56 protein-coding genes and 1 pseudogene (2 of these 57 only partly in view) are annotated in these 55,325 nt (G+C 69.5%); 20 read left to right on the top strand and 37 right to left on the bottom strand.

Translation table 11 applies throughout. The features are described from left to right. The 5 genes in view from ftsH to dacB are tightly spaced (at most 55 nt apart) and all read right to left on the bottom strand, a layout consistent with a single transcriptional unit that may run on beyond the window. Positions 1-1,423: the 5' portion of an ATP-dependent zinc metalloprotease FtsH gene (gene ftsH, locus D9V41_RS14145; RefSeq protein ID WP_121795230.1), read on the bottom strand. 593 nt of this gene lie to the left of the window's left edge; only the first 1,423 of its 2,016 coding nucleotides appear in the window; the start codon lies at positions 1,421-1,423; its stop codon lies off the left edge, out of view. A gap of 19 nt (positions 1,424-1,442) precedes the next feature. After that, complete coding sequence (gene hpt, locus D9V41_RS14140; protein WP_121795229.1) at positions 1,443-1,997, bottom strand: hypoxanthine phosphoribosyltransferase; 555 nt, start codon at positions 1,995-1,997, stop codon at positions 1,443-1,445. A 4-nt stretch (positions 1,998-2,001) separates the two neighbouring features. Continuing rightward, positions 2,002-2,934: a tRNA lysidine(34) synthetase TilS gene (gene tilS, locus D9V41_RS14135; protein WP_243697284.1), complete on the bottom strand. Its 933-nt coding sequence runs from the start codon at positions 2,932-2,934 to the stop codon at positions 2,002-2,004. A gap of 23 nt (positions 2,935-2,957) precedes the next feature. Continuing rightward, a complete protein-coding gene (locus D9V41_RS14130; protein ID WP_121795227.1) occupies positions 2,958-4,001 on the bottom strand; it encodes a zinc-dependent metalloprotease in 1,044 nt (347 codons plus the stop codon). 55 nt (positions 4,002-4,056) lie between these two features. After that, a complete protein-coding gene (dacB, locus tag D9V41_RS14125; RefSeq protein WP_133434202.1) occupies positions 4,057-5,421 on the bottom strand; it encodes a D-alanyl-D-alanine carboxypeptidase/D-alanyl-D-alanine endopeptidase in 1,365 nt (454 codons plus the stop codon). A 58-nt stretch (positions 5,422-5,479) separates the two neighbouring features. Here dacB and D9V41_RS14120 point away from each other — a divergent pair, with 58 nt between their 5' ends. Then, positions 5,480-6,001 (top strand): inorganic diphosphatase, encoded by a 522-nt coding sequence (locus tag D9V41_RS14120; protein WP_166376053.1) that lies wholly within the window; start codon positions 5,480-5,482, stop codon positions 5,999-6,001. A 4-nt stretch (positions 6,002-6,005) separates the two neighbouring features. On the opposite strand, the gene D9V41_RS14115 is transcribed toward D9V41_RS14120, so the two are convergent. Beyond that, positions 6,006-6,599, bottom strand: a complete 594-nt coding sequence (locus tag D9V41_RS14115; protein ID WP_243697283.1) for a TetR/AcrR family transcriptional regulator — start codon at positions 6,597-6,599, stop codon at positions 6,006-6,008. Between the two features lie 217 nt (positions 6,600-6,816). On the opposite strand from D9V41_RS14115, the gene D9V41_RS14110 reads away from it, so the two are divergent. Genes D9V41_RS14110 through D9V41_RS14095 form a run of 4 tightly spaced genes read left to right on the top strand, consistent with a single transcriptional unit; the run spans position 6,817 to position 9,031 of the window. Further along, positions 6,817-7,086: a hypothetical protein gene (locus D9V41_RS14110; RefSeq protein ID WP_121795224.1), complete on the top strand. Its 270-nt coding sequence runs from the start codon at positions 6,817-6,819 to the stop codon at positions 7,084-7,086. Next, the gene (locus D9V41_RS14105) at positions 7,083-7,379 is read left to right on the top strand and encodes a WXG100 family type VII secretion target (protein WP_121795223.1); all 297 of its coding nucleotides are present in this window, start codon (positions 7,083-7,085) and stop codon (positions 7,377-7,379) included. Before D9V41_RS14110 ends, D9V41_RS14105 begins: the two co-directional genes overlap by 4 nt. A 31-nt stretch (positions 7,380-7,410) precedes the next feature. Next, positions 7,411-8,253 (top strand): SCO6745 family protein, encoded by an 843-nt coding sequence (locus tag D9V41_RS14100; RefSeq protein ID WP_121795222.1) that lies wholly within the window; start codon positions 7,411-7,413, stop codon positions 8,251-8,253. A 16-nt stretch (positions 8,254-8,269) separates the two neighbouring features. Continuing rightward, positions 8,270-9,031, top strand: coding sequence for an adenosylcobinamide-GDP ribazoletransferase (locus D9V41_RS14095; protein WP_121795221.1), 762 nt, complete (start codon positions 8,270-8,272; stop codon positions 9,029-9,031). A 129-nt stretch (positions 9,032-9,160) separates the two neighbouring features. Here D9V41_RS14095 and D9V41_RS14090 read toward each other — a convergent pair whose 3' ends face one another. Then, positions 9,161-9,697 carry a bifunctional adenosylcobinamide kinase/adenosylcobinamide-phosphate guanylyltransferase gene (locus D9V41_RS14090; RefSeq protein WP_121795220.1) on the bottom strand — a complete coding sequence of 179 codons (537 nt, stop codon included), beginning with the start codon at positions 9,695-9,697 and terminating at the stop codon, positions 9,161-9,163. A 320-nt stretch (positions 9,698-10,017) separates the two neighbouring features. Between D9V41_RS14090 and D9V41_RS14085 the strand changes: the two genes are divergently transcribed. From D9V41_RS14085 to D9V41_RS14075, 3 genes are read left to right on the top strand one after another with little or no spacing between them, the layout of a single operon-like run. Continuing rightward, positions 10,018-11,250, top strand: a complete 1,233-nt coding sequence (locus D9V41_RS14085; protein ID WP_121795219.1) for a PucR-like N-terminal domain-containing protein — start codon at positions 10,018-10,020, stop codon at positions 11,248-11,250. Beyond that, complete coding sequence (locus D9V41_RS14080; protein WP_121795218.1) at positions 11,247-12,176, top strand: HAD family hydrolase; 930 nt, start codon at positions 11,247-11,249, stop codon at positions 12,174-12,176. Before D9V41_RS14085 ends, D9V41_RS14080 begins: the two co-directional genes overlap by 4 nt. Positions 12,177-12,226: 50 nt before the next feature. Beyond that, a complete protein-coding gene (locus D9V41_RS14075; protein ID WP_121795217.1) occupies positions 12,227-13,195 on the top strand; it encodes a M17 family metallopeptidase in 969 nt (322 codons plus the stop codon). A 3-nt stretch (positions 13,196-13,198) separates the two neighbouring features. Here D9V41_RS14075 and D9V41_RS14070 read toward each other — a convergent pair whose 3' ends face one another. The 7 genes from D9V41_RS14070 to clpB form a co-directional block, all read right to left on the bottom strand. Continuing rightward, positions 13,199-13,453 (bottom strand): DUF6457 domain-containing protein, encoded by a 255-nt coding sequence (locus tag D9V41_RS14070; protein ID WP_121795216.1) that lies wholly within the window; start codon positions 13,451-13,453, stop codon positions 13,199-13,201. Beyond that, a complete protein-coding gene (gene mobA, locus D9V41_RS14065; RefSeq protein ID WP_121795215.1) occupies positions 13,432-14,001 on the bottom strand; it encodes a molybdenum cofactor guanylyltransferase in 570 nt (189 codons plus the stop codon). Before mobA ends, D9V41_RS14070 begins: the two co-directional genes overlap by 22 nt. Continuing rightward, a complete protein-coding gene (locus D9V41_RS14060; protein WP_121795214.1) occupies positions 13,998-15,191 on the bottom strand; it encodes a molybdopterin molybdotransferase MoeA in 1,194 nt (397 codons plus the stop codon). The genes mobA and D9V41_RS14060 overlap by 4 nt, the downstream gene beginning before the upstream one ends. After that, positions 15,188-15,520 carry a cupin domain-containing protein gene (locus D9V41_RS14055; protein ID WP_121795213.1) on the bottom strand — a complete coding sequence of 111 codons (333 nt, stop codon included), beginning with the start codon at positions 15,518-15,520 and terminating at the stop codon, positions 15,188-15,190. Before D9V41_RS14055 ends, D9V41_RS14060 begins: the two co-directional genes overlap by 4 nt. 9 nt (positions 15,521-15,529) lie before the next feature. After that, positions 15,530-16,930, bottom strand: a complete 1,401-nt coding sequence (locus D9V41_RS14050; RefSeq protein WP_121795212.1) for an NAD(P)/FAD-dependent oxidoreductase — start codon at positions 16,928-16,930, stop codon at positions 15,530-15,532. 61 nt (positions 16,931-16,991) lie between these two features. Continuing rightward, positions 16,992-17,990, bottom strand: a complete 999-nt coding sequence (locus D9V41_RS14045) for a hypothetical protein (RefSeq protein WP_121795211.1) — start codon at positions 17,988-17,990, stop codon at positions 16,992-16,994. A gap of 426 nt (positions 17,991-18,416) precedes the next feature. Continuing rightward, positions 18,417-21,011 carry an ATP-dependent chaperone ClpB gene (clpB, locus tag D9V41_RS14040; RefSeq protein ID WP_121795210.1) on the bottom strand — a complete coding sequence of 865 codons (2,595 nt, stop codon included), beginning with the start codon at positions 21,009-21,011 and terminating at the stop codon, positions 18,417-18,419. A gap of 144 nt (positions 21,012-21,155) precedes the next feature. Between clpB and D9V41_RS14035 the strand changes: the two genes are divergently transcribed. From D9V41_RS14035 to D9V41_RS14020, 4 genes are read left to right on the top strand one after another with little or no spacing between them, the layout of a single operon-like run. Further along, on the top strand, positions 21,156-21,773 hold the full coding sequence (locus tag D9V41_RS14035; RefSeq protein ID WP_121795209.1) for a hypothetical protein: 618 nt from the start codon (positions 21,156-21,158) through the stop codon (positions 21,771-21,773). Continuing rightward, positions 21,770-22,081, top strand: a complete 312-nt coding sequence (locus tag D9V41_RS14030) for a transcriptional regulator (protein WP_121795208.1) — start codon at positions 21,770-21,772, stop codon at positions 22,079-22,081. The genes D9V41_RS14035 and D9V41_RS14030 overlap by 4 nt, the downstream gene beginning before the upstream one ends. Next, complete coding sequence (locus D9V41_RS14025; protein WP_121795207.1) at positions 22,078-22,977, top strand: ABC transporter ATP-binding protein; 900 nt, start codon at positions 22,078-22,080, stop codon at positions 22,975-22,977. The genes D9V41_RS14030 and D9V41_RS14025 overlap by 4 nt, the downstream gene beginning before the upstream one ends. Continuing rightward, the gene (locus D9V41_RS14020; protein ID WP_121795206.1) at positions 22,974-23,735 is read left to right on the top strand and encodes an ABC transporter permease; all 762 of its coding nucleotides are present in this window, start codon (positions 22,974-22,976) and stop codon (positions 23,733-23,735) included. The genes D9V41_RS14025 and D9V41_RS14020 overlap by 4 nt, the downstream gene beginning before the upstream one ends. 93 nt (positions 23,736-23,828) lie before the next feature. Here D9V41_RS14020 and D9V41_RS14015 read toward each other — a convergent pair whose 3' ends face one another. The 14 genes and pseudogenes from D9V41_RS14015 to D9V41_RS13950 all read right to left on the bottom strand — a co-directional run bounded on the left by D9V41_RS14015 (position 23,829) and on the right by D9V41_RS13950 (position 38,881). Further along, entirely contained in the window at positions 23,829-25,373 is a 1,545-nt protein-coding gene (locus tag D9V41_RS14015) for a PTS ascorbate transporter subunit IIC (protein WP_121795205.1), read from the bottom strand. Positions 25,374-25,383: 10 nt separating this feature from the next. Beyond that, complete coding sequence (locus tag D9V41_RS14010) at positions 25,384-26,160, bottom strand: PTS sugar transporter subunit IIAB (RefSeq protein WP_121795204.1); 777 nt, start codon at positions 26,158-26,160, stop codon at positions 25,384-25,386. A gap of 591 nt (positions 26,161-26,751) precedes the next feature. Further along, positions 26,752-27,762 (bottom strand): trypsin-like serine peptidase, encoded by a 1,011-nt coding sequence (locus D9V41_RS14005; RefSeq protein WP_121795203.1) that lies wholly within the window; start codon positions 27,760-27,762, stop codon positions 26,752-26,754. A gap of 141 nt (positions 27,763-27,903) precedes the next feature. Continuing rightward, a complete protein-coding gene (locus D9V41_RS14000; protein WP_121795202.1) occupies positions 27,904-28,530 on the bottom strand; it encodes a class I SAM-dependent methyltransferase in 627 nt (208 codons plus the stop codon). Next, positions 28,527-29,585: a glycoside hydrolase family 15 protein gene (locus tag D9V41_RS13995; protein WP_121795201.1), complete on the bottom strand. Its 1,059-nt coding sequence runs from the start codon at positions 29,583-29,585 to the stop codon at positions 28,527-28,529. The genes D9V41_RS14000 and D9V41_RS13995 overlap by 4 nt, the downstream gene beginning before the upstream one ends. Beyond that, positions 29,585-30,211: pseudogene (locus D9V41_RS13990) on the bottom strand (class I SAM-dependent methyltransferase); the annotation flags it as partial. The pseudogene D9V41_RS13990 and the gene D9V41_RS13995, both read right to left, overlap by 1 nt. Beyond that, positions 30,124-31,512: a glycosyltransferase family 4 protein gene (locus D9V41_RS13985; RefSeq protein WP_341770328.1), complete on the bottom strand. Its 1,389-nt coding sequence runs from the start codon at positions 31,510-31,512 to the stop codon at positions 30,124-30,126. The pseudogene D9V41_RS13990 and the gene D9V41_RS13985, both read right to left, overlap by 88 nt. A gap of 184 nt (positions 31,513-31,696) precedes the next feature. Beyond that, entirely contained in the window at positions 31,697-33,196 is a 1,500-nt protein-coding gene (locus tag D9V41_RS13980) for a ferredoxin--NADP reductase (protein WP_166376052.1), read from the bottom strand. Beyond that, entirely contained in the window at positions 33,193-34,020 is an 828-nt protein-coding gene (locus tag D9V41_RS13975; RefSeq protein WP_121795198.1) for an FAD:protein FMN transferase, read from the bottom strand. Before D9V41_RS13975 ends, D9V41_RS13980 begins: the two co-directional genes overlap by 4 nt. Before the next feature lie 3 nt (positions 34,021-34,023). Beyond that, on the bottom strand, positions 34,024-34,479 hold the full coding sequence (locus D9V41_RS13970; RefSeq protein ID WP_208006871.1) for an FMN-binding protein: 456 nt from the start codon (positions 34,477-34,479) through the stop codon (positions 34,024-34,026). 53 nt (positions 34,480-34,532) lie between these two features. After that, positions 34,533-35,723 carry a mannose-6-phosphate isomerase, class I gene (gene manA / locus D9V41_RS13965; protein WP_121795196.1) on the bottom strand — a complete coding sequence of 397 codons (1,191 nt, stop codon included), beginning with the start codon at positions 35,721-35,723 and terminating at the stop codon, positions 34,533-34,535. A 71-nt stretch (positions 35,724-35,794) separates the two neighbouring features. Continuing rightward, complete coding sequence (locus tag D9V41_RS13960; RefSeq protein ID WP_121795195.1) at positions 35,795-37,459, bottom strand: DEAD/DEAH box helicase; 1,665 nt, start codon at positions 37,457-37,459, stop codon at positions 35,795-35,797. Next, positions 37,459-38,394, bottom strand: a complete 936-nt coding sequence (gene ygfZ, locus D9V41_RS13955; protein WP_243697281.1) for a CAF17-like 4Fe-4S cluster assembly/insertion protein YgfZ — start codon at positions 38,392-38,394, stop codon at positions 37,459-37,461. The genes D9V41_RS13960 and ygfZ overlap by 1 nt, the downstream gene beginning before the upstream one ends. Beyond that, positions 38,387-38,881, bottom strand: a complete 495-nt coding sequence (locus D9V41_RS13950; RefSeq protein WP_121795193.1) for a heme-binding beta-barrel domain-containing protein — start codon at positions 38,879-38,881, stop codon at positions 38,387-38,389. The genes ygfZ and D9V41_RS13950 overlap by 8 nt, the downstream gene beginning before the upstream one ends. Positions 38,882-38,932: 51 nt before the next feature. Here D9V41_RS13950 and dtd point away from each other — a divergent pair, with 51 nt between their 5' ends. Both dtd and D9V41_RS13940 read left to right on the top strand, forming a co-directional pair. Continuing rightward, a complete protein-coding gene (gene dtd / locus D9V41_RS13945; RefSeq protein ID WP_121795192.1) occupies positions 38,933-39,364 on the top strand; it encodes a D-aminoacyl-tRNA deacylase in 432 nt (143 codons plus the stop codon). 63 nt (positions 39,365-39,427) lie between these two features. After that, the gene (locus tag D9V41_RS13940; RefSeq protein ID WP_121795191.1) at positions 39,428-40,525 is read left to right on the top strand and encodes an LCP family protein; all 1,098 of its coding nucleotides are present in this window, start codon (positions 39,428-39,430) and stop codon (positions 40,523-40,525) included. Between the two features lie 373 nt (positions 40,526-40,898). On the opposite strand, the gene D9V41_RS13935 is transcribed toward D9V41_RS13940, so the two are convergent. The 4 genes from D9V41_RS13935 to D9V41_RS13920 all read right to left on the bottom strand — a co-directional run bounded on the left by D9V41_RS13935 (position 40,899) and on the right by D9V41_RS13920 (position 43,139). Continuing rightward, positions 40,899-41,195 (bottom strand): DUF1416 domain-containing protein, encoded by a 297-nt coding sequence (locus D9V41_RS13935; RefSeq protein ID WP_121795190.1) that lies wholly within the window; start codon positions 41,193-41,195, stop codon positions 40,899-40,901. Between the two features lies 1 nt (position 41,196). Then, complete coding sequence (locus D9V41_RS13930; protein ID WP_121795189.1) at positions 41,197-42,045, bottom strand: sulfurtransferase; 849 nt, start codon at positions 42,043-42,045, stop codon at positions 41,197-41,199. A gap of 23 nt (positions 42,046-42,068) precedes the next feature. Then, entirely contained in the window at positions 42,069-42,506 is a 438-nt protein-coding gene (locus tag D9V41_RS13925) for a DUF4395 domain-containing protein (RefSeq protein ID WP_121795188.1), read from the bottom strand. 201 nt (positions 42,507-42,707) lie between these two features. After that, positions 42,708-43,139 carry a TlpA family protein disulfide reductase gene (locus tag D9V41_RS13920; RefSeq protein WP_121795187.1) on the bottom strand — a complete coding sequence of 144 codons (432 nt, stop codon included), beginning with the start codon at positions 43,137-43,139 and terminating at the stop codon, positions 42,708-42,710. Between the two features lie 154 nt (positions 43,140-43,293). Between D9V41_RS13920 and D9V41_RS13915 the strand changes: the two genes are divergently transcribed. Further along, positions 43,294-44,010, top strand: a complete 717-nt coding sequence (locus D9V41_RS13915; RefSeq protein ID WP_121795186.1) for a winged helix-turn-helix transcriptional regulator — start codon at positions 43,294-43,296, stop codon at positions 44,008-44,010. Between the two features lie 20 nt (positions 44,011-44,030). Here the strand turns inward: D9V41_RS13915 and D9V41_RS13910 are convergent, their stop codons facing one another. After that, on the bottom strand, positions 44,031-47,660 hold the full coding sequence (locus D9V41_RS13910) for a phosphodiester glycosidase family protein (protein ID WP_166376051.1): 3,630 nt from the start codon (positions 47,658-47,660) through the stop codon (positions 44,031-44,033). 190 nt (positions 47,661-47,850) lie between these two features. Between D9V41_RS13910 and D9V41_RS13900 the strand changes: the two genes are divergently transcribed. The 3 genes from D9V41_RS13900 to D9V41_RS13890 all read left to right on the top strand — a co-directional run bounded on the left by D9V41_RS13900 (position 47,851) and on the right by D9V41_RS13890 (position 52,315). Then, the gene (locus D9V41_RS13900; protein WP_121795183.1) at positions 47,851-49,269 is read left to right on the top strand and encodes a carboxyl transferase domain-containing protein; all 1,419 of its coding nucleotides are present in this window, start codon (positions 47,851-47,853) and stop codon (positions 49,267-49,269) included. Continuing rightward, positions 49,266-50,057 carry a mycothiol synthase gene (mshD, locus tag D9V41_RS13895; protein WP_121795182.1) on the top strand — a complete coding sequence of 264 codons (792 nt, stop codon included), beginning with the start codon at positions 49,266-49,268 and terminating at the stop codon, positions 50,055-50,057. Before D9V41_RS13900 ends, mshD begins: the two co-directional genes overlap by 4 nt. 215 nt (positions 50,058-50,272) lie before the next feature. Beyond that, positions 50,273-52,315, top strand: a complete 2,043-nt coding sequence (locus D9V41_RS13890; protein ID WP_208006873.1) for an RNA degradosome polyphosphate kinase — start codon at positions 50,273-50,275, stop codon at positions 52,313-52,315. 13 nt (positions 52,316-52,328) lie between these two features. Here the strand turns inward: D9V41_RS13890 and D9V41_RS13885 are convergent, their stop codons facing one another. Together D9V41_RS13885 and D9V41_RS13880 are read right to left on the bottom strand one after the other, a co-directional pair. Next, positions 52,329-52,649 carry an ArsR/SmtB family transcription factor gene (locus D9V41_RS13885; RefSeq protein WP_121795180.1) on the bottom strand — a complete coding sequence of 107 codons (321 nt, stop codon included), beginning with the start codon at positions 52,647-52,649 and terminating at the stop codon, positions 52,329-52,331. After that, positions 52,646-53,110 carry an SRPBCC family protein gene (locus D9V41_RS13880; protein ID WP_121795179.1) on the bottom strand — a complete coding sequence of 155 codons (465 nt, stop codon included), beginning with the start codon at positions 53,108-53,110 and terminating at the stop codon, positions 52,646-52,648. Before D9V41_RS13880 ends, D9V41_RS13885 begins: the two co-directional genes overlap by 4 nt. Before the next feature lie 71 nt (positions 53,111-53,181). Between D9V41_RS13880 and D9V41_RS13875 the strand changes: the two genes are divergently transcribed. Continuing rightward, a complete protein-coding gene (locus D9V41_RS13875; RefSeq protein ID WP_121795178.1) occupies positions 53,182-53,580 on the top strand; it encodes a VOC family protein in 399 nt (132 codons plus the stop codon). Positions 53,581-53,607: 27 nt separating this feature from the next. Here the strand turns inward: D9V41_RS13875 and D9V41_RS13870 are convergent, their stop codons facing one another. Next, positions 53,608-54,126 (bottom strand): hypothetical protein, encoded by a 519-nt coding sequence (locus D9V41_RS13870; protein ID WP_133434200.1) that lies wholly within the window; start codon positions 54,124-54,126, stop codon positions 53,608-53,610. 89 nt (positions 54,127-54,215) lie between these two features. On the opposite strand from D9V41_RS13870, the gene D9V41_RS13865 reads away from it, so the two are divergent. Next, a complete protein-coding gene (locus tag D9V41_RS13865; protein WP_121795261.1) occupies positions 54,216-54,776 on the top strand; it encodes a DinB family protein in 561 nt (186 codons plus the stop codon). A 9-nt stretch (positions 54,777-54,785) separates the two neighbouring features. Here the strand turns inward: D9V41_RS13865 and D9V41_RS13860 are convergent, their stop codons facing one another. Next, positions 54,786-55,325, bottom strand: the 3' portion of a protein-coding gene (locus tag D9V41_RS13860) for a hypothetical protein (RefSeq protein WP_133434199.1). Its footprint extends 432 nt past the window's final position; only the last 540 of its 972 coding nucleotides appear in the window; its start codon lies off the right edge, out of view; the stop codon is at positions 54,786-54,788.

Raw genomic sequence — 55,325 nt, 5'->3', positions numbered from 1 at the left:
CGGCGCGGGTCTGCGAGTACTTGTCCTCGTCGGGGAGCACCATCGTGTAGCCGAGCGCCCGCCCGCGCGGCAGGATGGTGATCTTGTGGACGGGGTCGCTCTGCGGCAGGGCCGCGGCCACGAGTGCGTGACCCCCCTCGTGGTAGGCCGTCACGAGGCGCTCGTGCTCGTTCATCAGGCGCGTGCGCTTCTGCGGTCCGGAGATGACGCGGTCGATGGCCTCATCGAGCGCTGCGTTGTCGATGACCGTCTTGCTGCTGCGCGCCGTGAGCAGCGCGGCCTCGTTGAGGACGTTGGCGAGGTCGGCACCGGAGAAGCCGGGCGTGCGCCGGGCGACCGATTCCAGGTCGACGTCCGGTCCCATCGGCTTACCGCGGGCGTGGACCTTGAGGATGTGGGTGCGGCCCGCGAGGTCGGGAGCCTCGACGGAGATCTGCCGGTCGAAGCGGCCCGGGCGCAGCAGCGCCGGGTCGAGGACGTCAGGACGGTTGGTCGCGGCGATGAGGATGACCCCGCCGCGGACGTCGAATCCGTCCATCTCCACGAGCAGCTGGTTCAGGGTCTGCTCGCGTTCGTCGTGACCGCCGCCCATGCCGGTGCCACGATGCCGGCCGACCGCGTCGATCTCGTCGATGAAGACGATGGCGGGGGCGTTCTCCTTGGCCTGCTCGAACAGGTCGCGGACGCGGGATGCCCCGACGCCGACGAACATCTCGACGAAGTCGGAGCCGGAGATCGAGTAGAACGGCACACCCGCCTCGCCGGCGACCGCCCGGGCCAGCAGCGTCTTGCCCGTGCCGGGAGGACCGTAGAGCAGGACGCCCTTGGGGATCTTGGCACCGACTGCCTGGAACTTGGCCGGCTCCTGGAGAAACTCCTTGATCTCGCCGAGTTCCTCGATGGCCTCGTCGGCGCCCGCGACGTCGGCGAACGTCGTCTTGGGGGTGTCCTTGCTCATGAGCTTCGCCTTGGACTTGGCGAACTGCATGACCCGGCCGCCGCCGCCCTGCATCGACGTCAGCAGCCAGAAGAACAGCAGGAAGAAGATGATGAGCGGGAGCATCGTGCCGAGCAGCGACAGCAGCGGGTTGCTGCGCGGGACCTCGACGTTGTAGCTGTCCATGTCGCCGTCGTCGACCTGTTGCTGCGCCTGCTCGACGAGGCCGCTGCTCTGCTGCTCACCGAGCCAGGTGGCCTTGACCTGCTCCTCGTCGTCGCCCTTGAGCGTCGCGCGGATCTCCTGCTCGCCCTCGACGAACGTGACGTCCTTGATCTCCTCGTCCTCGAAGTACCCGATCATCGTCGCGGTCTTGACTTCGCGGTAGCCGTCGGCACCCGAGGAGAGGTTGAGCACCACGATCACGAGGATCGCGATGAGGAGGATCCAGAGCCAGGGGCCCTTGAAGAGTCGCTTGACGTTCATGCGGTGCCAGGAAGTCCGTTCAGGAGTAGACGTGCTCAGCCAGTGTGCCGATACTGCGCAAGTTGCGGTACTTCTCGTTGAAGTCCAGACCGTAGCCGATCACGAACGCGTTGGGGATGTCGAAGCCGACGTACTTGACGTCGACCGGCATCTCCAGCGCCTCGGGCTTGCGCAGCAGGGTGGCCACCTCGACGGATGCCGGACCGCGGGACTTGAGGTTGGCGACGAGCCAGGACAACGTCAGGCCGGTGTCGATGATGTCCTCGACGATCAGCACGTGCCGACCCTCGAGGGAGGTGTCGAGATCCTTGAGGATGCGCACGACGCCCGAGGACCGGGTGCCGGCGTAGGAGGAGACCGCCATCCAGTCGATCTCGACGTGGCGCTCCAGCGCCCTGGCGAGATCGGCCATGACCATGACGGCTCCCTTGAGGACGCCCACGAGCAGGAGATCCTCGCCCTCGTAGTCGGCCTCGATCTGCCGAGCCATCTCGGCGAGCCGGGCCTGGATCTGCTCCTCGGTGTAGAGGGGCTGGGTGCGATCGATGTCGTGCTCTACGTGTTCGACGTCCACGGATTCAGCCTGCCACAGGGGTACGAATGCAGCGGAGCCGGTTCCCGGACCGCACCACGCTCACGTGACCGGGAAGCTCGACGCGCTGCTGGCCGCGCCAGTCGGTCACGAGCTCGTCGACCCGCGCCAGATGCTCGGCCGATAACTCCCCGGCTGCCGCGCCCCCGCCCAGGGCGAGCCGGCGCAGTACGCGCAAGCGCAGCGCGGCCGGCATCGCGCGCAGGGCTTCGGCGTCGTCGGTGTGGGCGCGCTCGGCGAGCACATCGAGCATCTCGGTGTCCGCCCGGACCAGATCGGCCGTCCGCGCCAGCGCGGCGGCGACTCCCCCCCCGAGCACGTCGTCCATGAGCGGGAGGAGCTCCTGACGAATGCGGACCCGACGGAATCTCGGATCGAGATTGTGCGGGTCGTCCCACCAGGTCAGCTCGTGGGCTCGGCAGATCGATTCGGTCTCGGCTCGGCGGAGCCGCAGGAAGGGACGGACCCAGCGACCATCGCGGGCCGGCATCCCGGCGATCGAGCGCGGTCCGGAACCGCGTCCCAGGCCCAGCAGCACCGTCTCGGCCTGGTCGTCCAGCGTGTGGGCCAGCAGGACGAGAGCGTCGTCGACGGCGGCATCGGCCTCGAGCGCCGCATATCGCACCCGCCGCGCTGCCGACTCGATTCCCTCGTCCGCCGCCGCTACGTCGACGGCGACGACCCTCGACGCGAGCCCCAGCCGTTCCGCCTGTTCGGCGGCGTGCGCCGCGATCCGGTCCGAACCCGGCTGGAGCCCGTGGTCGATGACGACGGCGCGGGCCGTTCTCGACGACTTTCTCGCCACGAACGCGGTGACGGCCGCCAGGGCGAGGGAGTCCGCGCCTCCCGAGAGCGCGACGAGGAGGGGCCGGTCGTCGGCGGCGATGGCGTCCCGGACGAGGGCGCGCGCTCGCGCCACGACCGGTTCGAGTCGCCCGCCCATCAGCCGTGGACGCGCGCCACCCACGCGTCGGGATCGTGGATCTCGGCTTTGCTCGGCAGGTTCGCCGGTTCTGCCCACACCGCCGCGAAGCCGTCCGCACCGACCGTGGAGGTGACCTTCCGGACGAAGATCGCGCCATCGCGGTACTGGCTCATCTTGGCTTCGAGGCCGAGCAGGCGGCGGACGATCTTCGACAGCTCCGATCCGCCGCGCCGGCGCTGGTCGAACTTGCGCCGGATCCGGCTGACCGAGCCGATCAGCTCCGGGCCGGCGGCGTCCATGACGACGTCCGCGTGGCCTTCGAGAAGCGACATCAGCCCGGTCATCTGATCCACGACGCGCGTCTGCTGCTCGTTCTGGAACACATCGGACAGCGAGGCATCGGACTGTCCGCGGACGATCTTGACGACCTCTGCGAGTGCGTCGCCGAGCGCGGTGCCGACCGCGCCCTCCGACAGGTCGGTCGCCTCGATGAAGTCGTCGATCAGTCCCCGCAGATGTCCGCGCATCCACGGGACGCCGGTGAATTGGGCGCGATGGGTCTCCTCATGCAGGCAGACCCACTGGCGGAAGTCCGACGGGTCCACGCCCAGCTCGCGCTCCACGTGAAGGATGTTCGGCGCCACGAGCAGCAGGCGTCCGCCGGCGGCACCGTCCTCCCAGAACGGATCGAACTGCCCGAGCACCTTGGAGGACAAGAAGGCCATGAGCGCGCCGAGCTCCGCCCCGGCGATCTTGGCGCCCACGCCGGCACCGAGCGCGCTCGGCTGCTGCGCACGGGTCGCGCTGAGCTTGTCCGTGACGGGATCCATGACCGTCCGGAAGGTCTCGAGATTCGCCTCGACCCACCGCGGGCGGTCGACCACGAGCACGGGCGAGGAGTCCCGCGCGGTGAGTCCCGTGTGATCGGCCACCGGTTGCACAGCCCGGGTAGCGGCCTCGCGCAGCTCGGCGACCACGGCCGCGACCTCGGGGCCGGTCACCTCCGGACCGGGACGGCCCCACCGCTCGGCGGTTCGCTGGGCGAACTTCCAGTCGATCATGGGCTCCACCGTACTGACCGGTCCGCGGTCGCACCGCGATCCGGACGCTCGGTCCTCAGCAGGCGCAGCCGGCGATCGCCGCCGCGACGGAGTCGAGCGCGCGCTGCGTCTCGAGCGGATTGATGCCTTCGGTGTCGTCGACCATGACCGCGAACGCCACCGGACGTCCTCCCGGAAGGGTCGCAATGCCGGCGAGACTGTGGACGCCGGTCAAGGTGCCGGTCTTGGCGCGCACCCAGCCGAGGCCGGCGGGCGCCTGCTCGAAGCGCGAGCGCACGGTCCCGTCGAATCCGCCCACCGGTAGTCCGCTCAGCGTCGCGGTGGTGCGGTCGTCCCGGCTGGCCGCCACGAGCGTCTGCACGAGAGTCGTGGGACTGATCCGGTTGCGGCGCGAGAGGCCGCTCCCATCGTGCAGGTCGAGTCCCTCGGTGGAGATCGCGTCCTGCTCCAATGTCTGCCGCACCGCCGCGGCACCGCCCTCGAAGGATGCGTCCAGTCCCACGGCGCGGGCGATGTGCCGGAACATCACCTCGGACGTCTCGTTGTTGCTCGTGCGCAGCAGATCGGCCACGATCGTCGCGACCGGTGCACTGCGCACGGTCGCGACCTCCGTGGCTCCCTCCGCGGCCGCAGCGCGAGCCGGGTCCGCGACCTCCACGCCGCGCTCTCGCAGCAACCGGGCGAACGCGTCCGCTGCCGCCCGGGCCGGGTCGCCGCCGGCGCCGCGCCCCTGGTCGATCCACAGCGCACTGATCGGAGCCACCACCGACGGGACGTAACCGTCCTCCCATGCCGGGCTGACGGAGGGGCCGCGGAACAGTTCCGCGTCGTAGGTCAGGGCGAAGCGCCCCGTCCCCACGTCTCGCGCCACGCGGTCGGCGAGGGTTGCGAGGTCCGCGGTCACGACCGGCGGCGGATCCGCGGGGCGCCGCTCGACGAGGTAGGGGTCTCCGCCGCCGATCAAGGTGAGCGTGTCCCCGCTGCGCACGACGCGGGTCGCGAAGCGCTCATCCGGGCCGAGCACCTCGAGCGCCGCGAATGCCGTGAGCACCTTGGTGGTGGACGCCGGGATGAGTCCCTCGGTACCGCCGCCGGCCAGCGGGGCCCCGTCGCGGGCATCGACCGCGGCGAACCCCACGCGGGGGCCCAGCGCGGGATGTGCGAGGGGCCCGGCCACCGCTTGCTTGAGCGCCGTGGAACCGATGGCGCCCTCGCCCACCGCCTCGGCCTCGGCCGCGTTAGCGGCAGCCGTCCGCATCGATTCGGGGGCGGTGGCGTACTGCGGCGGGCATGCCCCGTCGCAGATGAGCCGGTTGAGGTCGCCGCGCAGGTACAGGAAGCCGATGCCGGCGATGAGCGCGATGACGAGCACGACCGACGTGAAGGTCGCCATGACCCTGCGCACTCGCCCTTTCGCCACGTGGGACAGACTATAGAGTCAGCATCCGACCATCGAACGGACGAAGGTTCGTTCCGCGATGCCACCCGACACTTCCGGAGGAACCGTGATTTTCGACGTCACCGTGGAGATCCCCAAGGGGGAGCGCAACAAGTACGAGGTCGACCACAAGACGCATCGGATCCGGCTGGACCGCACGCTCTTCACGTCGATGCAGTACCCCGCCGACTACGGCTTCATCGACGATTCGCTCGGTCTGGACGGCGACCCGCTCGACGCGCTCGTCATCCTTCCCTTCTCGACGTTCCCCGGATGCGTCATCGAGTGCCGCGCCATCGGCATGTTCAAGATGACCGACGAGGCCGGCGGTGACGACAAGGTGCTGTGCGTACCGGCGACGGACCCGCGCCAGGAGCACCTTCAGGACATCGGCGACGTCGCCGACTTCGATCTCGCCGAGATCCGTCACTTCTTCGAGTCGTACAAGGCCCTCGAGCCCGGCAAGTCCGTCGAGGAGGGCTCCAAGTGGGTCGGCCGGGTCGAGGCTGAGGCCGAGATTCAGGCGAGCTTCCAGCGCTTCAAGGACAACGGCGGCTACTGAGCCGTCACTCCCGGACGAGCGCCCGCATGACGTCGGTGAAGACGTCGACGTCGACATGCGGGTCGAGCGACCGCAGTGCTCCGAGACCCACGCCCAGGCTCAGCAGTGCGCTCGCTGCGGTCTGCACGGGCAGCGTCGTGGACAGTCCCGACTCCTCCGCGACGTGTGCGATGAGCTGACCGATCGCCTCGCGGATCTCGCGGTGGCGCTTGACCAGTTCGGCGGCGACCCACTCGTTATGCCGCGCCACGGCACCGAACTCGACCTCGAGCGCGGTCCAGCGCGGCTCTCCGAGCCCCTGATGCGCCCACGCCGCGAAGGCCTTGAGTTTGGTGTCGAGGTCGGCGTCCTGGGTGAACGCATCGAGGACGCCCTGCACCTTCTCGGCGTGGATGACGTCCAGCACCGCGAGACAGAGCTCCTCCTTGCCGCGGAAGTTGGAGTAGACAGCACCCTTCGAGAAGCCCGCCTCGAGTGCGACCTTGTCGAGGGAGGTGGCAGCGTAGCCGTCGCGGAGGAACATCTCCTTGGCGACCTCGATGAGCCGATCGCGTGTCTGCGCCTGGCGCTCTGCCCGGGTCACCTTCGTCTGAGTCACACTCGTTCTCCTCACTCCCGCCGGATACCGATGGTATCTGGCGCGGGCGACCGGCGCACCGACCGCCCGCGGCGAGGCGACCGGGTTGATGACCCGTCGCAACCATTTCGTAGTCCTTCATGACCAGAAGGCGGTAGTCGAACCGGGCCGCGCCGGTCTACCCTGGGGTGACGCGCACCAGAACAGGTGGCGACCATTCGATTTCCTCAGGGGGGCCATGTCCGTCGATATCATTCCTCCTGTCCTGTCGATGCAGCTCGGGGCCACTCGGGTGGCACAGGCCCACCAGGAGGTCGCTCGGGGCATCGCCGCCCTGCGTGCCAGCATCGTCTCCGACACCGAGTTCAGCGCGCGCGACCGCAGCCGGTGCGACAACGACACTCGCCGCATCCTCTCGGCGCTGGAGCAGCTCGAGCAGGCCCTCGACGCCGCCGCGATGACCCAGCCGCTCTTCGCCGACTCGCAGCCCCGGTCGGCTCACGGATGACCGGATCGGGGCATCAGCGGGACGAGCGCGCGGCCGTCGGACTGGAACATACGCGCGTCATCGAGCGGCGGCTGGCGGAGCTGGAAGCGGAGTTGACCCGGCTGCGCGCGCAGTGGAACGGCACCGCCACCGAGGCGTACCAGGCAGCGCAGGAGCAGTGGCGCGAGGCCGTCCGCGATCTCCACGAGTTGTTGTCGCCGCGCCGCGACGAGGAACCCGCGCCGCCGCCTCGCGAGCGCCCGGACCCGCCGAGCTCCGAGTCGCCCCGGCGCTCCTCCCCGCGCTGGGCCTGAGTGCCGCAGACGGCTACGGCACACTGAGCGCATGGCGATGACACGCGAGTTCTGGCGGGCGGTCGAGACGATCCACGACGTCGTCTACGTCGCTCCCGACGTCACGCAGCGATTCGAAGAACTCGGGCTCAAGGGCTTCTGGATGGGCTACGTCGCCTCGCGTGCGGCCGCGCTCGGCACTCCCGCCCCCGAACTCGTCGTGGCGACCTTCCACGGGTTCGCCCCGGCGCGAATTCGTCGGGCACTTCCCGATGCGTGGCAGCTGGCCGACCGGGACGCGATCATCGCGCTGCGACTGGCGATCGCCCGGGAGGAACTCGCCGCTGCATGGCCCGACACCGACGTCGCCGACACCGCCGACCGCCTCCGCCTGATGCTCGACGGCGTGGACTGGGCCGGCAAGCCGCTCGCCGCCGCCCATGCGGCACTCCCGGAGCCGGGGGATCCCGTCGGACTCCTCTGGCACGGCGCCACCGTCCTGCGTGAGTACCGCGGCGACTGCCACGTCGCGATCCTCACCGCCGCCGGGCTCGATGGAGCGGCAGCGAACGTGCTCGCCCAAGCCGCGGGCTTGGTTCCGGCGGAGCAACAGCACTCGCGGGGATGGGACGACGTAGCGTGGGAACGCGGACGCCGCAGCGTGCAGCAGCGAGGCTGGCTGGATGCCGACGGAGTGATCACCGACGCAGGCCGCGGAGCGCGCGAGCAGCTGGAGGCGGCGACCGACCGGGTGTGCGCGGCAGGGCTCGACCTGGAAGCCACCGCCCACGGGGTCGCGCTCGAGGGCGAGATCGTCTCCCTGGCCCGGCGTGTGGCCGATCGCGGCGGCTTCCCCGACGTCAACGCCACCGGGGTGCCGCGCCCGCGACGCTGACCGGGACAATGCGCTCATGAGCGTCCTGCACGCGTGGCGGCTGTCGGTCGGCACGTTCACCGCGATCCCCGTGACCCCGCCCCCGGCGGTCACCCCGCACCTGAGCGGCGTCGCCATCGCGCTCGCGCCCCTCGCCGTCATGCCACTCGCGGTCATGGTGGCGGCGATTCTCTGGGCCGGACGCGAGCTCGGACTCGCGCCGATCGCCGTCGCCGCCGTGGCCGTCGGCGCCCTCGCCCTCGGGAGCCGGGCGTTCCATCTCGACGGGCTCTCCGACACGGCCGACGGGCTCACGTCCTCCTACGACGCGACGCGTGCGCTCGAGGTGGTCAAGCTCGGGAACGCCGGCCCTGCCGGTGCCGCGGCTCTGGCGATCGTGGTGACCGCTCAAGTGGGTGCGCTCTCCGCCCTCGTCACCGCCTCCTGGGGACCACTCGCGGCCGGTGTTCTCGTCTGCGTCTCGCGGGCGACCGCCGTACTCGGCTGCATGCGCGGCGTGCGCGGCGCGCGGAAGGACGGCCTCGGCGTGACCTACACCGAGACCATCGCTCCCGCCGTCGCCATCGCGATCTGGGTCGTCATCGCCCTCGGCCTGTGCGCGGGGTACGCGGCGCTCGGCGAGCCCTGGTGGCGCGGGCTGGCCACGACCGGCGCGGCGCTTCTCGTCATCGCCTGGATCCTGCGGCGGGCCATCAGCCGTTTCGGCGGCGTGGTCGGCGACGTGTTCGGCGCGACCGTCGAGATCTCGCTCGCCGTCCTCCTGCTCTCAGCCACCTGACGGGCCCCTCCCTTCACCCTCGGCCGGTAGGAGAGGTCCGACCGCGACGGCGTCGGTGGGTTCGGCCGGTAGGAGAGGTCCGACCGCGACGGCGTCGCTGGGACCTCACCCACCGCCCGGCGGAGGGAATCACAGGGTGAGCGCGCGGCCCGCCACGATGAGGAGGACGTCGTCGCACTCCAGGGCGAGGCGCTGGTTGGTGTACCCGAGCAGTTCACGGAACAGGTGCCCGCCGAGGTCGGCGGGGTCGCCGCCCATTCCAGCCTCCAGCGAGACCAGCACGACCGTGCCCGACCGAGCGGCGAGCGCTTCGGCGGCAGCCTCGACGTGCCGGCTGAAACGCGGCTGCCAGTCCTCGCGGGCCTCGTCCCAGCCGTTCAGGTCGCCGATCAACCAGCGCACCCAGTCACTCACGCAGTCGACGACGAGCGCCCCCTCGGCGGTCGTGAGCGCCGCGGCGAGGTCGTGCTCCTCCAGGGTCACCCAGGACGGGGGCCGTCGGGCGCGATGGGCCGCGACCCGCGCGGCGTGCGCGGGGTCCACCGACGGATCTGCGGAGGGCCCCGGAACGACGTACGTGACCACGGGTTCGGCCACGACGAGTGATTCGGCATGGAAGGACTTGCCCGACCGGACACCACCCGTGACGAGGGTTTTCGCCGACATATCCACAGCCTAGGCCTCTCAACTTGGACGTCCATCCGAGTTTCCACCGATCTGACGCAACCTTGTGGTGCAGATCGCGCTTGCGTGCTGCACTTGGGCTATGCCGGGTCACCGACTCCCTCCCGACCCGGATACCCCCGGAGCCGCGGAGTGACCAGAGCAACTCCCTCTTACTCCCAACTGGTCACTTCGCGGCCTTCCTCGCCCGACACCCCCTCTTGCCGGGCGGCCGTGGCGGCATGGAGAATGTGAGGCACAGCACATTGAAACAGGGAGACCATGAGCCGCGCCAGACCTCGACCGAACGCTGGCGGCGCGTCATGACCGCATTGCGCGAGGACGACGGCTTCCCGGCGTTGGCCAGCTCCCTGGTCCCCTTGTTCCGGCCGCAGTTGCCCGAACTCGTCGCGCACATCACGCAGGACATCCAGACCAACGTTCCCGCCTACGCCGGTCCCGCGCACGGCCGGCGACACCGGCTCATCACCCTGGCGGTCAACGGTGCCGTCAGCCACTTCCTCGATCTCCTCGAAGGCGGCGGCACGAGCGGCGACCGCGTCGACGACCTCTTCCGCAAGATGGGCTACGGCGAGGCACTCGACGGGCACGACCTCAGCGCCATGCGGGCCTCGTACCGCATCGCCCGGCACCAGGGCTGGGAGTACTTGCGCTCCTTCGCCGTGGCGCAGGGGCTGAGCGCCGAGGTGCTCGGCCTCCTCGGCGACGCGCTCCTCGCCTACATCGACCACCTCACCGAGCAAGCGGCGATCGGATGGCGGACGGCGCGCGAGACGATCGAGCGCGACCGCGACCGCAACCGCCGCCGACTGGTCGTCGCCCTGCTGGACGGCCGGGAGTCCGAGGTGCCGCCGCTCGCGGCTCACGCGGGCTGGGAGATTCCCGAGCGCTTCGTCGTGCTGGCCGTGGCACCCCGGCGGCGACGCGATGCGCTCGAACTTCCCGACCTCGGGTCGGCGGCGATCGTGAACGCCGGCGCGGACACGGCCACGGTGCTCACCTCCTCCGGCGATGCCGAAGCGGTCATGAAGATGCTGCGTTCGGCGACGCCCCCGCTGCGATTCGCATTCAGTTGGTCCGTCGAGCGGCACGATCTCCCCCATGCCCACCGCTGGGTGACCCGAGCGCTCGAACTCGGTGCGGCGGGCGTGATCACCGACGGCGCGGTCATCGACTGCGGCCGTCACCGCACGCAGCTGTGGCTGCACGCCGAGCCGGCGTTACGGCGGGGCATGGTGCAGGAGTTGCTGCGACCACTGCTGGCCGAGACGCCCAACTCGCGAGAGATCCTCTCCGAGACGTTGCTCGCGTGGCTCGAAACGCGCGACAGCGCCCCGGCCATCGCAGGACGTCTCGGCGTCCATCCGCAGACCGTCCGCTATCGCTGGAAGCGCATCAACGAGATCTTCGGCGAGGCGTTGCACGACCCCGATTTCATCGTCCAGATCACGATGTTGCTCAAGGCGAGCGTCCCGCTGTGGAAAGCGGGCGACCAGAGCGACTTCGAACGCTTTCACGCCGAAGAGAACGCATGAATCCTCGCGTCATCTGGGTGGCTGCTGCCACCACCGTCCTCGCTGTCTGGTGGCTCCTCGACGGCCCGCTCTGGGCGCTCGTCGCGGCACTCGGCACGCTCGTGGTCACCGCCCCGGCCGCCTTCGACCTCGGTGCCCGTGGTGCCGAGCGCTCGTTGCTGCGTGCGGCGCGAAAACGCGGGCTAGAGCTCCCCACCGATCCGCACATCGACCACCTCGTCCTCGACAAGCAGGGCTATCTGACCACCGGGACCTTGCGGGTCGAGTCGGTCGAACCGATCCGCGCCGACTACGACCGCGATATGCGCTGGTTCGCCGGCGCGCTGGAGCACCATTCGGAGCATCCGGTGGGCAAAGCGCTGGCCCGCCTCGCCACCCGGGGGCGCGTGACGGACGTCGTTCACCATGAGGATGCCGGCATCAGCGGGGTGGTCGACAAGCATCCGGTTCGGGTCGGCCGGCCACGGTGGATCGGCCTTCCGGACTCCGAGCGGCTGGGCACCACGGTGGGGGTCGAGGTCGACGAGCGCCCGCTCGGCACCATCACTCTCGTCGACACGATCGCTCCGCACGCACCCCCGGGGGTGACCATGCTGCGGGAACTCGGCATCACCCCCGTCCTCGCCACGACCGACTCCCCACGCAACGCCGAGCATCTGGCTCACAGCGTCGGGATCGAGCGGTGGTACGGCGCGACGACGCCCGAGCAGGCCGCCGCCGCCCTGCGAGCCGACGGCCGCCGCGCCGACGTTCTCCCGGCACCGTCGGAGCCACGTGATCTTCGGCTCGTCGCCGAGGCCTACGCGCTCGCCCGCGACCTCCCCGCCCGCATCGCCCGGAGCCGACGCACGGCCCTCGTGGTCAGCGTCGCGGCCGGCCTCGTGGTCGCTTCCTCCCCTGCGCTGGCGATGTTCAGCCCGCGCTGACCCCTTCACCCTTGCCGAGGGTGGTGTGTCACCTATGACACAGTGGTGCCGTGTCCGTCACCCTCGCTCGCCAGCTCATCGATGCGCGTGCCAACCAACTCACGCCGATCGTCTTCACCGAGCGGATTCAGCAGATCGGTGCGCAGCTCGGGGCCCACGTCCGGATCCGCGACGAAGCCTGGCTCCGTGAACATCGCATGGGTGGGCTGCTCGCGATCGGCAGCGGTTCGGCACAACCGGCTCGACTCGCCGAACTGTGGTGGGGTCCCGAGGACGGTCCAGCCGAAGGCTCCGTCGCGTTGGTGGGCAAGGGCGTCACGTTCGACAGCGGCGGCCTGTCGCTCAAGGGCACCGCGGCGATGGTCGGCATGCACACCGACATGGCCGGGGCGGCCACGGTTCTGGCGGCGATGTCGGCCTTCGCCGCCTCGGACGGCCCTGGGCTCGACGTCCACGCCGTGCTGCCGATCGCCGAGAACCTCCCGGGGCCCACGGCGGTTCGGCCAGGTGACGTCGTCGAGACCTGCGCCGGCATCGGCGTGGAGGTCGTGGACACCGACTTTGAGGGGCGCATCATGATGGCCGACGCCTTGGCTCACGCCTGCCGCAGGCGCCCGCGTGCCGTCATCGACATCGCCACGTTGACCTACCAATCGATCGTCGCACTCGGCCCGGAGATCGGCGCGATCATCGGTCGTGACCCGGGCCTCCGTGCCGAGGTGGAGGGCGCCGGCCGGGACGCCAAGGAGAGCTGGTGGCCGCTGCCGTGGGCGGCGCAGTACCGCGATCAGCTCCGTTCCTCCGCCCCCGGAGCCACCCTGCGCAACCACCCCGGTACGGACACCGGGCGGGCCCTGACCGCTGCGCTCTTCCTCGGCGAGTTCGTCCCCACCGACGTGCCCTGGGTGCACCTCGACATCGCCGGACCGGCGGTCCGGGGCAGCGGCGCCGATGCGCACGCCACCGGGTTCGGCGTGCTCACGATGGCCGAGCTGCTCAGGAGATTCGCGAGGCGCTGAGCGTCAGGAGGGCGTCCAGGCGTCGACCTCCCGCACGACGGCGGCGACCGCGTCGGCGATGTCCTGCGGCGTGCCGCCGGACCGGCCGGCGACCAGCCCCGCGACGAACGCGCTCAACGGCGCAGCCGGACGCACAACGCCGTGCGCCACGTCGGCGGCCATGTCGAGCACCTCCTCCACCGGAACCAGCCGCGGATCGAGCCCGAAACGGGTCGCCAGGTGCTCGGTCCACTCGGTCAGGACGTCGTCGGTCGCCATGGTTCCTCCAGGTCCTCAGGGGTGTCGATGTCGTGTACCAGCTCATCAGCAACGGCGAGCTCGGTGATGTTCAGGGGGACGAGCGCCCGGTGGAGCGCCGCGTCGCGGACTTCGGGGAGCGCAGCGAGCGCCGCGCGTAACGAAGTGGTCCGGTAGCGAGCAGCGAGCCACTGTCGGGCCCCGGAACCGTCGACGAGACACGTGCCGTCTCCCGTCGTGGGCACCTCCGCCAACTGCCGCACGACCGCGTCGCCGTGCACCAGGTCGACGGCGAGCACCAGCACGTCGGCGGCGGAGACGAGCGGCAGCGCGGCGGCGAGGGCCGCAACGGGACCACCGAACGGCGGGTCTTCACGGACGAGGGTCACGCCGTCCCGGTCGAGTTCTGACGGCCCGACCACCACGATTCGTCCGCAGCCGGCGACCCGGGCGCCGTCGACGATGCGATCGAGCAGTGTGCGGCCCCCGATCTCCAGCAAGGGCTTGGAACGGCCGCCGAGCCGGCGAGCCCGGCCGCCGGCCAGCACGACGGCGTCGAGGGTCGTCATCGGACCACCAGGACGTCCACCCGATCGCCGCGCCGCACGGCGGACGTCCCGAGCGGGACGACCGCCCACCCTTCGACCGCCGCGAGGGACCCGGCCCGGTGAGACCCAGGGGCGAGCGGGTGGGCCCACGCCCCGTTCTCGGACAGCTCGAGCCTGACCGCGGTGTACTGCTCGCGGTCGCCTTTGGAGGTCCAGCCCTGCGAGGCCAGCGCGCTCATCACCGGCCGGGTGGTCTCCCGGCGACCGGCGAGCGTCAGCACGGCAGGACGCACGAACACCTCCACGCTGACCGCCGCTGCCACGGGGTTTCCCGGGACGGCCACGACGGGGAGATCGCCGAGCAGACCCACCCCTTGCGGCCTGCCCGGTGACATCGCCACGCCGACGAACTCGAGACGGTCGGCCAACGACAGGCGCACCACGTCGTAGTCCCCGGCGCTGACCCCGCCCGAGAGCACGACGAGGTCGGCCTCCGCCTCCTCGGCGGCACGAACAGCGGTCTCGACGGCCCACGGGTCGTCCGGCACGCTCGTCCGCGACACGACGTCGGCTCCCGCCTCCTCCACCAGGCCGGCGATCATCAACGAGTTCGATTCGGGGATCTGCCCCGCGCCCAACGGGGCGCCCGGCGGACACAGCTCGCTGCCGGTCGAAATGACCGCGACCCGAGGTCGCTCGACCACGAGAACGTCGGCCACCCCGGTCGCGGCGAGCGCCGCCAGCGTCAAGGCATCCACGACGACACCGGACTCGGCCACGAGATCGCCCACCTCGACGTCCTCGGCGGCCCGGCGGATGTGCCGTCCGAGGTCGGGGACGTCGTCGATCCGTACCTGGTCGCGGCCGTCGTCGGTGAGTTCGAACGGCACGACGGTGTCGGCGCCCTCGGGCAGGAACGCGCCCGTCATGATGCGGGCAGCCTGCCCCGCAGCGACCTCGAATGCGGGCGCGACACCCGCTCGCACCTCACCCACGACGGTCAGAACGCCACCCACGCGCAGATCGGCGTGGCGCACGGCGTATCCGTCCATGGCCGCGTTGTCGAAGCGCGGGACGGCCTCCTGAGCGGTCGCCGGTGCGGCGAGCACCAGCCCGTGAGCCTGCTCCAGCGGCACGCGCCGGGTTCGGTGCCGCGTCGGCAACACCGCGAGGACGCGCTCCCGATGCTCGGCGACGGTGCGCAGGGTCACCGCCCGGCGAGCGTCGTCAGGAGCACCACGGAGTCCTCGTGGGCCTGGAGGTCGTGTCGGTCGTCGGGCAGCACCAGCAGTTCCTGCGCGCCGCCCTCCCACCGCTCGTTCCGGGTGGAGACGCTCACCCGGCCGCGAAGCACGAGCAGCGTCGCCTCGGCCGGAGCCAGGTGCTCGTTCATCCCCGCTCCCTCGCGCAGCGCGATGAGCGTCTGACGCATCAGATACTGGCGGCCCGGGTGCAACGCCTGAGCGCTACGGCCGCTGTCCGCAGCGCGGGCCTGCGCGAGATGCTCGTCGGCGAGTTCTTCGACGGAGATCGAGTCCATGACCCGACGCTATCGGGGATCGGGCCGCTCGTCAGAGGACGCCTTCTTCGCCGCGCTCTTCGCGGCCTTCTTGGTCGCGCTGCGCTTGGCCGCCTTCTTCGCACCGCGCGACGCGTCGGCATCGAGGACCTTCGGCTCGTGCGCGATGACGTACGGCGTCTCACCCACGATCGCACTGTGGCTGCGCCACAGCAGGAACTTGATGCTGAGGTTGGTCATCGTCGCGAAGCGGTTGCGGTTGTCCAGCAGCGACGCGATGTGGACCGCGACCCAGATCGCCCAGGCGAGGAAGCCCTTGAGTTTGGGCAGTCCCTTGACCTCGGCGATGGCCGAGGCCCGGCCGATCGTGGCCATCGTGCCCTTGTCGCGGTACTTGAACGGCTTGGGATCGGGCTTGCCATCGACTTCGTTCTTGATGACGCCCGCGACGTACTTGCCGCCCTGCAGCGCCGGCTGGGCGAGCTGAGGCAACGGCGTATCGGGGTTCACCGAGATGTCGCCGATGGCGAACACGTTGCGGAACCCCCGGACGCGCTGATGATCGTCGACCTCGACGCGGCCGCCGCGGCCCTGCGGCAGGCCCCATTCGCCGACCATCGAGTGCGCGGTCACGCCGGACGCCCACACGACGATGCCGGCCGCCAGAAACTCCTCGGTGCCGTTGCTCTCGACCAGCACGCCGTCAGGCCGGACCTCCTTGACCGCCGTCCCGAGACGCAGGTCGATCTCGCGCTTCTCGAGTGCCTTGCGGGCGTACTCGCGCAGGCGCGGGTCGAACGGGCCGAGCACGTGCGGGGCCATCTCGACGAGCGTGATGTGCACGCGGTCGCGGTCGAGTTCGGGGTACGTCGTGGGCAGATCGAGGTTGCGCATCTCGGCGAGCGCCCCGGCCATCTCCACCCCGGTGGCGCCGCCGCCGACCACGACGACGCGCAGGTCGCGGTTCTGGCCGTTGATGGCGGCGTCCTCGAGATTGGCGAAGATGCGGTCACGCAGCGCGAGCGCCTGCGAGCGCCGGTACAGCGGCATGGAGTACTCGGCGGCGCCCTCGATCCCGAAGAAGTTGGCCGTGACACCCACGCCGACGACGAGGTAGTCGTAGCGGACGGTGATGTTGCCGTCCAGCAGTACCGACTGCTCGTCGTGGTCCATGGCGACGACGGTGCCCTTCACGAACCGCACGTTGTCCTGCTTGGCACGCACGGCCCGCAGGAACCAGGTGATGTCGCCGGGATTCAGGCTCGCCGTGGCGACCTGGTAGAGCAGCGGCTGGAACGTGTTGTACGTGTGCCGATCGATGAGGGTGATGTCGACGTCGGCGTTCTTGAGCTTGCGAACGGCCGCCAGTCCGCCGAATCCTCCTCCGACGACGACGACGTGAGGACGCTTCGTAGATACCGGACCCGTCATGCCTCCAACCCTAGTCCGCCCTCCTCGGATCTTCAGGGCGGGCGGCGGGCTGTGACCTGGGTTACGAGCTGCTGAACCACGCCTTGGCGTCGGGCTTGCTCACCTGCACGAGCACGACCACCGCAGCGGCAGTCCACAGCAGGCCGAGCGGGAAGAACAGCACCGAGACGACGAGCGTCACCACGGACATCGCGAAGAGCGCCTTGCGCGCCGCCGGAGACCGGCGCGTCGCGGCCCACAGCGTGACGGCCAGGGCCACGAGGGCGAGCACGACCCACGCCGCGGCGGACCAGGTGATGATGGCGATCGCGTCGTCGGCGCTGATCCCGCTCGAACGGAGGACGTCCTGCATCAGTCCCTGCTCGTTGAGCGTACGTTCGTACTCCGCTCGGCCGAGGGTGACGACGAGCAGCGCCAGGACACCGAAGCCGGCGACCAGCGCCGCGCCGATCCCGGTGAGCACCAAGGACAACGTCACCGAGGTGGGCCGCCTGGGCGGCAGATAGGGCGGTAGCTGACGCGGCGGCTGCGGCGCCGGCGCACCGGATGTCGGAGCTGCCGGGGGCGTCGACTGGGCCGGCCGCGAGGGCTGTTGCCGGACCGCGGGCGCGGCCCCCAGCTCGAGCGGTTGTTCCTCACCGGAGAAGAATCGCCGAGCCTCGGCATTCCACAGCAGCGCGATGCACGCGACGGCGACCATCGCGGGCAGCAGACCCACGAGCCCCAGACCCAGGAACGTCAGCGCCGCGATGCTGCACAGCACGGTGAGGCCGATCTGCGATCCGCGGTCGCCGCGGAACGCGAACACGGCGAACACCATGCCCGCGATCGAGGCGACGACACCGGCCAGCATCACCCACCGCAGGCCCTCGAGCACGGTCTGGACGTCGAGATCGAACCCGGCCAGGGGCGGCTCCTCGATGACCGCGGCGATCTGATCTTGCAGGGCGATCGATCCCCAGTCCCACAGCGCGCTGAGCAGCGATGTGAACAGGAACGCCGCGCCGAGCCCCGCATACAGACACGCGAGCGTGACGGACCGAGGACGTGGCGCAGCCATGCCCCTATCGAAGCAGACGCACCAAGAAACCCCGTAGGTGGCCGCTCCGCCATAGGTGGTCGAGTAGGAGGTCGCTCAGCGACCGACCCGTGGTCTCGATACGCGGCTCGTCCCTCGCCGCTACTCGACCACCAACATCCCGGTGGTCGAGTCCGCTCCCCATAGGTGGTCGAGTAGGGCGGAGCTTGCGGAGCCCGTATCGAGACCACGTCACGTCACACGCGGTCTCGAGACGCCGCTCGTCCCTCGCCGCTACTCGACCAGCTACAAGGACACTCCCTCGCCCTCAGTACTCGACCACCAATGGGCAGCCCACAGACTTCCTCGGTGGTCGAGTAGGAGGTCGCTCAGCGACCGACGTATCGAGACCACGCTTGCGTCACGTGGTCTCGATACGCCGCTCGTCCCTCGCGGCTACTCGACCACCTACTCGCTACCGCGGGTCACGGTGAGCTCGTCGGCGTCGACTGCGCGGTCGACCAGGACGGTGTCGCCGTCGCGCACCTCGCCGGCCAGCAGCTCGCGCGCGAGCCGGTCGCCGATCGCCTGCTGCACCAGCCGTCGCAACGGCCGTGCCCCGTAGGCCGGGTCCCACCCGGTCAGCGCCAGCCACTCCTTCGCCGCGTCGGTCACGTCGAGAGTGATCCGACGCGACTCGAGCCGACGCGCCAGCGAGTCCAGCTGCAGGTCCACGATCCGGGTGAGCTCCTCGGTGCCGAGCGCTTCGAACATCACGACCTCGTCGAGTCGGTTGAGGAACTCCGGCTTGAACGACGCCCGGACGATGTCCATCACCGCGTTCTTCTTGGCCGCGTCGTCCAGCGCGGGGTCGACGAGGAACTGCGACCCGAGATTCGAGGTCAAGATGAGGATCACGTTGCGGAAGTCGACCGTGCGGCCCTGACCGTCGGTGAGCCGTCCGTCGTCGAGCACCTGCAACAGGATGTCGAAGACCTCCGGATGCGCCTTCTCGACCTCGTCCAGCAATACGACCGAGTAGGGCCGCCGCCGCACCGCCTCGGTGAGCTGACCGCCCTCGTCGTACCCGACATAGCCGGGAGGGGCGCCGACGAGCCGCGAGACGCTGTGTTTCTCGCCGTACTCGCTCATGTCGATGCGCACGATCGCGCGTTCGTCGTCGAACAGGAAGTCCGCGAGGCTCTTGGCCAGCTCGGTCTTGCCGACGCCGGTCGGACCGAGGAAGAGGAAGGAGCCGGTCGGGCGATCGGGGTCGGAGATGCCCGCGCGGGCACGCCGCACCGCATCGGACACCGCGCGCACGGCGTCGCGCTGCCCGATCAGCCGCTTGCCGAGCTCGGACTCCATGTGCAGGAGCTTCTCGGTCTCCCCCTCCAGGAGACGGCCCGTGGGGATGCCGGTCCACGATGCGACGACTTCGGCGATGTCGTCCGGGCCGACCTCCTCGTGGACCATCCGGTCGGGCGTGGCGGTCTCCTCCGCCCGCTGGGCCTCGGCGAGCTGCGCCTCCATCTTCGGGAGCTCGCCGTAGGTCAGGCGGGCCGCGGTCTCGAAGTCACCCTCGCGCTGCGCCTTCTCCGCGGCGGTGCGGAGCTCGTCGATCCGCTCCTTGATCTCGCCGACGGCGTTGAGACTCTGCTTCTCGACCTGCCATCGCTGCTCGAGCGCTCGCAGCGCCTCGGCCTTGTCGGCCTTCTCGGCCCGCAGCTTCTCCAGTCGTTCGACGCTGGCCTCGTCGGTCTCGTGCTCGAGGTGGAGCTCCTCCATCGTCAGCCGGTCGACGGCGCGGCGCAGCTCGTCGATCTCCACCGGGCTGGAGTCGATCTCCATGCGCAGACGGCTCGACGCCTCGTCGATGAGGTCGATGGCCTTGTCCGGCAGCTGGCGACCGGGGATGTACCGGTGCGACAAGGTGGCGGCGGCGACCAGGGCGGCGTCCGCGATCTCGACCTTGTGGTGCGCCTCGTACTTCTCCTTGAGGCCGCGCAGGATCGCGATGGTGTCCTCGACGCTCGGCTCCCCGACGTAGACCTGCTGGAATCGGCGCTCCAGGGCCGGGTCCTTCTCAATCGACTCGCGGTACTCGTCGAGCGTCGTCGCGCCGATCATGCGCAGTTCACCGCGGGCGAGCATCGGCTTGAGCATGTTGCCCGCATCCATTGCGCCCTCGCCGGACGCACCGGCGCCCACGACCGTGTGCAGTTCGTCGATGAACGTGACGATCTGACCGTCGGACTGCTTGATCTCGCTCAGAACGGCCTTGAGCCGCTCTTCGAACTCGCCGCGGTACTTCGCCCCCGCGACCATCGCGCCGAGGTCGAGGCTGACCAGTCGGCGGTCCCGCAACGATTCAGGCACGTCGCCGTCGATGATGCGCTGCGCCAGCCCCTCGACGACGGCCGTCTTGCCGACGCCGGGCTCGCCGATGAGGACGGGGTTGTTCTTGGTCCGGCGGCTGAGCACCTGGACGACGCGGCGGATCTCGGAGTCGCGGCCGATGACGGGATCGAGCTTGCCCTCACGGGCGAGCGCGGTGAGGTCGATGCCGTACTTCTCCAGCGCCTGATAGTTGTCCTCGGCGTCGGCGCTGGTGACCGTGGCACCACCGCGGACCGCGCTGAAGGCACCCTTGAGCGCCTCCGGAGTCGCGCCGTGGCGCGCGAGCACGGCTTGCGCGGGCGACTGCACGGTGGCGATCCCGACGACGAGGTGTTCGGTGGAGACGAACTCGTCACCGAGCGTCGCGGCGTGATCGATGGCCCGCTGCAACGCCTCGTGGGTGGCGCGGGCGAGCTGCGGGTTCTGCACGCTCGGGCCCGTCGCGGAGGGCAGCAGCTCGAGGCTCTGCTTGAGCTCGGCCAGGACGACCTGCGGGTCGGCTCCCGCCGCGGACAACAACGGCGCGGCCGTTCCGCTCTGCTGGTCGAGGAGGGCGACGAGGAGATGGGCGGGCTCGATGGCGGGGTTTCCGGCCGCGGCCGCCGACGACATCGCCGCAGCCAGGGCTTGCTGGCTGCGGGTCGTGAGCTTCGAAAGGTCCATGTACTGACTCCCCTGGTGATGAAGGTCTGCACCCGATACAACGATGACGAAGTTGAGTCCATTCCGCTCAACTTTGACATTCTTGCACTTTGTGCCACAAACTCGTTTTGTAGAACAAAGTTGTTTGCTGATCGAGGAGACGTGATGGGTGACGACGAGCGCACTCCGACCCCGGAGGAGAGCTGGGCGATCATCGACGCACAGCGTCGCGAGGTGCGCGAGCGCCTCACGGTCGACGACCGGATTCTGTACGGCGCGTGGGGCATCGCCTGGGGCATCGGATACGTCGCGATGTTCCTCGATGCCGATCGCGAGGGGATGCCCGGCAACGTCGGCTCCGCCGTGTTCGGCGGGCTGATCGTGGCCGCCATCGTCGTGACGATCGTCCACTCCGAGGGCCGGGCCAAAGGTCTCGGCGGAGCGGCCGGCAGGATGAACGCGCGACTCGGTGCCGCCTGGCCGGTCGCTTTCATCTCGACGTTCTTCATCTTCGGCGCGATGTTCAGCGAGGGCCTGGAGGGCCCCGGCGTCGGGATCATCGCGAACGCCCTCCCCTGTCTCGTCGTGGCGTGCCTCTTCATGGGCAGCGGTGCGGCTTGGGGCGATCGGCGGCAGTTCTGGCTCGGCATCTGGATCGCCGTCACGGTGTCGATCGCCTCGGTCGTCGGGCCGCCGTATCTCTACCTCGTGATGGCGGTCCTGGGCGGTGGCGGTTTCCTGGCCGGGGCGCTCCTGGATCACCTGGACCGGCGGCGCCGATGAACGACGGCGAACTCGACCCCGTGATCCACGCCCAGGCTCGGCTCCGCGTCGTGGCGACGCTGTCGGCGATGCCGAACCGCGCGAGCATCACGTTTCCCCGGCTGCAGAAGCTGCTCGACATGACCGCGGGCAACCTCTCGACCCATCTACGCAAGCTCGAGGATGCCGGCTACGTGACGCAGACCAAGACGATCGAGGGCCGCAGCCCCGTCACCTATGTGGCCCTCACCCCTGCCGGACTCGCCGCGTTCGAGCGGTACACCGCCCAGATCCGGTCCCTCATCGACCCGTCAGGAGAACCCGCATGACCAGTCCACCCGTGGTCGAGGTCGACCACGCCACCAAGACCTTCGGCGACAACCTCGCCCTCGAGGATGTGAGTCTCACCGTCGTCCGCGGCGAACTGGTCGGGCTCCTCGGCCCGAACGGCGCGGGCAAGTCGACCCTGATCTCGCTGCTCACCGGACTGCGCCGTCCGACGAGCGGGGCGGTGCGGGTGCTCGGCGGCGATCCGCGCGATCCGGCGACGAGGGTCGCCCTCGGCACCACACCGCAGCAGACCGGGCTGCCCGAGACGCTCAAGGTCAGGGAAGTCGTGCAGTTCGTCTCGAAGCACTACCCCGACCCGGCGGACGCCGACGAGTTGCTCGCGCGCTTCGGCCTCACCGACCTCGTCGGCCGGCAATGCGGCGCGCTGTCCGGCGGGCAGCAGCGCCGGCTCGCGGTCGCGCTCGCCATGCTGGGCCGGCCGGCCCTCGTTCTGCTCGATGAGCCGACGACCGGGCTCGATCTGGACGCCCGGCACACGTTGTGGAACGCCATCGAGGCCTATCAGGCCGACGGCGGCACCGTCCTCGTGACGAGCCACTATCTGGAGGAGATCCAGCGTCTCGCCGAACGCGTCGTGGTCATCGACCACGGGCGGGTGCTCGTCGACGACACCACCCGCGCGGTCATCGACCGCGTGGACGTCGACCGCGTGAGCCTCGTGAGCACGGACGAACGCCTCGGCGCACTGCCGGAGGTCATGAGCCTCGAGCGCGACGGCGAGGAGGCGACCCTCCTCACGCCCGACGCCGACGCGCTCGTGCGACGGCTCGTGACCGAGGGCGTCGATTTCCGTCGGCTCCGCATCGCCGGCGCCTCACTCGAGGACGCCTTCGCCCAGCTGACGGCCATGACGGTTCCAGGAGGACATCGATGAGCACCGCTTCCCTGTCCCGCCTCACCCTCGCGCACGCGAAGACCAACGTGCTGGAGTTCGTCCGCGAACCCATCGCGATCGTCGGCACCACCGTTTTCCCGTCGCTCGCGCTGCTGTTCTTCGTCGTGCCGCAGAGCTCCATCGCCGACGACCCGGTGGCGGCGACCGGCGCCGCAGCCCAGCTCGGTGCCCTGGCCGTGATGTCGGTGTGCCTCTTCGCGTTCGGCGCCGGAATCGCCGAGGATCGGGCACGGCCGTTCGACGCGTACCTGCGCACGCTGCCTGCCGGTCCGCTGCCGCAGGTGCTCGGACGCATCGGCAACGGCGTCATCCTGAGCGTCCTCGGGCTCATCCCGATCACGATCATCGCCGGGCTGCTGACCGAGGCGCGCCTCGCACCGGAGCGCCTGCTGCTCACCCTCGCCATGTTGATCGTCGGCGCCGTGCCGCTGCTGCTGATCGGTTTCGCCGTCGGCTATTCGCTACGACAGAAGTCGGCGATCGCGGTCGCCCAGCTGCTGTTCTTCTTGCTCGCGTTCGGCGGCGGCATGTTCATCCCCCCGGAGACGTTCCCGACCTGGCTCGACGCGATCTCACAGGCCCTTCCGAGCCGCGCCGCACGCGACGTCGTGGTCTGGGCGGTCGGCAGCGGTGACCTGGGACTCTCGACGGTCGCCTCCCTCGCCGGGTGGACCGCCGCCGGCACCCTGATCACACTCTGGGCCTTCCGCCGTGACGAGGGCCGCCGCTTCCGCTAGCGGTCGGTCCGGTCCCACCACACGACGAAGGCGGTAGGTGTGGTCCCACAGCGCGCTCGCTCGTGGGACCTCACCTACCGCCCTGGTGTGGGGTTACGCCTCCGGCGGGGGTGGGGGCGTCGGAGCCCCCTTCGGCGGAGTGATCTTCGGGTAGACGGCCATGGTGACCGCACCGGCACTGGGAGCGACGGCAGCGGTCCCCCCGCCGGGAAGCTCGCGTCCCGGAGCCGGGTCCCACCGGGCGTCGACGACTCGCTTCTGCATGAGCGTCGCGCCGGCCAGGATCAGCAGGCCGAGGAGCGCGATGACGATCAGGCCGCCGACGGAGCCGATCTTGGCGCCGTAACCGATGAGGATGCCGAACCAGCCGAAGTCGGTGTCGCCGAAGGTCGTGTTGGCGCTACCGAAGTCACCGAGCACCTCCAGCAGCAGGGCGGGCAAGAAGGTGATCAGCAGGCCGTTGACGAAACCGCCCGCGGCCGCACCACGGCGGCCGCCGGTGGCGTTGCCGTAGACGCCCGCGGCACCGCCGGTGAAGAAGTGCGGCACCAGCCCGGGCAGGATCAGCGCGAGCCCCAGCGCGGGGTTCAGCCACAGCGACAGCACTGCGAGGCCGATCAGACCGCCCGTGAAGCTCGACACGAAGCCGACGAGCACGGCGTTCTGTGCGTAGGGGAAGACGATCGGCGCGTCGAGCGCGGGGATCGCGCCCGGCACCACCTTGGCCGCGATGCCCTGGAACGCGGGCACGAGCTCACCGAGGATCGTGCGGACGCCGAAGAGGATGACCGCGACGGCGACACCGAACTGCAGACCCTGGGTGACCGACAGCATGAGGTAGTTGCCGACGTTCGCTGCGCCGCCGAAGGCATCGAAGGCCTCCTCCTGGCCGACCCGGCCGAGGGCGATGAGCGCGACGACGACGTACATCAGCACCATCGACAGCGCCGTGGCCACCATCGAGTCGCGCAGAAACCGCAGCGACTCGGGGAGCTTCATGTCCTCGGTCGAGCGGCTGTTCTTGCCGACCACGCGGCCGACGGCACCGGCCGCGACGTAGCCGGCCGTGCCGAAGTGGCCGATGGCGACGCTGTCGTCACCGGTGATCCGGCGCGTCCACGGGTGCGCGAGCGCGGGCAGCGACACCATGAGGATGCCCAGCAGCGCACCGCCGAGGATGACGGTGATCGTGCCGTTGTAGCCGGCCGACGCGAGCACGATGGTCAGCAGCGTCGCCATGAAGAGGATGTGGTGACCGGTGAGGAACACGTAGCTCAGCGGAGTGAACCGGGCGAGCACCAGGCTCACGGCGAAGCCGAGGATCATCAGCCACGCGACCTGCGCGCCGTACTCGGCCTGGGCGATACCGACGATCGCCTCGTTGGTGGGGATGACGCCCTGGGCGCCGGTCGCGGCCTGGATGAGGACGCCCAGCGGATCGAGCGAGGCGACGACGAGCGTCGCGCCCGCTCCGATGAGCAGGAAGCCCAAGGTGGCCTTCATCGCGCCGCCGACGACCTGTCCGGTCGTCTTGCGCAGCGCGATCAGGCCGACCGCGGTGATGATGCCGATGAGAAACGCCGGGACGCTGAGGATCTCGTTGACGAGGAACTCGGCGATGGCGACCAACCAGTCCATGGGGACCTTTCTAGACGTCGTAGAGCTCGCGCATGGCGGCGTCGAGCTCAGTGGTGCTGGTGAAGTTCTCGATGACCTTGACCGGGACGCCCACGTCGCCGAGCGTGCGGGCGATCTCGCCGGAGGTCAGGATGAGGTCGGCGTCCTTGGCCTTGCCGCGCGCCGAGATCGTGTCGGTGGCCTCGACGCTGACGAACGGCGACCACTTCCACCGGTCGAGGACCTGCTCGAGGGTGTTCTTCAGGAACAGGCTCGTGCCGAGGCCGTTGCCGCAGACGGTGAGGATGAGGTTGCGCGAGGCCGCCCCGGACGAGTCGGCGGCGTTCTGCGCGGGCGCCTCGTCTCCGGCGAGGATCGCGAGGATCTCCGCGGGCGAACCGGCGGCGTCGAGCGCGGCCTTGGTGTCCGGATCACCGATGACCTTGGCGAGCTCGGCCATGGCCGTGGTGTGCGCTCCGTCGTCCTTGGCGGCGAGTGCGACGACGAGCGTCACCGGATCGTTGGTCGGATGCCCGAAGGACACCGGCTCGGCGAGCCGGACCCAGGAGAGGCCCGTGCGCTGCACGTCCTCCGTCGGGCGAGCGTGCGCGAAGGCGAAGCCCGGCGCGATGACGATGTAGGGACCGTTCTGCGTGACGTTGTCGATCATCGCCTGCGTGTAGCCACTGTCGGCGACCCCGGACTGCTCCAGCAGGGACCCGGCGATCGTGATCGCGGACTGCCAGTCGGGGGCCTCGACATCGAGGGAGATCGCGTCCTCACGCAGCAGAGGTGCGAGAGCGGACATACCTCGAGATTACCTCCCGGCCTCTTCCGCTCAGCACCCGACGGCATTGACGCACGACTCAGCCGCGCCCCGGACGTTCCCTGCCCCGTCACCGCCGTTCCCGGTAGCAGGGCGGGCGTCCTGCTCAGCTCCCGCTACGTGCAATCGTCGTCGGCAGCGTAGCTCGCTTCAGTACAGCCACCTCCGGGCATTGGTTGGCTTCCGGCTTGCGCCCTTCGTAAACGGTCACCACGTGAACGCCCTCGTCAACGTGCACCTCAACCTCTGCAAGGCCGTAACACGTCGGGCTCCCGCCGTAGTAGTACACGGCTCCCGCAGCGTCATCAGGCGCCACTTCGAGACGGACCCACGGCAGAGACTTGGTATCGACCAGACCTTCCTCCGGTCGTACCTCCATCGCCTTGGACCCGTTCGGGGGCGTGGGACTCCGTGAAGCGCACTCATCCCCGCGAGGACATCCTGGTAACGGCGCCTCCACGCCGCCACGCCCATCTCCTCCATCAGGGGACGCACCAGAGCCAGGTCCCTGAGCACAGCTCGCGAGGCTCGAAACAACAGCGAGGACGCTCACGGCGGCTAGAAGGTTAAATTTCACTGTCGCCATGCACTAAAATTGTCAAAAGAACCATCGACTGTGCTGATCGCCGTACCAGTATTGCTTTGAGCTAAACCATAAGCGTGGATCCCAACGGCACAGGAGCCGTTACAGTCCCTTGGTGAGTAGTAGACAGGACCGCCGCTCTGTCCACCGAAGGTGTCTATCGCGTACTCATAGCGTGTTCCCAAAGCAAATTTTGAGACATCTCCGTAATCCTGCCAAAGCGTGGCGTACGGAGTCTTGTCACCTGGATACCCCGCAAGCACAGCATTACTGGCCGTTCGCGTGGTATACCCGAGCGTTCCAGTAACGTTGCCGACCTCGCAATCCAACTTAATCGCGCCGTAATCATACGCGACGTAGCTACCGTTACCCCATCCGCCGCTTATGTAAAGCTCCACACCCAGGCAGGAGCCATAGGGCAAGTAGTCGCCGTCTCGGCCGGGGTAAGCGATTACTTGCTCAGCAAACTCCCCGACGGTACCGAGCTCAAGCCCCTGAGTGTCTGTCGCCCCTTCGTGGATACAATGACCTGCGGTTCCGACAGTGTCGGCGCTGATCATGAACCCTGAGCAGATGAATCCCTCACCATCAAAAACTACTTCAAGCTGCACCATCGCGCTGTACGGATAGACGGTGGTGTTCGCGACGCGGGTTCGGTCATCTGAACCGATCACTCCGTTAATTCCGATGCCAGATCCCTGAGACGAACGCACAGGGGGAAGGTCACCTTGAGTACGCGGTTTCGGATCGTTGTGGGGCGAGAAGAGGGGACGCCCATCGCCCTCGTCAGCATCCACGGTGCGCACCGCTTCGAGCGTCGGCGCTCCAGTTGCGACATTGTAGCTTTCACCGCTGCTGGTGAGCGTGACGACAAGGTCGTCGCGAGTTGGCTTCCTATCAGGGTAAGCACTCGACGCGGTGGCGGAAAGCGAAATCATGCAGAGCGACCCCAACAGGCAAGCTGCAAACCTCGCATGGTGCTTATGCACAGGGAACTTCATGAGAAAACCCGACAGTTTTAGTACGTGCGGTTGCAAGAACAGTCTTGAACAGAACCGGACTACTGTCAATCGCTTCACTGGTGCTGACTACCCCCGAGGGCTTGGCACGAGCCTCTATACGCCCCTCGTCCCTCGATCTGTCTATGTACGGGAGAGAACCCGCAGGCTCCCAGTGACCGCGACCTCGCGGAAGCCGTCCTCGAGAGCGCGCAGGTAGACCCGGTACGGCGCCTGCCCGCCGTCGGCGGGGTCAGGGAAGACGTCGTGGATCACCAGGGCGCCCCCAGGCCGGACCCATGGCGCCCATCCGGCGTAGTCGGCCTGCGCGGCGTCGTCGGTGTGACCGCCGTCGATGAACACGAGGTCGACCGGGGTGCGCCAGAAGGCGCTCACCGTGGTGGACCGGCCGACGATCGGTACGACGACGTCCTCGAGCCCGGCGGCGAACAGCGCCCGACGCAGCGACGGCAGCGTCTCGAATGCGCCCGTCTGCGGGTCGACGAGTTCGGGATCGTGGTACTCCCACCCGACCTGGTGCTCCTCGGAGCCGCGGTGGTGATCGATGGTCACGAGCGTCGCGCCCGTCGTGCGCGCCACGTGCCCCAGATGGATCGCCGACTTGCCGCAGTAGCTCCCGATCTCGACGAGCACCCCGCCCGCGGTGGCGAAACGTGCGGCGGCGGCCCGGAGCGCGGCGGCCTCGTCCTCGGGAAGGAATCCCTTGACAAAGTCGGCGAGACGAGCGAGATCCGGGGGCAGGTCGGTCATCGGGCGGGCTCCTGGCACGGGCACGACGCGAGCCAGTCGGTGCGCACGTGGCGGTCGGGGTGGAAGAAGTCGTGGGCGGGCGTGCTCGCCGAGAGCGCGTCGGCGGCCAGGATGACCGTCGCCCCCGTCCAGGTGGTGCGTTCGACGGGCCAGCGGACGCCGTCGCTGTAGACGAGTCCGGTCCAGTACGAGCCGTCGTGGTCACGAAGGTGCTGCATCTCGCTGAACACGCGCAGGGCGGCATCGCGGCGGCCCATCGCCTCGAGGGTGAGAGCGAGCTCGCAAGACTCGCCGCCGGTCACCCAAGGGTTCTCGGTCACGCACCGGGCGCCGAGACCCGGAACGACGAACTCGTCCCAGCGGCCGTCGATGCGTTCGGCGGCCGGCGCGCCGGCGAGGGAACCGCCGAGCACCGGGTAGTACCAGTCCATCGAATGCCGGGGCTTGTCGGTGAACCACTCCGGGTGCTCGGCCAGCGCGTGATCGATGCGGGCGACGGCCAGTTCCCAATCAGGCCGCTGATGGCCCCAGACGCGAGCGAGATCGAGGGCGCAGCGCAGACTGAACGCGATACTCGCGTTGCCCGTCACCAGCGCCTCGTCGGCCAGTTCGCCCTCACTGCCGCGGGCCCACGCCACGACGCCCGTCGGCAATCGCATCGACAGCACGCACTCGAGGGCGCGGTCGATGACGGGCCAGAACCGCTCGAGATCGCCCGTGGGATCGATCGCCCACAGGTGCCGGACCCCGGCGGCGACGTAGGCGCAGAAGTTGGCATCCGTGCCCGCGTCCTCGACGGTGTCGCCGACGTACTTGATGGCCCAGGAGCCGTCCGCGCGCTGGGTGCGTGCCAGCCAGTCGATCGCGGCGACGGCCTCGTCGCGACGACCCGCGGCCGACAGTCCCATCGCCGCTTGCACGTGGTCCCACGGATCGGTGTGCCCGCCGGGATACCAGGCGATCGCGCCCGAGTCGTGCTGCGCGGCGATGATGGAATCGGCGGTCTGCGCGATCTGTGCGGCCGAGAGCACCCCCTGGACCTCGGGAACCGGCATCAGAGCGGCTTGGTGAAGTAGAGGGCGACACTCTTGCCGATCAGCGGATCGAGTGCCTTCTCGGCCAGCCGGGTCACGCTCGGCGCTTTCATCATGTCCCACACGAGCAGTTGGTGGTAGCCGCGCACGAGCGGGTGCTGCTCGCGTTCGACGCCCACGGCGCACTTGAGCCACCAGAACGGCGAGTGCAGGGCGTGCGCGTGGTGCTGGTGGGTGAACACCAGGCCGGTCGCCTCGAGCTTGCGGCGCAGCTCGTCGGCCTTGTAGATGCGGATGTGCCCGCCCTCGTTGGCGTGATACTCGTCGGAGAGCGCCCAGCACACCCGTTCAGGCAGCCAGCGCGGCACCGTGACGGCGAGCGTGCCGCCGGGCGCGAGGATCCGGGCCAGCTCGGCGATGCCCTGCTCGTCCTCGGGGACGTGCTCGAGGATCTCGGAGGCGAGCACCGTGTCGAAGCTGCCGTCCTCGTAGGGGAGGTCGAGGATCGAAGCGACGACGGTCTCGGCCGTGGCGCCCGGGGGAACCTGGCCTTCGTCGATCATCGCGTCGAACATCTCCTGCACGCCCTTGAGCTCGACCTCGTCGAGGTCGAGGGCGGTGACCCTCGCGCCGCGGCGCAGCGCCTCGTAGGAGTGGCGGCCAGCACCCGCCCCGACGTCGATGAATCGGGTGCCGCGGCCCACCCGGAGGCGGTCGAAGTCAGTCTCTTCTTCCTCTCGACGCGCGCGATCTCGCGCTCGTAGGCCTCTACCGTGGCACGGGCGACCGACACCCAGCTGAACCGTTCCACAGCGCGTTCACGCCCGACGCGCGCGAAGTGCTCGCGGCGCTCGGGCGAGCGCAGCAGCGCCCCGATCTCGGTCACCAGCTGCTCCACGTTCCCGGGCTCGACCAGGACGCCGGCCTCGCCGACGACCTCGGGCAGCGCGCCGGCCCGACTCGCGACCACGGGGGTGCCGCAGGCGAGCGCCTCGACGGTCGGCAGCGAGAACCCCTCGTACAGCGAGGGCACCGCCATGACCTCGGCCGACGCCATGAGCCGAGCGAGGTCCTCGTCGGAGATGCCGCTGTGCAGCGTGACGATGTCCTCGATGCCCAGCTCGTGCAGCCGGCGCTGGGTGCTGCGCTCGACCGGCGACACGAGGTGCAAGTGGACGTCGTGGTCGACCCGGAGCTTCGCGATCGCGTCGAGCAGGTGCGGCACCCCTTTGAGCGGCTTGTCGGCGCTGGCGACCGCCACGACGCGACCCGAGACGCGCTCTTCGCGGGGAGCGAAGAGCGCGGTGTCGACGCCGAGCGGGATGACGGTGATCTGGTCCGGGTCGAGGCGGAAATCGGTGACGGTGTCGCCCGCTGAGACGCTCGAGACGCCGAGCAGCGTCGGGATACGCCGCGCCACACGCGCTTGCATCCGCACGAAGCGATACCAGCGGCGGGTCGTGATCTGCTTGCGCAGGGGTGCCGCGGCGATGTCGAGGCGGCGGTCCTTGCTGATCGGGTGGTGGATCGTCGCGACGAACGGGATGTCGCGGCCCAGCAGGCTGAGCAGGCCGTACCCCAGGCTTTGGTTGTCGTGGACGACATCGAAGTCGGCGGCACGGGGACCGAAGAGCCGGCGGACGCGGAGACTGAAGGTCAGCGGTTCGGGGAACGCGGCGGTGATCATCTGCCCGTACTCGAGCACGTCGATCCAGTCGCGGAACTCCCGCAGCGCAGGCGTGCGGAACGGATCGTCATCGCGGTACAGGTCGAGGCTCGGCACCTTCTCGAGCTGCACGCGCGGGTCCAGGTCTTCGGGGTACGGCTGGCCGGAGAAGACGGTGACCTCGTGGCCGAGCTCGGCGAGCCCCCAGCTCAGGTGCCGGACGTAGACGCCCTGCCCGCCGCTGTGCGTCTTGGTGCGGTACGACAACAACGCGATGCGCACGCGGCCCCTCCCTCACGATGGTCTACTGAACGGTAACCCATCGTGACAGGTGGCCCGCCCACTCCGGCACGGGGCAGCCGCGCCGCTTCCCGAGATGTGGTCAGTTCCGTGTCACCGTGGCCCCTCCCACTGCCTCAGAACTGACCACATCTTGGCCCTGGAGCCCGGCCGTCCCGCGACGCGGTCAGTAGCCGAGGAAGTGGTCGACGCGGATGCGGCGGGCCCGACCCCGAAGGGCGCGGCGGATCGCGTCGACCATCGCCGGGGAGCCGGAGATGTACACGATGCGCTCCTCGAGGTCGGGCACCGCAGCGGTGATGCTGTCGGCGTCGAGCGCCTCGCCGACGACGAGCCGCACGTCGACGCCGAGGTCGGCCAGCTCGTCCGCGTAGGGAACGTCGTTCTCGTCGCGCACGCCGTACACCAGCACGACGTCGCGGCCCCCGACGCCGGCGCGCAGCTGACTCATGAACGGCGTGATGCCGATCCCGCCGGCGATGAGTGCCACCTTCGTGTCGTCGCGCGGCAGCACGAAGTCCCCGTGCACGGCGGTGGCGGTCCAGCGTGACCCGGCCTGCGCCTCGGCCAAGGCGCGCTTGAACGTGGATCCACCCTCCGGCTCGCGCACGGCGACTGCCACCTCGCGCCCCGGCGCCGAGGCGATGCTCAGGATGCGCCGCATGCCGCGACCGTCGGCTCCACCGTGCGGAAGGTACAACTCGAGGTACTGACCCGGCGTGAAGCGCAGCGGCCGATCCGCGTCGAACCAGTACTCGTAGACGTCCCCACCCAGCGGCCGGCGCTCGCGGAGCGTCAACCCGATCTGCCCGCGCGGGCCGAGCAGGAAACTCACCAGCCCGGTCGCGACGAGGGCGAGCTCGTACGTGCTCTCGAACGGCCCGATCGCCGTGGACGATCCGAACACCGCGAACGACCACAGCGGCCACGCGAACAGGACGGCGGCGAGCACGCCGACCGCCCACTGCTGGTGGCGTCGCGGCGGCAAGGTCAGCGGTTCACTCAGCATGAACCCGGCGAAGAAGACGATCGGATACGCCGACAGCGCGGTCCACACCGCATCGCCGAGCGACGAGCCGAACGCGGTCAGCCCCGACACGACGAGCGGCAGCGCGACCGCCGCGAACACGAGACCGAGGCTCACCCGACGCGTGCGGCGCAGGATCAGCAGGGCGCCGACGAGCACCACCGGGAAGAGGATCTCGCTCGCCGCCCACCACGTCGTGAACGGCATGCTGTCGATGCCCGCGGCCCATCCCAGCAGCGTCCCGAGCACCACGCCGGCTGCTGCCGGATTGACGAGATGCCGCCGCCGCACCGCGATGAGGTACTTCGACGCGGTGGCGAGCGCCGCTATCCCCGCGAGCCAGCCGAGGGTCGCGGGGTCGGCGCTGGGCCAGTAGAGGAACCACAGCAGGAGCGCGGTGATGATGGCCGAGTCGCGATGAGGCCGAGCGCCGACCACCCGCCCCAGAACCTCGTTGCAGATCACCGAGACGACGACGAGCACCGCGAGCGTGAGGAGCATCGGCCCCACACCGAAGATCGCCGGATCGAGCCAGCCCGCCGCAGCGGCGACGAGCGCCCAGACGCCCACGATGGCCAGGACCGCGATCACCAGGCGGTACATCGTGAGGCGGCTGAGGAAGCGGTCGAGGGTGCTCATCGGAAGATCTCTCCTGTCATCCGGGCGGCACGGACGCGCATCGTCGCGTCGACGACGGCGCATCCCACCTCGGGAAACTCGTCGAGGACCCGGTCGGATTCGACGAAGAACAGTGCCGTGGCCAACCCGTCGGCCAGCGCCGCATCGGGGGCGACCACCCACGTGGCGAGCACGTCGCGCGTCGGCTCGCCAGTCCGGGCGTCCAGCACATGGTGCCAGCGGTCGCCCCACGTCCGCCGGTTGATCGCCGAGGCGCAGATCGCGTTGCCGGGCGCGAGGTCGACGACACCGATCGCGAGGTCGGGCTGCAGCGGATGCTCGAGCGCGACACGCAAGGGCCGCGTGCCCCGATGCACGATGTCTCCGCTCGCGTCGACGGTGACGGGCCCGGGGAGAAGGTCAGCGATCCGCTGCGCCACAAAGCCCTTGCCCACCGCCCCGACATCGACCACGACGGGTTGGTCGACGGTGACCACGGAGCCATCGCGATGGACATCGCGCCACCGGAGCGCGGGAATCGCCTCGCCGTGGGCGGTCAGCGTGTACTGGGCGTCGTACCCGAGTTGTTCGAGGCTCGCGCCGATGGCGGGACTCACCGCCCCGTCGGTCAGGTCGTCGAGGCGGTCGTACAACCCGAAGATGGCTGGCGCGTCGGAGCCGAGGTCGACGCTGGGTTGGGTCCGCAGCCGCGCGACCAGAGCGTCATCGCGGAAACGCGACCAGGTCCGGTCGAAATCGTCGATGATCTCGCGGACCGCGCCCGTGTCGACCGGCTCGGGAGCGTCGATGCACCATCGGGTCCCGATGGCGTCGAACGCCCACATCGCTCAGGCCTGCGCGTCGTCGATGATCTGCGTGATGGCGTCGTTGAACCCGCCACTGGTGAGCGAGGAGCCGGACACCTTGTCCACGGACAGTTCGGTGATCTTCTTGCCCTCGACCTCAGCCTCGATGCCGCTCTCGAACTTCTCCTGGAACTGCTCGGAGTTGCCGCCCTCGGCGTTGCCGTCGACCTCGACGTCGGTGATGGTGCCGTCGGCCTCCAAGGTGACCTCGACGTCGACCGACTGCGTGCCGCCGGGCGTCTGGTAGCTGCCCGTGGCCTCGTAGTCACCGGCAGAGAAGCTCGCGGCACCCTCGCTCGCGCCCTTCGCCTCGGCGGATGCGGACGGCGACGGAGCCGACTCGACCTGCTCGGTCTGCGGTCCGCACGCGGCCGCAAGCAACGCGGTGGACGCGGCAGTGGCGGCGTAGAGGGCAGTGCGGGCGGTGGGGCGCTCCATGGTGGCTCCTTGCATCGTCAACTACTCCGCCACCCTACGGTCGGGCGACAAGATCACACGAGGTCGACGAGCTGGCTGCGGAGCGCATCGCGGTCCTGCGGCGCGTACGCCTGAGCCACCTCGCCGGTGCCGTACACCCGTAGCGAGCCGTCGTCGGGACCGGCGTAGACCGCTTCGCCGCGACGCACCTTGAGTCGTTCGTCGCGGGCGTTGACGAGTTCGACCTCGCCGCCGGTGCAGAAGACGATACGGTCCGGGGCGTCGAGCAAGGGCACTCCGTCCGGCTCGCCGCGTGAGCACTGCGTCACCGCGAGCGCGAAGTCTCCGACGCCGGGGTCGAAGATCTCGGTGGTGACGCCGACGACCTGCGGAGTCACGCGCGCCAACCGCGACATGCCGACGTCGAGGCAGGCGACAAGTCCGCGAGGATCGAGGTGCTTACCCGTCAGCCCGGCGCGCAGCACGTTGTCCGACGTCGCCATGACCTCCAGGCACAATCCCCGCAGATGGGCGTGGATGACGCCGGTGTCCAGGAACGCCGCCTCGCCCGGCTGCAACGTGAGCCGGTTCAGCAGCAGCGAGATCACGACGCCGGGGTCGTTGGGGAAGTCCTGGCGGATCATCAGCGCGGTCGCGTAAGCCCGCTTGATGTCCAGGCCCTGATCGAGCAGATCGCGGCAGCACTGGACGACGGCGTCGATCTCGGGCGGGTCGATGGGCTCGCTCAGCAACCACTCCACGAGTCGCACGATGCCGGCGAACCCCGGGTTGGCGCGCAGATCGTCGTGCAAGCGCTGCGCGAGCGGAGCCTCCAGCGGCGCCAGCACGCGCAGGATCTCAGCGGTCGGCCGAAATCCCACCACGGTGTCGAACGTCGACAGGGCGTAGACCATCTCCGGCTTGTGATTCGGGTCCTTGAACGTCCGCTCGGGGGCGTCGAGGGGAATGCCGGCGGCGTCCTCGCGCTCGTACCCCTCCTGAGCCGTCGGCAGGTCCGGGTGCACCTGGAGCGAGAGCGGCCGGCGCGCCGACAACAGCTTCAACAGGAACGGGAGCGCCCTGGCGATCTCGTCCAGACGCTGCGTCGTACCGTCCTGGTGCGTGACGAGCGAAGGGTCCATCGAGTGCGTGCCCATCCACACCTCGGCCACGGGCTCGGAGTTGACTCCGGACCCCACGAACCGGGGAATCTCGTCGAAGGATCCCCAGTCGTAATTGCGGACGGCGTTCTCGAGGACGAACACCGCACCAGTGTAGGTGCGTCTCGACCCTTCGGCTCAGTACACGAACGCCGTGCGGTCAGGCGTCGAGAAGGTCAGCTGCGCTTGGGCTTGGACTTGCGCTGGGGGCGCGAAGCCGGGCGGCCACGATCGAGTCGCAGGTCGATGCGGCGCCCGGAGATGCGAGTGTCGGCCAGCGCGCGGAAGACCTCGTCGGGCAGATCCGGCGGAAGCTCGACGAGCGTGTGCTCGGCGCCGATAGTGATCTTGCCGAAGTCCGAGCGTCGCAGTCCACCCTCGTTGGCGAGCGCACCGACCACCATCGCCGGCGTGATCTTGTGACGCTTGCCCACGGCGATGCGATAGATGCTCCGGCCATCGCGGGGGCGCGCGTCGCGCGGTTCGCGACGTTCGCGCCGCTCCCCCGGCTCCCGACGGGCGGGCGACGGCACGTCGCCGCTGATGAAGAACTCGTCGCCGTCGTGGCTCTTCACCGCGAGCGCAGCCGCGATGTCGATCATCTCGACGTCGTTCTCGGTCGCGTACTGCTCGACGAGCTTGCGGAAGGCGTGGAACTGCGGCGAGCCCATGTTGGAGGTGATCTCCTGCGCGAACTTGTCGACCCGCCGCGCGTTGACCTCCTCCGCCGTGGGGATCGACATCTCCTCGATCGGGCGCCCCGACACCTTCTCGATGGCGCCGAGCATCCGGCGCTCGCGCGGTGTGACGAACAGGATCGCGTCACCCTGGCGCCCGGCACGCCCGGTTCGACCGATGCGATGGACGTACGCCTCGGAGTCGTGCGGGATGTCGTAGTTGACGACGTGGCTGATGCGCTCGACATCGAGACCGCGGGCCGCGACGTCGGTGGCCACGATGATGTCGAGGGCGCCGGTCTTGAGCGCGTTGACGGTCCGCTCGCGCTGCTGCTGGGCGAGGTCGCCGTTGAGCGCGGCCGCCTGATAGCCGCGGCTGCGGAGCCGCTCGGCGAGCTCCTCGGTGGCCTGCTTGGTGCGGACGAACACGATCATCGCGTCGCCGGTCTCCACCTCGAGCACCCGGGTCAACGCGTCGAGTTTGTGGTGGTGCGAGACCGCGATCCAGCGCTGCCGGACCGAGGTCGTGCTCTGCGTGGCCTGCGGCGTGGCGATGTCGATCGGGTCGTGGAGGTACTTCTTGGCCAGTCGCCGGATGGCCGGCGGCATCGTGGCCGAGAACAGCGCCACCTGCTTGTACTCGGGGGTGTCGGCGAGGATGCGCTCGACGTCCTCGGCGAAGCCCATGTTGAGCATCTCGTCGGCCTCGTCGAGGACCATCACGTCGAGGTGAGCGATGTCGAGCGTCCCGCGCTCGAGGTGGTCGATGATCCGGCCCGGCGTCCCAACCACGACGTGAGCGCCGCGCTTGAGGCCGGAGATCTGGAACTGGTAGCTCTGGCCGCCGTACACGGGCAGCACCTGGAGCTGCGGCGTCGACGCGGCGTACGACGTGAACGCCTCGCACACCTGCAGGGCGAGCTCACGTGTCGGGGCCAGCACGAGCGCCTGCGTCTGCCGTGAGCTGGGATCGATCTTCTGCAGGATCGGCAGCGCGAACGCCGCCGTCTTGCCGGTGCCGGTCTGCGCCAGGCCGACGACGTCGCGGCCCGTCAGCAGCGCCGGGATCGCCGACTCCTGAATCGGCGTCGGCGTCTCGTACCCGAGATCGGCCACGACCGACACGATGCTCGGCTCGAGACCGAGTTCCGCGAACCCGGCCATCAGCGGGCTGCTCGCACGTGCAAGCCGGCGTCGGGATCCACGATGACCTCCTGGGTGGCGGCGACACCGTCGGCGATCAAAGTCGCGGACGGGTCGACGTTGCGTTTGACGATCGCGAGCGCGATCGGTCCGAGTTCATGATGCCGGGCGCTCGACCCGACGGCACCGACGACCTTGCCATCGAACACGACGTCCGAGCCATGCGGAGGCAGATGTTCCATGGAGCCGTCGAGCAGCAGCCGCACGAGGCGGCGCGGTGGACGGCCGAGGTTGTGCACACGGGCCACGGTCTCCTGGCCGCGGTAGCAACCCTTGTCCATGTGGACGGCGCGCCCGAGCAGGCCGACCTCGTTGGGAATGGTGCGGTCGTCGGTGTCCAGGCCGAACCGCACGATTCCCTGCTCGATGCGCAGCGCCTCGTACGCCCAGGTGCCGACGGGGGCACCGAGCTGATCGGGAAGCGCGGAAAGTTCGGTGCGGTCGACGAAGCGCCAGCCGGTCGCGGTGCCGATCACCGCGGTGTCGGGGTCGAGGGCGACCTCGACACGGGACATGAACCGCATGCGGTCGAGGAACTCGACGACGGCCGCACCGGCGCCGGGCTCGGTGTGCGCCCGGAAGACGTTCTCACCGTCGTCGACACCGCTGAACGCATGCTCGATGCGGCCCTGCGGTGTGAGCAGCAGGACCTCGGTGGGCTCGTTCGGCGCCAGCGACTCGAGATGCTGCGTGGTGAGCGCGTGCAGCCATGAGAGCCGGTCCGGACCGACCACGGTGAAGACGTCGCGGTGGGAGAGGTCCACGAACGCCTCGCCGGCGATGAGCCGGCGCTGCTCGGCGACGATGGAGCCGTAGTGGGCCGCGACGCCGGTGTCGGGCGCGTCGCCCTCTACCGCGCCCGGCAGCGCGAGCAAGGGGCTGCGGTACTCAGACACGAGCGAGCTTCCCCCACAGATGCGACTGCAGCGGCTGGCCCTCGGCGGCCATGTCGTAGGCATACATGAGGCTGCCCTCGACGAGCCCGTACATGCGCTGGCCGGCCGTGTACTCCTTGGCGGTCTCGGTACGCGCCACGATGTCGGTGGTGAGCGTGAGTCGCGGCCCGTCGATCTCGCCGTACCAGATCTCGGCGTATCCGGTGGGGTGGGCGAGCACCATCTCGACCTTGCCGTCGCCGACGGCGCGGATGAAACCGGTCTCGAGTGCGCCGGGGCGCACCCGCTGGCCCTCCTCATCGGTGACCCACGTCTGACTGAAGTAGTGCAGGAACGGGCGGGTGTCGTGCGTGAACGCGACGTCCTGTTCGAAACCGAAGGCCTCGATCGTCGGATAATCGCCGCGCCCGCTGCCGTGCCAGTGGCCCAGCAGCCACGCCAACGGCATGACGTCCGGATGCAGATCGGGCGGGATCTCAAAGGCCATACCCACGATCCTAGCGGCGTCCCATGAGCCGCTCCGCGTACGCTGTCGGCCATGCGTGCGGTCGTTCAGCGGGTCTCCCGCGCTTCGGTTTCCGTCGGCGGGGAGGTGGTGTCGGCGATCGAGCAGCCCGGGCTTCTGGTGCTCCTCGGCGTCACGCACGACGACACCGCGGCACAGGCTGAGGCACTCGCCGGCAAGATCTGGGGCCTGCGCATCCTGCGTGAGGAGCGTTCCGCCGCCGAGGTGGGCGCTCCCATCCTCGTCGTCAGTCAGTTCACCCTCTATGCCGACACGCGCAAGGGCCGCCGTCCGTCGTGGGGCGCTGCAGCGCCGGGACCGGTCGCCGAGCCGCTCTACGAGGAGTTCTGCGGCGCGCTGGAACGGGAGGGAGCTTCCGTGCACCGGGGCGTCTTCGGTGCCGAGATGGCCGTGGAACTCGTCAACGACGGACCTGTGACGTTGATCATGGAAAACGGAGTCTGACCACCGGGCTTGACGCGACCTGCGAGAATATGGAGGTTGAGCAGTCCACGCACGAGGTCGTTGATGGGAACCCACAAGAAGTACGCGGGAGCAGGTAAGCGCCGCGCTCCTCGTGTTCCCTTCCGCAAGCGTCATCCGCTGGCCGTGTGGGGCCTCGTCATCGCGATCCTGCTACCCCTCATGGGCGGCGCAGCCTACGCGTGGAATCTCAATCACAAACTCGCGAACCTCGACACCGTCGACACCGACAGCCTGAAGAACCGTCCCGATGTCGACCCCGACGCCGGCCACTCGATCAATGTCCTGCTCCTCGGGTCGGACAAGGGCGAGGGCAACCAGGGGGGCGAGACCCTCGCCGAGGACGCCGCCTCGGACGACTGGCCCTCGGGCAAGTACCGCAGCGACACGATCATGGTCGTGCACATCTCGGCTGATCGCAGCAAGGTCGATCTGGTGTCGATCCCGCGCGACACCTACACGATGATCTACGACGAGGACGGCGAGCCCACGCAGGCGCAGAAGATCAATGCGGCCTTCTCCGAGTACGGGCCGCTGGGTGCGATCTCGACGGTCGAGAACCTGACCGGCCTGCGCATGGACCACCTCGCGATCATCGACTGGGAGGGTTTCAAGGATCTCTCCACCGCCGTCGGCGGCGTACCCGTCACCATCCCGAACAGCTTCTACGACCCCAAGCAGGACATCCGCTGGGAAGCTGGCGACCACTTGCTCGAAGGCGAGGAAGCGCTCGCCTACGTCCGCACGCGCTACGGGCTCCTGCGCGGTGACTACGACCGCATCGCGCGGCAGCAGAACTTCATCCGATCGCTGCTGAGCAAGATGCTGGAGAGCGGCGTGACGACCAATCCGGTCAAGCTCAACAACACGGTGAGCGCCATCGCCGAGAACCTCACGATCGACGAGGAGTGGACGACCGGCGATCTGCGCGGTCTCGCCCTCTCGATGCGGGGCGTCACGACCGACAGCGTGCGCTTCCTGACCGCGCCGGTCGGCGTCGAGGAGGACCACCCCGCGTGGGGCAGCATCGTCCGGCTCGATGAGACGAAGATGGGGCAACTGTTCGAGGCCATGCGCTCGGACCAGATGGACAGTTACATCGCGCAATACCCCGACGAGCTCCTCGGCGACGAAGTCCGCTAGCCCCACCTCGCCGCTCGAGTAGCGGCACCCCATCCCTAGCTGGTCGAGTAGCGACCGAGGAACGAGGGAGCAATGGAGCCGTGGCAATGAGGGCGTAGCCGCCACGGAGCGAGACCAACCCACGTCACCTGGTCTCGATACGCTCGGCCGCGGCCGGCCTCCCTACTCGACCACCTATGGCCGAGTCAGCCGGTCGACTAGCGGCGAGGAACGAGCGGCGTATCGAGACCAACCCACGCAACGTGGTCTCGATACGTCGGTCGCTGAGCGACCTCCTACTCGACCACCTATGGCCGGCGATAGCTGGTCGAGTAGCGGCGAGCTCTGCGAGCGGCGTATCGAGACCACGCCCTGAACAACGACGAGGGAGCCGTCAGACGGTGACGGCCACCTCGGCGACCGCGCCCTTCTGAGCGACGACCTTGCGCTCGACCACGTCGGCGCGCGGCACGAGCGTCCGCAGCGTCCACGAGCCGGGCGCGGCGAAGAACCGGAACTGTCCGGTCGCCGAGGTCGGAACCTCGGCGGTGAACTCGCCCCCGGCGTCCAGCAGTCGCACGTACGCGTTGCCGACCGGCTCGTCGTCACGCGTCACGATGCCCTGGATGACCGCCTGGTTGGCGACGTCGACGCCCTCCAGGCTCGGTCCGCCCTTGATCGCGCCGCACATGTCAGGCCTGCCCGGGCTGATCGCCGACGGCCACCGGAACGCCGCGCAGCGAGCCGTACTCGCTCCACGAGCCGTCGTAGTTCTTGACGTTCGGGTAGCCGAGGATCTCGTGCAGGACGAACCAGGTGTGCGAGCTGCGCTCACCGATGCGGCAGTAGGCGATGGTGTCCTTGTTCTCGTCGAGGCCGGCCTCGCTGTACAGCTGCGCGAGCTCCTCGTCGCTCTTGAACGTGCCGTCCTCGTTGGCGGCCTTGCTCCACGGAACGTTGCCGGCCGTGGGGATGTGACCGCCGATCTGCGCGGCCTCCTGCGGCAGGTGCGCCGGAGCGAGCAGACGACCGGCGTACTCGTCGGGGCTGCGGACGTCGATGAGGTTCTTGGTGCCGATGGCCTCGACGACCTCGTCACGGAACGCCCGGATGTCGGCGTTCGGCTCCTGAGCCGTGTACGTGGTGGCCTCCCGCGAGGGAACGTCGGTGGTCAGCTCACGCGACTCGAGCTCCCACTTCTTGCGACCGCCGTCGAGCAGGCGCAGGTTCTGGTGGCCGTAGTACTTGAGGTACCAGTAGGCGTAGGCGGCGAACCAGTTGTTGTTGCCCCCGTAGAAGACGATGGTGTCGTCGTTGGCGATGCCCTTCTCGCTCAGCAGGGCCTCGAGGCGGTCCTTGCTGACGAAGTCGTGGCGGACGCCGTCCTGGAGGTCCTTCTTCCAGTCGAGCTTGACGGCACCGGGGATGTGGCCCTTGTCGTAGGCCTCCGTGTCTTCGTCGACCTCGACGAGGACGACCTTCGGGTCGTTCAGGTGCTCCTCGACCCAGTCGGCCGTGACGAGCGCGGTTTCGCGGCTCATACTCATTCCTTTCGGTGGGGGTGTCAGGCCAGGGACTTGGCCAGGCGACGGGATGTCAGGTACAGCTCGCAGCCGAGGCAGAAGCCCGTGGCGGCGTTGAGCAGGGCCGCGACGAGTGCCGCGGCGGCGGCGCCGTAGCCGAGCGCGTCGAGTCCGGTGAGGAACCCGGCGAGCGCGACGACGACGAAGATCAGGCCCACGAGCTGGGCGAACTGCGGAGGACGGGCGTCCTCCAGGTCGGTGGGCGGCGCGAGCCGCGGCCGCACGACGCCGCGGAAGAACAGCGCGTACGGGGTGGCGGCCACGCTCACGAACGCTCCGATCGTGAACACGGCGCCTTGCAGCACGAGCAGGAACTCGCGAGCAGGGGGCGGCACGACGAGCGCAACCGCCAGGACGAGGGAGGTGAGCGCCGCCGCGACGCGCGGGCCGCGCGGGTCTACCTGAGAGGGTCGGGACATGGGAGAACTCTCGAGGGAGGTCGCCGAAGCGACGGGCTGACAGGGGTGAGGGGTCAGCCGAGACGACACAGCGCGGAACGCACGTGGCAGTTGTCGACCGCCCGGCGTCGCGTCAGAAGTGCCGTGATGAACATGGCCCCAGCCTAGGGGTACCGGCCCAGGAATCCCGCCGCCGTATCAATATGCAAGACGGCTGTCCGCTCACTGAGACGCTGCCGCGATCGCGGCGAGCACCTGCTCGCGGCGCGGCACCCCGGAGGCTCGGCGGAGCACGCGCCCCTGAGCGTCGAGCACGAGCACGGTCGGCGTCCGCACGATGCCCAGCTCGCGCACCAAGTCCAGATGCGCTTCTGCGTCGATATCGATCGCCGTGACGCCGTCGACGGCCTCGGCGGCCTGACCGAGGACAACCCGCGTCGCACGGCACGGCGCGCAGAACGCGCTCGAGAACTGCACCAGCGTCGCCCGCTCCCCGAGCGGCTGCCCGAGGCGTTCTGCGTCAAGGCGCTCGACGTCATCGTCCACGACCCCAGTGTGCTCGACCGCGGTGAAGCGGCCGTCGCGATGAGCCTTGAGCACGGCGATCACGACGGTGACGGCGAGGGCCCCGACGAGCACGAAGAGACCGGTCATCGGGCATCTTCCCTTCGTGTGACGGTCATGTGACGTGCTTCTCATCGGTCGCCGGAGTCTGGCAACACGCGCGACTCATGACCTAAGGTTGTCCCAACAATGAGGCCACGGTGAACTCACCATGGCCTCAACGTGTACCGGGAGGTCGTCCACGATGTCACACCTGCTCCTGCTGACCAAGAGCACGCAATCATCCGTGGAGGTGCTTCCCGCGCTCGCGCTCCTGCCGCATCACGTGAAGATCCTCCCGGCCGAGGCCAGTGCCCTCATCGACGCGCCGCACGCCGATGCGGTGCTCGTCGACGGCCGGCACGACCTGGCCCAGGTCCGCAGCCTCACCCGGGTGCTGCGCACGACGGGAATCGAGTGCCCCCTCATCCTCATCCTGACCGAAGGTGGCCTCGCCGTCGCGGCCGCCGACTGGGGCATGGACGACGTCATCCTCGTGACCGCCGGTCCCGCCGAACTCGAGGCGCGCCTGCGGCTGGGCGTCGGCCGGCTCGCGCAGGCCAAGGACGCCGGCGCCGACGACAGCCACATCATCAGCGCGAGCGGTCTCGTCGTCGACGACGTGACGTACACTGCCAAGCTCGAGAACCGTTCCCTCGACCTGACGTTCAAGGAGTTCGAGCTCCTGAAGTTCCTCGCGCAACACCCCGGACGGGTCTTCACCCGCCAGCAGCTGCTGCAAGAGGTGTGGGGCTACGACTACTTCGGCGGCACCCGGACCGTGGACGTCCACGTCCGCCGCTTGCGCGCGAAGCTCGGCCCCGACCACGAGACCCTCATCGGCACGGTCCGCAACGTGGGCTACCGCTTCGTCGCGACCAAGCGCGACGCGGCCCGGGACACCGCGGACGTCAACGCCTGACGTCCGCGGCGCCCGTCGCCTCACTGTTCGCGCGCCGAGTACCGTCGCCAAGCGATCGCGCCACCGGCCAGAAGCGCTATCGCCATCGCGGCCGCAGCCATCGTGATCGACGACACTCCCGCTGCGGGAAGAGCCCCTTCAGCTGCGGCGCCCCGGTCCCGCGGGCCCTCGGTTCCGGGCTGGCCCGGCTGGCCCGGCTGGCCCGGCTGGCCCGGCTGACCCGGCTGACCCGGCTGACCCGGCTGACCCGGCTGTTCCGGCTGACCGGGCACTTCCGGCACTGTCGGATCGGCGACGACCTGCACCGTCGCCTCTGCCGTTCGCCCGTTCACAGTCACGGTGAGAGTCGCGGTGCCGGCGCGCAGCGCCGTGAGCTGACCCGTGCTGGGGTTCAGGCGGACGACCGGGTCTGACGCTGCGGCAGCAGCGAAGCCCCGTCCGTCGTCGACGGCCACTCCCTCACCGCCCCATTGCGCGGTGACCGGCCAGGCGACCGGCACCTGCCGGCCGTCCTGGGTGAGAGTCGCCTCGGCGTCGGCGCTCTGCCCGGCCATCAGATGGCTCGGGCTGTCCAGGACCAACGCGTCCACCCACGGCCGCGTCTCCGCGGCGAGCCAGTCCACCCGGTCCTCCACCTGGGGCGCTGACGGCAACGCCCCGGCTCCCGGATCGATCCCGAGCATCATCCACCCGGTGAAGCCGCCGTTGTCCGGCGTACCCGAGGGGTTCTTCCCGGAGTTGCCGTTGATCAGGTACGTGACGCCTTCCGTGGCCGAACCGTGGAACACGCCGACGTGAGCGCTCACCACGGCGGCGGACTTGCCCGAGGACTGCCGGAACTCACCCAACAAGCGCTCCAGTTCGGCGGCCTCGCGCCGGTCCGAGAGCTGGCTGTGCTTCGTCGGAAGCGGATCCTGCGTCGGGTGGTGGAAGAACACCACCAGGCCCGTCAGGTGGTCACTGTCGGCGACCTCCTCCAGCGTCCGCTCCAGTTCGCGCAGTTGGTCGATCCCGCCGCTGCGCAGCGAACCACCCGCGGAATTGAGGGTGACGAGCTTGGTGCGACCGAGGGTCTGCTCGGTGCTCGTCGACCCGAAGGCCGATTCGAAGTTCTCGATGCTCCCGCCCATGATCTCGTGGTTGCCCGGGACGTAGACGAACGGGATGTCATCGGTCCATTCCTCGTCGAGGATGCGCCGGGCGAGCGCGAAGTCCTCCGGCGAGGCCTCGTCGACGAAGTCGCCGTTGATGACCAGCAGGTCCGGCTGTGCCGCGCGGATCTCCTGCAGGGTCCGTCGCGCTCCCTCCACTGCCCCGCTCTCGGGATTGCGAGCCACGAACTGCGCGTCGCTCATCACCGCGACCCGCTGTGCGCGGCCGTCCACCGAACCGTTGGACAGGAGTGCCGCATCGTGGACACGCGCCGGGGTCTCCGCCGAGGCAGCGGGCGTGGTGATCGCACGGAGGTTCGCCACCGCGATGTCGCCGTGATACGACGCGGCGGCCCGAGTCTCCATGATCCGGACCCGCTCGAACGAGAGCGGCTGAGCCAGACCCGACGGGACGGTGAACCGCGTCCGCTGCCAGCCGTCCCAGGTGATGGTCGGGCCGTCGACGTTGGTCACCGTCCCGTCCGCGGCGCGCACCTGCAACCGGGGCCAGGCGCCGGAGCCGTCGCCCTTGATGTCGAGTTCCAGCGCCAGCGCATCGCCGTCGATCGTGACGGGCTCGTTCTTGATGAGGTAGTAGCCGCGCGTGGCCGTCGACGTCGTGAAGTCGTACTGCAACCGCACTGCCGGGCTGCCCGGCTCCGGTCCCTCGGCCGCCTCGAAGCCGCCGGTGGCTCGGGCCGTCGCGTCCGAGAAGCCGTCGAGGTCGGCGAAGTCGGTGATCGGGACCTCTTGCGTTCCCACAGCCACCGCGATCCGCACCTGAGCGTCGCCGGCGCGGAACGTCACGCTGCCGGATGCCGACGCGCTCGTCGCCTGGACGAGGAAGGTGCCCTTCCCGTCAGAGGTCGCCCGAAGTCCCGGATCGGCGGTGACCTCCAGATCACGTGCTTCCATCCGCGCGACGTGCCCGTCGGCGTCGAACCCGTCGATCGTCACCTCGGCAGAGGCCGAAGCGTCCGCGAGGTTGATGGTGGGGGTGCTGGATCGCAGCCCGACGAGCTCGCCGACGACCCGCACCGGGAGGCGCGCCTCGTGCGCCCCGGCGCGGAAGGCGATCTGTCCTTCTCCCCTGGCCGTGCCCTTCACGACGGCGGTGCGACCGTCACCCTCGACGATCTGGAGGGGCCCGTCGGCGGTGAAATCTCCCTCCGCGGCGAGGCGCTCCAGGTTCGCGCCGAGGCCGATGCCCTCGACGGTGCGGTGGTGTCCCGCGAAGATCGTCGTCTGCCCCTCGATCTGGGGCTGGATCTTCGCGTCGCTCAACTGCTCCGCCGGCGCGGACGAGTAGAAGACCAGGGCGTTCGGCACCTGGCGCTCATACCCGTCCGAGGGCGAGTTCTGCACCCGGACGTCGTCGGCACCGGCCGGCCGAGCAACCATCGTGGACGAGCCGCCGCCATCGAGGTTGACGGCGTTCGCGGCGCCGAGGTCGGCCATGAACTCGCCGAGCTCCGGCAGTGTCATGCCGCGGGATGCAGCAGTACGACCGTCGATGGTTACGACGAACAGTTCGGTGCCGTCGGCGCTCATGCCGACCGCGGTCCGGGGGTGGACGGACGTGACCAGGCTCCCGCTCATATCGGGCACCTCACCGTCGAGGAGGATCTGATGGCTGCCCGCGACCGCGGCTTCCACGTCCACGGAGGGTCCGAACTCGATCTCGACCTGCTCGCCGATCTCGAGCCCGCCGATCACGTCGGCTCCCGCTTCGCGGCCGAGCAGGACCTGCTCACCCTCCTCGATGTCCGGATCCCCGGCGGCGTCGGTGACGCCCGAGACGTCGGTGACCACGCCGTCCACCACCGTCGCGCGGGCCACGCGATCGGCCACGGCGGCGGGTCCCCCGACCGGACGGTCGAGCGTGTGATCGCCCCATGCCGCGGTGTAGACGCCGATGTCGCCTGCCCCCAGGGTCGGGACGTTCAATCCCTCGAGCTCGTGCTCGACGCCCTCGACCGTGACGGTTCCCTCAGCCGACAACATCTCCACGGCTGCTCGTCCCTGGCTCAACGTCAGGCTCGGGTGCTCCTGGCTCGTGCCGACGCGGATGCCGTCTCGCGCCGAGATCGCGGTCCGGGTGGGGGCGCTGGAGTTGTTGATGTCGAAGAACGACGCGTTCACTGCGGCCACGGCCTGGTTGGCCCGCGCCAACTCGCTGACCGTGGAGGTCTGCGTCACCGTGCCGGCGTCGACCACGTCCATGCTGAGTGTGGGAGTGGTCAGGTCGGCCGTGAGCACATTGCCGTCGTTCCAGCCGTCCTCCTCCAGACGCGAGAAGTTGGTGAGATCGAGGCCCGGGGCCACCCGCTCGGTGACCGCGGAGCGGAGGACGGACCCGTCCGCGCCCAACTGGTCGTCGCTCGGCGCCGCGTGCACCGCGACGCCCGGCGCGACCAGCGCAACGAGGAGAGCAAAGAGGACGGCGGCGAGGGAGGCCTGCCGTCGAGAGGACGAAGAACGAGAGGTGCGGTAGAGCATGGAGTCCTTTTCGCGGTAGGTCGATGTCCGGCCCGGTCGAGAGCCTCAGGGAGGCTAAGAAAGCTGCTCGTCCGGCCGGGGTCGCTTCGGTGAACGCCGGGCGAACTCAACCCCCACTGCCGAGTGGCTTACGTCACGTCCGCGGCCGCGCGGGCCGACGAGGACGGCGAGGATGGCCTAGGCTCGCGGCGTGGGACGCCTGACAACGCACGAGCTCATCGACCTGGTCCTCGATCCGGGCTCGTTCACCTCGTGGGACGAGCCGATCGACATCTCGCACCATCGGGAGCCGTACCGGACGGAACTGAAGGCTGCGGCAGAGCGTGCCGGCACCGACGAGTCGATCGTCACCGGGCGCGCGACGGTCAAGGGCCGGCCGGTCGCGGTGGTGATCAACGAGTTCCGGTTCCTCGCCGGTTCGATCGGCCAGGCCGCCGCAGGACGCATCGTCGCGGCCGTGCGACGGGCGACCGCCGAAGGCCTGCCCATCCTCGCCACCACGGCGTCCGGTGGCACGCGCATGCAAGAGGGCACTCCGGCCTTCGTCACGATGGTCGACATCTCCCGGGCGCTCATGGATCACAAGGCCGCCGGGCTCCCCTATCTCGTGTATCTGCGCCACCCCACGACCGGCGGTGTCTTCGCCTCGTGGGGGTCGCTCGGTCACATCACCATCGCCGAGCCCGGTGCGCTGGTCGGCTTCCTCGGCCCGAAGGTGTACGAGCTGCTCAACGGCGCGCCCTTCCCGCCGAACGTCCAGACGTCCGACAACCTCGCGAACCGCGGGATCATCGACGCCGTCGTGCTGCCCGAGGAACTGCCGTCCATCGTGGACACCGCGTTGTCGCTGCTGGTCGATCCGGTCGCCGATCCGCAGCGACATCGGCGAAGCGAACCCGTCACGCGCCGGCGGGACACCTGGACCTCGGTTCAACTCACTCGCCGTGCCGATCGGGTCGGTGTACGCGAGGTGCTGCGCTACGGCAGTGACGCGACGATCCGGCTGCAGGGCACCGAGAAGGGTGAGCGCGATTCGGCGATGATCGTGGCCATCGCGCGGCTCGACGGCGTGCCCTGTGTCGTGGTGGGTCAGGACCGCACGACGCAGACGCGTGTCAAGCCGATGGGCCCGGCGGCGCTGCGTGAGGCTCGCCGGGGCATTCGGCTCGCCAACGAGCTCGGCCTCCCGCTGGTCTCGTTCATCGACACTCCCGGCGCCGAACTGTCTCCGCAGGCCGAGGAGGGCGCGATCGCGGGTGAGATCGCGCGCTGCATCAGTCAGATGTCGACGGTGCGCGTACCGTCCGTGTCAGTACTGCTCGGGCAGGGATGCGGTGGCGGGGCCCTCGCACTCTTGCCGGCCGCCCGGGTCGTCGCCACCGAGAACGCATGGCTGTCACCGCTGCCGCCCGAAGGCGCCAGCGCCATCGTTCACGGCGACATCGACCACGCGGAGGAACTGGCCGTCGCCCAGCGGATCAGCGCCTTCGACCTGTTCGAGTTCGGGACCGTTCACCGCCTCATCCCCGAACGCGACGAGGACACCCCCGAGACCTTGGCCCATGCGGTGGCCGCAGAGGTCGCCGGACAGCTGAGGGAGCTGGCATGAGTATCGAGGACCTGGTCGCAGCCGCAACCGCCGAGGACGGCGTCGCGCCGTTCAACGAGGCCACGACGATCGCTCTCGCCGGCGGTGGGCCCTGGCGGGTCCGTGAGATGAGTGAGGACGCCGCGGCGCTGGCTCTCGCCGGGGCACCGGTCGAGCTCGTGGTCCATCCGCAGCGGCGCCGCCGTGGGCACGGCGGCGCGCTGCTGGACCGGCTGATCGCCTCGGGCGAGCGGCGGTTCTGGTCCCACGGCGACCTCGCCGCCGCTCGGGCGCTCGCCGTGTCCCGTGATCTGGTGGCGACTCGCACCTTGCTGGTGCTGCGGCTCGACCTCGACGTTCCGCCCGACGTCCCGCAGCCCGAGGGCGTGACACTGCGGGCGTTCGAGGAGCGCGACGCTGACGCGATCGTGGCGATCAACGGGCGAGCATTCGCCTCGCACCCCGAGCAAGGTGCGATGGACCGCGCGGACTTCGACCAGCGCCGCGCTCAGGAGTGGTTCGACCCGGCCGGGCTCTTCGTCGCCGAGCGCGACGGCGAGGTCGTCGGGTTCCACTGGACGAAGGTCGAGGACGGTATCGGCGAGGTCTACGTCGTCGGCGTCGACCCTGAAGCGCACGGCGGCGGGCTCGGGACGGCCCTCACCGCCCGCGGGCTGCGGCATCTGTGGGACGAGGGGCTGCGCATCGTCGACCTCTACGTCGAGGGTGACAACCTTCCGGCATTGGCGGTCTACCGCCGACTGGGCTTTCGCGAGCACGCCCGCGACGTCCTCTGGTCCGTCGCCTAGCCAGGTCGGCGTTTCGGCTCGCGCGCTTCCGCACGCTTCTCCGCGAGCGGCGAGGAGTGCCGTCCCCGGCACAGAACGGGGACGCCCCGCGTGTTCATGTGACGTTCACGTTTTCGTGCCACAGTGAGAGCGTGGACAGCTCCGAACTCATCGAAGCACCGGCATCCCCGGACGAATTCGACGTCGATCCACCGTTCGATCCGCTCGCGGGCAGCCTGCCCGACGACCGGTTCCTCGACCGCGAGCTGTCATGGATCGCGTTCAACGCCCGAGTGCTGGAGCTCGCTGAGGACGACTCGCTGCCCCTGCTGGAACGCGTCCGGTTCACCTCGATCTTCGGCAGCAACCTCGACGAGTTCTTCATGGTCCGCATCGCCGGGCTCAAACGACGCATCGCGGCGGGGGTCGCGGTTCCGTCGGCGAGCGGCCTCAAGCCGCGCCGCGTGCTCTCGGAGAGCTTGCGCGCCAGCTACGAGCTGATGCAGCGCCAGGCCGAACTGTTCCGCGAGACGATCGTCCCCGGTTTGGCCGCGGAGGGCATCGAGCTGCTCCAGTGGCGCGATCTCACCGAGGACGAGCAGGAGCGGATCACGGAGTTCTACCGCGACCGCGTCTTCCCCGTCCTCACGCCGCTCGCCGTCGACCCCGCGCACCCGTTCCCGTACATCTCCGGGCTGTCGCTCAACCTCGCCCTGCTGATGCGCAACCCGGCCACGGGCAAGGAGCACTTCGCCCGGGTCAAGGTGCCGCCGATCATCGACCGCTGGATCGAGGCCTCCCCCGACCGCTACGTGCCGCTCGAGGAGATCATCGCCGCGCACCTCGACATGCTGTTCCCCGGCATGGAGGTCCTCGCGCACCACATCTTCCGCGTCACCCGCAACGAGGACCTCGAGGTCGAGGAGGACGACGCCGAGAACCTCCTCAAGGCCCTCGAGCAGGAGTTGCTGCGGCGTCGGTTCGGCCCGCCGGTCCGGCTCGAGGTCGAGGACACGATCAGCGAGGACATTCTCAACCTGCTCGTCACGGAGCTGCGGATCAGCGACGAAGAAGTGTTCCGGCTCCCCGGCCCGCTGGATCTGCGATCGCTCAACCAGATCGCCGACGTCGACCGGCCCGAACTGCAGTTCCCGCCCTTCGTGGCCGGAACGCACCCGCATCTGGCGGAGGTCGAGACGGCCAGCCCGGCCGACATGTTCAGCGCGTTGAAGAAGCGTGACGTGCTCGTGCACCACCCGTACGACTCCTTCGCGACGAGCGTGCAGCGCTTCATCGAGCAGGCCGCCGCCGACCCGCAGGTGTTGGCCATCAAGCAGACGCTCTACCGCACGTCCGGCGACTCGCCGATCATCGACGCGCTCATCGACGCCGCTCGAGCCGGCAAGCAGGTACTCGTGCTGGTCGAGATCAAGGCACGGTTCGACGAGCAGGCGAACATCCGCTGGGCCCGCAAGCTCGAGCGCGCCGGCTGTCACGTGGTGTACGGGCTCGTCGGCTTGAAGACGCATTGCAAGCTCGCCCTCGTCATCCGCAACGAGAAGGACGGGTTGCGCCGGTATGCCCACATCGGCACGGGCAACTACAACCCGAAGACCGCCCGCTACTACGAGGACCTGGGCTTGCTGACCGCCAACTCGGCCATCACCCACGACCTGACCGAGCTGTTCAACAACCTCTCCGGGTACGCCCACAACACCGACTACGACGCTCTGCTCGTCGCCCCGCACGACGTGCGCTCCGGGCTCGTCAAGAGGATCGAGCGCGAGATCGAGCACGCCCGCGCCGGTCGTGACGCGGCACTGCGCATCAAGCTCAACTCTCTCGTCGACGAAGTGGTCATCGACGCGCTGTACGAGGCGTCGCGAGCGGGAGTGGAGATCGACCTCATCGTGCGCGGCATCTGCGCGCTGCGGCCTGGCGTGCCCGGGCTCAGCGAACGCATCCGCGTGCACAGCATCCTGGGCCGCTTCCTCGAGCACAGCCGCGTGTTCTGGTTCGCCAACGGCGGCGACCCCGAGGTCTGGATCGGCTCGGCCGACCTCATGCATCGCAACCTCGACCGCCGGGTCGAGGTCCTCGTCCGCGTGCCGTCACCGCAACACATCGAGCAGCTGGAGTCCCTGCTCGCCACGATGGCCGCCCCCGAGACGATGTCCTGGCACCTGGACTCCGAAGGCGGGTGGACCCGCTACGGCGAGAACGACGTCCAGGCGATGCTCATCGACCAGGCGAAGTCGCGGCGCTCGCGACGGGACTGACGCCCCGAACGCATCACTCCCGCTCGGCGAGATCGCGGAGACGTTCGAGTCGGCGATCCCAGGCTTCGGCCATCGCGTCCAGTCGGCGGGCTGCCGTGGTCAGCGCCGACCCTACGACGCGGTAGCGCACCTCTCGCCCGACCCGCTCGCGTTCGACGAGCCCGCAGTCGGCGAGCACCTCGAGATGGCGGGCGATCGCCTGCCGGGTGACCGGCAATTCGGTCGCGAGCCGCGAGGCGGAGGCGGGTCCGGAGCCGAGCCGTTCGAGGACCTGCCACCGGGTGGGGTCGCCGAGCGCGGCGCACACGTCGACGATTCCGGCCGCCGGACTCACGATCGGCTCACCTCGAGGTGACGCTGCGCGGCGCGCAGCTCCACGCCCCACCCCTCGGTGTTGTCATCGACCATGCGCCGGCGCATGCGGGCCGGTTCGTCGAGTGCCGCAAAGCCGCTCTCGACGACCCGTAGCACCACACCCCCGCCGGCGGCGTCCGCGAGGAAGAACTCCACGAGGGTCGACGCGGTCAGCTGCAGCCGCCTCTCGGCGTCGGGGCCGCTGTACCAGCGGAACGCGAGGTACTCCTGCGGACGCGCCTCCACCAGGCGAACGGCGAACGCTCCGTGCACCGGATCATGAACCACGGCGTCGTCGCCCCGCGGCTCGATCCGGTGGGCGACGACCACACCGTCGTTGATCCACCAACCAGGGGTGGACACCAGCTCCCACACCCGATGCCGGGAAGCGGCGATGACGATCTCCCGCTCGATTCGGTCGAGGACGATGTCGCTGGTCATGGCGCCGACGGTAGCCGAGAACGGGCGCTGTGTGCAACAATCGTGTTGCACATCGACCTTGAGGAGACCTGATGCCCATCCCCCAATTCCGCGGTGGCACCAACATCGCCCTGAAAGTCCCCGCCGCTCAGTACCCGGCGACCGTGGCGTTCTACCGCGACGTTCTCGGCCTAGACGTCGTGGAGAACGCAGCGGAGCCGTACGGCATGGTGACCACCTCCGCTCGGATGGAGTTCGGGCCCTGCACGCTCTGGCTCGATCAGGTCGAGAACTACGCGAGCGCGGGCGTCTGGCTCGAGCTGCTCACCGATGACCTCGATGCGGCGTCGGCTCATCTGGAACGTCACGGCGTCAGGGCGCAGGACGAGCTGGAGCCGTTCCCAGCGGGTTCGCGCGCGCATTGGGTGAGCAATCCCGTGTTCGTCCCGCACGTGCTGCACGCAGGCTTGGCCGCCGGGGGCGAGGGCTGACCCCGCGGACGTTGTCGAGCCCAGTCGTCAGCGTGCGGAATCGCCGGCGCGGGCGGCCGCGAGTCGCCGGTCCTCCACCGCCCCCATCAGCGCGAATCCGAGGAGCACCGACAACGTGCCGCCCGGGATGCCGCCGGTCGCGAATGCCACGGACCACCACGTCTCGCCTTGCAGTGCCCGCATGAGACCCGCGGCAACACCGGCGAGCGGGAGGACGACACCGCTGAGCAGCACCGCGCTTCCGAGCATCAGGAGGACCGACTGCAGGACGGACGGTCGACCGCGTGGACGTGCCGTCGCCTCATCCCACTGCCTCGTGTGTTCGTCCGCTGTGAACATTCCGCTCAAGCCCAACACGTGGTGGATGAGCGAGAATCCGAGGCCGGCCAGCAGGGTGACGACCGCAGGCACCCACGCACCGTCGAGCGCGAAGACGACCGCGAGGAGAACCGAGCCGACTCCGGAGATCATTCCTCCCACGAGGCAGCCCGATGCCGCGAGCGTCAGCAGCTTCGCCACGCCCGTCACGGCCGGGTCCGCGCTCATGAACTCTCCCATCTCATCGATGCCCTCGCCTCATCATCCCTGACCGGAGTCCTGGCGTTCGACGCCCTCCACCACCGAGGATGGACGGCATGAGCGAGATCCCGCCCGAACGGTGGAGCCAGGCGACGGTCTATCCCGACATGTGGGCCGATCCCGTCGACGACCCACGCACCACCGACGCCGATACCCCTGACGGCGAGCTCGCGACGCTGGACGATCTCCTCGCCAACTACCGCCTCACGCTGCGCATGAAGTGCGAGGGTCTGGCGCCCGAGCAGCTCGCTCGCCGATCGGTGCCGCCCTCGACGTTGTCGCTGCTCGGACTCGTCCGTCACTTCGCCGAGGTGGAACGCGACTGGCGCAACTGGATCAGCGACGGCGACCCCGAGCCGGCGCTGTACGGCGGGAGTGGCGGGGACTTCCAGGTCGTCGGCGATCAGGCCGAGGTCGGTGCCGCCTTCGAGACACTCTCCCGCGAGCAAGCGGCGACCGATGCCGCCCTCGCCGGACACGATGACCTCGGCGAGCGGCTGGGCAAGGACCAGATTTCCGTCCGCGAGCTGCTGGTGCATCGGATCGAGGAGTACGCCAGGCACTGCGGCCACGCCGACCTGCTGCGCGAGTGCATCGACGGCCGCGTCGGCCAGTGAGGGCGGACGTCAGCAACCGGCGAGCAGCAGCGGGCCGGTGGTGCTCATCATCGAGGGTCCCGTCGATTCACGGGTGAAAGCGAGCATGGCGACCGATTCGCGGGTGGCCACACGCGTCAACCGCAGCACGTCCTCCACGAGACCCGCTCGCCCGATGAACGGCCCGGTGGCCAGGCGTTCACGGACCCGAGCCTGATCGGTCGCCGTTGCCGGACTGTCGAAGGCGGCCGCGACGAAGAACCGTTCACCGTCGACCGCTCGGACGGACCAGACCGGCTCCTTCAGCCTGCCGGCCCGACGCGCAGCTTCGGTCCCCTGCTCCTCGACCTGCGTGCCGCGCCCGGACACACCACCGGACGCACACGTCGCCGGACCGTCCTGGAACAGCGCGCTGCGAGGCGTGCCCTCGAGCGATCCCGCCACCTCGGCGACACCGCGGCGATCGAGCAGTGAACCTTCAGTGAACGCCTCCGGCGTGTCCGCCGCCACCAGCATGCGGCGTCCCGGATCGAGCTCCACGACCGCCATGACGCCGGAGAGGGAGGCCGG

Origin of the sequence: Aeromicrobium phragmitis (genome assembly GCF_003674095.1) — a bacterium.
Classification (GTDB): domain Bacteria; phylum Actinomycetota; class Actinomycetes; order Propionibacteriales; family Nocardioidaceae; genus Aeromicrobium; species Aeromicrobium phragmitis.
The sequence above is the reverse complement of the archived record's forward strand: the minus strand, read 5'-3'. Positions and strand labels throughout refer to the sequence as shown.

Bases quoted from the DNA above. Each gene is read 5' to 3' on its own strand.
- D9V41_RS14120 (WP_166376053.1), top strand. From the start codon at position 5,480: ATGCCACCCGACACTTCCGGAGGAACCGTGATTTTCGACGTCACCGTG.
- D9V41_RS14020 (WP_121795206.1), top strand. From the start codon at position 22,974: ATGAGCACCGCTTCCCTGTCCCGCCTCACCCTCGCGCACGCGAAGACC.
- D9V41_RS13915 (WP_121795186.1), top strand. From the start codon at position 43,294: ATGTCACACCTGCTCCTGCTGACCAAGAGCACGCAATCATCCGTGGAG.
- D9V41_RS13870 (WP_133434200.1), bottom strand. From the start codon at position 54,126: ATGAGCGCGGACCCGGCCGTGACGGGCGTGGCGAAGCTGCTGACGCTC.
- dtd (WP_121795192.1), top strand. From the start codon at position 38,933: ATGCGTGCGGTCGTTCAGCGGGTCTCCCGCGCTTCGGTTTCCGTCGGC.
- D9V41_RS14130 (WP_121795227.1), bottom strand. From the start codon at position 4,001: ATGATCGACTGGAAGTTCGCCCAGCGAACCGCCGAGCGGTGGGGCCGT.
- mshD (WP_121795182.1), top strand. From the start codon at position 49,266: ATGAGTATCGAGGACCTGGTCGCAGCCGCAACCGCCGAGGACGGCGTC.
- D9V41_RS13970 (WP_208006871.1), bottom strand. From the start codon at position 34,479: ATGGAGCGCCCCACCGCCCGCACTGCCCTCTACGCCGCCACTGCCGCG.
- D9V41_RS14090 (WP_121795220.1), bottom strand. From the start codon at position 9,697: ATGTCGGCGAAAACCCTCGTCACGGGTGGTGTCCGGTCGGGCAAGTCC.
- D9V41_RS14080 (WP_121795218.1), top strand. From the start codon at position 11,247: ATGAATCCTCGCGTCATCTGGGTGGCTGCTGCCACCACCGTCCTCGCT.
- clpB (WP_121795210.1), bottom strand. From the start codon at position 21,011: ATGGACCTTTCGAAGCTCACGACCCGCAGCCAGCAAGCCCTGGCTGCG.
- D9V41_RS14010 (WP_121795204.1), bottom strand. From the start codon at position 26,160: ATGTCCGCTCTCGCACCTCTGCTGCGTGAGGACGCGATCTCCCTCGAT.
- D9V41_RS13910 (WP_166376051.1), bottom strand. From the start codon at position 47,660: ATGCTCTACCGCACCTCTCGTTCTTCGTCCTCTCGACGGCAGGCCTCC.
- D9V41_RS13975 (WP_121795198.1), bottom strand. From the start codon at position 34,020: ATGTGGGCGTTCGACGCCATCGGGACCCGATGGTGCATCGACGCTCCC.
- D9V41_RS13925 (WP_121795188.1), bottom strand. From the start codon at position 42,506: ATGTCCCGACCCTCTCAGGTAGACCCGCGCGGCCCGCGCGTCGCGGCG.
- D9V41_RS14015 (WP_121795205.1), bottom strand. From the start codon at position 25,373: ATGGACTGGTTGGTCGCCATCGCCGAGTTCCTCGTCAACGAGATCCTC.
- D9V41_RS14045 (WP_121795211.1), bottom strand. From the start codon at position 17,990: ATGGCTGCGCCACGTCCTCGGTCCGTCACGCTCGCGTGTCTGTATGCG.
- D9V41_RS13980 (WP_166376052.1), bottom strand. From the start codon at position 33,196: ATGAGCACCCTCGACCGCTTCCTCAGCCGCCTCACGATGTACCGCCTG.
- D9V41_RS14035 (WP_121795209.1), top strand. From the start codon at position 21,156: ATGGGTGACGACGAGCGCACTCCGACCCCGGAGGAGAGCTGGGCGATC.
- D9V41_RS13935 (WP_121795190.1), bottom strand. From the start codon at position 41,195: ATGTGCGGCGCGATCAAGGGCGGACCGAGCCTGGAGGGCGTCGACGTC.
- D9V41_RS14030 (WP_121795208.1), top strand. From the start codon at position 21,770: ATGAACGACGGCGAACTCGACCCCGTGATCCACGCCCAGGCTCGGCTC.
- D9V41_RS14085 (WP_121795219.1), top strand. From the start codon at position 10,018: ATGACCGCATTGCGCGAGGACGACGGCTTCCCGGCGTTGGCCAGCTCC.
- D9V41_RS14095 (WP_121795221.1), top strand. From the start codon at position 8,270: ATGAGCGTCCTGCACGCGTGGCGGCTGTCGGTCGGCACGTTCACCGCG.
- D9V41_RS14100 (WP_121795222.1), top strand. From the start codon at position 7,411: ATGGCGATGACACGCGAGTTCTGGCGGGCGGTCGAGACGATCCACGAC.
- D9V41_RS14050 (WP_121795212.1), bottom strand. From the start codon at position 16,930: ATGACGGGTCCGGTATCTACGAAGCGTCCTCACGTCGTCGTCGTCGGA.
- D9V41_RS13995 (WP_121795201.1), bottom strand. From the start codon at position 29,585: ATGCCGGTTCCCGAGGTCCAGGGGGTGCTCTCGGCCGCACAGATCGCG.
- D9V41_RS13880 (WP_121795179.1), bottom strand. From the start codon at position 53,110: ATGACCAGCGACATCGTCCTCGACCGAATCGAGCGGGAGATCGTCATC.
- D9V41_RS13930 (WP_121795189.1), bottom strand. From the start codon at position 42,045: ATGAGCCGCGAAACCGCGCTCGTCACGGCCGACTGGGTCGAGGAGCAC.
- D9V41_RS14055 (WP_121795213.1), bottom strand. From the start codon at position 15,520: ATGGACTCGATCTCCGTCGAAGAACTCGCCGACGAGCATCTCGCGCAG.
- D9V41_RS14005 (WP_121795203.1), bottom strand. From the start codon at position 27,762: ATGAAGTTCCCTGTGCATAAGCACCATGCGAGGTTTGCAGCTTGCCTG.
- D9V41_RS14105 (WP_121795223.1), top strand. From the start codon at position 7,083: ATGACCGGATCGGGGCATCAGCGGGACGAGCGCGCGGCCGTCGGACTG.
- D9V41_RS14110 (WP_121795224.1), top strand. From the start codon at position 6,817: ATGTCCGTCGATATCATTCCTCCTGTCCTGTCGATGCAGCTCGGGGCC.
- D9V41_RS13865 (WP_121795261.1), top strand. From the start codon at position 54,216: ATGAGCGAGATCCCGCCCGAACGGTGGAGCCAGGCGACGGTCTATCCC.
- D9V41_RS13960 (WP_121795195.1), bottom strand. From the start codon at position 37,459: ATGGCCGGGTTCGCGGAACTCGGTCTCGAGCCGAGCATCGTGTCGGTC.
- D9V41_RS13920 (WP_121795187.1), bottom strand. From the start codon at position 43,139: ATGACCGGTCTCTTCGTGCTCGTCGGGGCCCTCGCCGTCACCGTCGTG.
- mobA (WP_121795215.1), bottom strand. From the start codon at position 14,001: ATGACGACCCTCGACGCCGTCGTGCTGGCCGGCGGCCGGGCTCGCCGG.
- D9V41_RS13950 (WP_121795193.1), bottom strand. From the start codon at position 38,881: ATGGCCTTTGAGATCCCGCCCGATCTGCATCCGGACGTCATGCCGTTG.
- D9V41_RS14025 (WP_121795207.1), top strand. From the start codon at position 22,078: ATGACCAGTCCACCCGTGGTCGAGGTCGACCACGCCACCAAGACCTTC.
- D9V41_RS13875 (WP_121795178.1), top strand. From the start codon at position 53,182: ATGCCCATCCCCCAATTCCGCGGTGGCACCAACATCGCCCTGAAAGTC.
- D9V41_RS14070 (WP_121795216.1), bottom strand. From the start codon at position 13,453: ATGGCGACCGACGACGTCCTGACCGAGTGGACCGAGCACCTGGCGACC.
- D9V41_RS14000 (WP_121795202.1), bottom strand. From the start codon at position 28,530: ATGACCGACCTGCCCCCGGATCTCGCTCGTCTCGCCGACTTTGTCAAG.
- D9V41_RS13940 (WP_121795191.1), top strand. From the start codon at position 39,428: ATGGGAACCCACAAGAAGTACGCGGGAGCAGGTAAGCGCCGCGCTCCT.